Source organism: Stenotrophomonas sp. B2, assembly GCF_014947095.1.
GTDB lineage: Bacteria > Pseudomonadota > Gammaproteobacteria > Xanthomonadales > Xanthomonadaceae > Stenotrophomonas > Stenotrophomonas maltophilia_P.
In genome coordinates, this window is the sequence record NZ_JADCQA010000007.1 from 1 (window position 1) to 56,244 (window position 56,244).

General features: G+C 67.4%; 52 protein-coding genes and 1 other RNA gene (1 of these 53 only partly in view). 35 read left to right on the plus strand and 18 right to left on the minus strand.

The annotated features are described in order from the left end of the window. Window positions 1-113: 113 nt before the first annotated feature. Window positions 114-467, minus strand: a transfer-messenger RNA (tmRNA) gene (gene ssrA, locus IMX13_RS09660). 229 nt (window positions 468-696) lie between these two features. Here ssrA and IMX13_RS09665 point away from each other — a divergent pair. After that, on the plus strand, window positions 697-1,269 hold the full coding sequence (locus tag IMX13_RS09665) for a hypothetical protein (protein ID WP_053519702.1): 573 nt from the start codon (window positions 697-699) through the stop codon (window positions 1,267-1,269). A 51-nt stretch (window positions 1,270-1,320) separates the two neighbouring features. On the opposite strand, the gene smpB is transcribed toward IMX13_RS09665, so the two are convergent. Beyond that, on the minus strand, window positions 1,321-1,824 hold the full coding sequence (smpB, locus tag IMX13_RS09670) for an SsrA-binding protein SmpB (protein WP_019661238.1): 504 nt from the start codon (window positions 1,822-1,824) through the stop codon (window positions 1,321-1,323). A gap of 57 nt (window positions 1,825-1,881) precedes the next feature. Here smpB and IMX13_RS09675 point away from each other — a divergent pair, with 57 nt between their 5' ends. Both IMX13_RS09675 and IMX13_RS09680 read left to right on the plus strand, forming a co-directional pair. Next, window positions 1,882-2,307, plus strand: coding sequence for a type II toxin-antitoxin system RatA family toxin (locus tag IMX13_RS09675; protein WP_053519703.1), 426 nt, complete (start codon window positions 1,882-1,884; stop codon window positions 2,305-2,307). Between the two features lie 3 nt (window positions 2,308-2,310). Beyond that, window positions 2,311-2,568, plus strand: coding sequence for an RnfH family protein (locus tag IMX13_RS09680; RefSeq protein WP_180876306.1), 258 nt, complete (start codon window positions 2,311-2,313; stop codon window positions 2,566-2,568). Window positions 2,569-2,604: 36 nt separating this feature from the next. On the opposite strand, the gene bamE is transcribed toward IMX13_RS09680, so the two are convergent. Continuing rightward, the gene (gene bamE / locus IMX13_RS09685; protein ID WP_053519705.1) at window positions 2,605-2,997 is read right to left on the minus strand and encodes an outer membrane protein assembly factor BamE; all 393 of its coding nucleotides are present in this window, start codon (window positions 2,995-2,997) and stop codon (window positions 2,605-2,607) included. Between the two features lie 103 nt (window positions 2,998-3,100). Here bamE and fur point away from each other — a divergent pair, with 103 nt between their 5' ends. Beyond that, window positions 3,101-3,508: a ferric iron uptake transcriptional regulator gene (gene fur, locus IMX13_RS09690; RefSeq protein ID WP_053519706.1), complete on the plus strand. Its 408-nt coding sequence runs from the start codon at window positions 3,101-3,103 to the stop codon at window positions 3,506-3,508. 55 nt (window positions 3,509-3,563) lie between these two features. Here fur and IMX13_RS09695 read toward each other — a convergent pair whose 3' ends face one another. Continuing rightward, window positions 3,564-4,817, minus strand: a complete 1,254-nt coding sequence (locus tag IMX13_RS09695; RefSeq protein ID WP_193396250.1) for an SGNH/GDSL hydrolase family protein — start codon at window positions 4,815-4,817, stop codon at window positions 3,564-3,566. A 97-nt stretch (window positions 4,818-4,914) separates the two neighbouring features. Between IMX13_RS09695 and IMX13_RS09700 the strand changes: the two genes are divergently transcribed. Further along, a complete protein-coding gene (locus tag IMX13_RS09700) occupies window positions 4,915-5,832 on the plus strand; it encodes a LysR family transcriptional regulator (RefSeq protein ID WP_053519708.1) in 918 nt (305 codons plus the stop codon). Between the two features lie 43 nt (window positions 5,833-5,875). On the opposite strand, the gene recN is transcribed toward IMX13_RS09700, so the two are convergent. Then, on the minus strand, window positions 5,876-7,537 hold the full coding sequence (gene recN / locus IMX13_RS09705) for a DNA repair protein RecN (RefSeq protein ID WP_065175026.1): 1,662 nt from the start codon (window positions 7,535-7,537) through the stop codon (window positions 5,876-5,878). 114 nt (window positions 7,538-7,651) lie between these two features. Between recN and hrcA the strand changes: the two genes are divergently transcribed. The 4 genes from hrcA (at window position 7,652) to dnaJ (ending at window position 12,702) form a co-directional block, all read left to right on the plus strand. Next, window positions 7,652-8,716: a heat-inducible transcriptional repressor HrcA gene (hrcA, locus tag IMX13_RS09710; protein ID WP_053519710.1), complete on the plus strand. Its 1,065-nt coding sequence runs from the start codon at window positions 7,652-7,654 to the stop codon at window positions 8,714-8,716. A 63-nt stretch (window positions 8,717-8,779) separates the two neighbouring features. Then, complete coding sequence (gene grpE, locus IMX13_RS09715) at window positions 8,780-9,295, plus strand: nucleotide exchange factor GrpE (RefSeq protein ID WP_053519711.1); 516 nt, start codon at window positions 8,780-8,782, stop codon at window positions 9,293-9,295. Between the two features lie 206 nt (window positions 9,296-9,501). Next, window positions 9,502-11,424, plus strand: coding sequence for a molecular chaperone DnaK (dnaK, locus tag IMX13_RS09720; RefSeq protein ID WP_053519712.1), 1,923 nt, complete (start codon window positions 9,502-9,504; stop codon window positions 11,422-11,424). Between the two features lie 153 nt (window positions 11,425-11,577). Next, entirely contained in the window at window positions 11,578-12,702 is a 1,125-nt protein-coding gene (dnaJ, locus tag IMX13_RS09725) for a molecular chaperone DnaJ (RefSeq protein ID WP_053519713.1), read from the plus strand. Between the two features lie 61 nt (window positions 12,703-12,763). On the opposite strand, the gene IMX13_RS09730 is transcribed toward dnaJ, so the two are convergent. Further along, window positions 12,764-13,561 carry a helix-turn-helix transcriptional regulator gene (locus IMX13_RS09730; protein WP_193396251.1) on the minus strand — a complete coding sequence of 266 codons (798 nt, stop codon included), beginning with the start codon at window positions 13,559-13,561 and terminating at the stop codon, window positions 12,764-12,766. Window positions 13,562-13,633: 72 nt separating this feature from the next. On the opposite strand from IMX13_RS09730, the gene IMX13_RS09735 reads away from it, so the two are divergent. The 3 genes from IMX13_RS09735 to IMX13_RS09745 all read left to right on the plus strand — a co-directional run bounded on the left by IMX13_RS09735 (window position 13,634) and on the right by IMX13_RS09745 (window position 17,451). Further along, on the plus strand, window positions 13,634-14,833 hold the full coding sequence (locus IMX13_RS09735; protein ID WP_164152967.1) for an MFS transporter: 1,200 nt from the start codon (window positions 13,634-13,636) through the stop codon (window positions 14,831-14,833). Between the two features lie 588 nt (window positions 14,834-15,421). Further along, the gene (gene pdxY, locus IMX13_RS09740) at window positions 15,422-16,330 is read left to right on the plus strand and encodes a pyridoxal kinase (protein WP_053519791.1); all 909 of its coding nucleotides are present in this window, start codon (window positions 15,422-15,424) and stop codon (window positions 16,328-16,330) included. After that, window positions 16,327-17,451 (plus strand): prephenate dehydrogenase, encoded by a 1,125-nt coding sequence (locus tag IMX13_RS09745; protein WP_193396252.1) that lies wholly within the window; start codon window positions 16,327-16,329, stop codon window positions 17,449-17,451. Before pdxY ends, IMX13_RS09745 begins: the two co-directional genes overlap by 4 nt. A gap of 164 nt (window positions 17,452-17,615) precedes the next feature. On the opposite strand, the gene IMX13_RS09750 is transcribed toward IMX13_RS09745, so the two are convergent. From IMX13_RS09750 to IMX13_RS09770, 5 genes are all read right to left on the minus strand, one after another. Beyond that, on the minus strand, window positions 17,616-17,810 hold the full coding sequence (locus tag IMX13_RS09750) for a hypothetical protein (protein ID WP_053519789.1): 195 nt from the start codon (window positions 17,808-17,810) through the stop codon (window positions 17,616-17,618). A 70-nt stretch (window positions 17,811-17,880) separates the two neighbouring features. Next, window positions 17,881-19,653 carry an ABC transporter transmembrane domain-containing protein gene (locus IMX13_RS09755; protein WP_065181307.1) on the minus strand — a complete coding sequence of 591 codons (1,773 nt, stop codon included), beginning with the start codon at window positions 19,651-19,653 and terminating at the stop codon, window positions 17,881-17,883. Then, a complete protein-coding gene (locus IMX13_RS09760) occupies window positions 19,646-20,242 on the minus strand; it encodes a YigZ family protein (RefSeq protein ID WP_053519787.1) in 597 nt (198 codons plus the stop codon). The genes IMX13_RS09755 and IMX13_RS09760 overlap by 8 nt, the downstream gene beginning before the upstream one ends. Window positions 20,243-20,276: 34 nt before the next feature. Next, window positions 20,277-21,239, minus strand: coding sequence for a hypothetical protein (locus IMX13_RS09765; RefSeq protein WP_193396253.1), 963 nt, complete (start codon window positions 21,237-21,239; stop codon window positions 20,277-20,279). Beyond that, a complete protein-coding gene (locus IMX13_RS09770; protein ID WP_229765872.1) occupies window positions 21,236-21,754 on the minus strand; it encodes an RNA polymerase sigma factor in 519 nt (172 codons plus the stop codon). The genes IMX13_RS09765 and IMX13_RS09770 overlap by 4 nt, the downstream gene beginning before the upstream one ends. 247 nt (window positions 21,755-22,001) lie before the next feature. On the opposite strand from IMX13_RS09770, the gene IMX13_RS09775 reads away from it, so the two are divergent. Beyond that, window positions 22,002-24,842 (plus strand): EAL domain-containing protein, encoded by a 2,841-nt coding sequence (locus tag IMX13_RS09775; protein ID WP_193396254.1) that lies wholly within the window; start codon window positions 22,002-22,004, stop codon window positions 24,840-24,842. A 19-nt stretch (window positions 24,843-24,861) separates the two neighbouring features. Here the strand turns inward: IMX13_RS09775 and IMX13_RS09780 are convergent, their stop codons facing one another. Together IMX13_RS09780 and IMX13_RS09785 are read right to left on the minus strand one after the other, a co-directional pair. Then, complete coding sequence (locus IMX13_RS09780) at window positions 24,862-25,455, minus strand: TIGR00730 family Rossman fold protein (RefSeq protein ID WP_053519784.1); 594 nt, start codon at window positions 25,453-25,455, stop codon at window positions 24,862-24,864. A gap of 264 nt (window positions 25,456-25,719) precedes the next feature. Then, window positions 25,720-27,216 (minus strand): aminotransferase class III-fold pyridoxal phosphate-dependent enzyme, encoded by a 1,497-nt coding sequence (locus IMX13_RS09785; protein ID WP_193396255.1) that lies wholly within the window; start codon window positions 27,214-27,216, stop codon window positions 25,720-25,722. A 209-nt stretch (window positions 27,217-27,425) separates the two neighbouring features. Here IMX13_RS09785 and queA point away from each other — a divergent pair, with 209 nt between their 5' ends. The 6 genes from queA (at window position 27,426) to fabV (ending at window position 35,021) form a co-directional block, all read left to right on the plus strand. Then, on the plus strand, window positions 27,426-28,493 hold the full coding sequence (queA, locus tag IMX13_RS09790; protein WP_111185614.1) for a tRNA preQ1(34) S-adenosylmethionine ribosyltransferase-isomerase QueA: 1,068 nt from the start codon (window positions 27,426-27,428) through the stop codon (window positions 28,491-28,493). Between the two features lie 97 nt (window positions 28,494-28,590). Next, a complete protein-coding gene (tgt, locus tag IMX13_RS09795) occupies window positions 28,591-29,721 on the plus strand; it encodes a tRNA guanosine(34) transglycosylase Tgt (RefSeq protein ID WP_065181313.1) in 1,131 nt (376 codons plus the stop codon). Between the two features lie 134 nt (window positions 29,722-29,855). Further along, on the plus strand, window positions 29,856-30,200 hold the full coding sequence (yajC, locus tag IMX13_RS09800) for a preprotein translocase subunit YajC (RefSeq protein WP_053519780.1): 345 nt from the start codon (window positions 29,856-29,858) through the stop codon (window positions 30,198-30,200). 61 nt (window positions 30,201-30,261) lie between these two features. After that, window positions 30,262-32,118 carry a protein translocase subunit SecD gene (secD, locus tag IMX13_RS09805; RefSeq protein WP_053519779.1) on the plus strand — a complete coding sequence of 619 codons (1,857 nt, stop codon included), beginning with the start codon at window positions 30,262-30,264 and terminating at the stop codon, window positions 32,116-32,118. 15 nt (window positions 32,119-32,133) lie between these two features. Beyond that, window positions 32,134-33,114 (plus strand): protein translocase subunit SecF, encoded by a 981-nt coding sequence (gene secF, locus IMX13_RS09810; protein ID WP_053519778.1) that lies wholly within the window; start codon window positions 32,134-32,136, stop codon window positions 33,112-33,114. Between the two features lie 647 nt (window positions 33,115-33,761). Beyond that, the gene (fabV, locus tag IMX13_RS09815; protein ID WP_193396256.1) at window positions 33,762-35,021 is read left to right on the plus strand and encodes an enoyl-ACP reductase FabV; all 1,260 of its coding nucleotides are present in this window, start codon (window positions 33,762-33,764) and stop codon (window positions 35,019-35,021) included. Window positions 35,022-35,170: 149 nt separating this feature from the next. Here the strand turns inward: fabV and IMX13_RS09820 are convergent, their stop codons facing one another. The 3 genes from IMX13_RS09820 to IMX13_RS09830 all read right to left on the minus strand — a co-directional run bounded on the left by IMX13_RS09820 (window position 35,171) and on the right by IMX13_RS09830 (window position 39,061). Further along, entirely contained in the window at window positions 35,171-37,240 is a 2,070-nt protein-coding gene (locus IMX13_RS09820) for an EAL domain-containing protein (protein ID WP_128988965.1), read from the minus strand. Between the two features lie 91 nt (window positions 37,241-37,331). Next, window positions 37,332-38,516: an NAD(P)/FAD-dependent oxidoreductase gene (locus IMX13_RS09825; RefSeq protein ID WP_065181314.1), complete on the minus strand. Its 1,185-nt coding sequence runs from the start codon at window positions 38,514-38,516 to the stop codon at window positions 37,332-37,334. Further along, on the minus strand, window positions 38,513-39,061 hold the full coding sequence (locus tag IMX13_RS09830) for a YaeQ family protein (RefSeq protein ID WP_053517781.1): 549 nt from the start codon (window positions 39,059-39,061) through the stop codon (window positions 38,513-38,515). The genes IMX13_RS09825 and IMX13_RS09830 overlap by 4 nt, the downstream gene beginning before the upstream one ends. Window positions 39,062-39,185: 124 nt before the next feature. On the opposite strand from IMX13_RS09830, the gene IMX13_RS09835 reads away from it, so the two are divergent. Further along, window positions 39,186-40,067 carry a pseudouridine synthase gene (locus IMX13_RS09835; RefSeq protein ID WP_193396257.1) on the plus strand — a complete coding sequence of 294 codons (882 nt, stop codon included), beginning with the start codon at window positions 39,186-39,188 and terminating at the stop codon, window positions 40,065-40,067. Window positions 40,068-40,080: 13 nt separating this feature from the next. Here the strand turns inward: IMX13_RS09835 and IMX13_RS09840 are convergent, their stop codons facing one another. Next, entirely contained in the window at window positions 40,081-40,572 is a 492-nt protein-coding gene (locus IMX13_RS09840; RefSeq protein WP_053517778.1) for a YaiI/YqxD family protein, read from the minus strand. 303 nt (window positions 40,573-40,875) lie between these two features. Here IMX13_RS09840 and IMX13_RS09845 point away from each other — a divergent pair, with 303 nt between their 5' ends. The 15 genes from IMX13_RS09845 (at window position 40,876) to pcaC (ending at window position 55,586) form a co-directional block, all read left to right on the plus strand. Continuing rightward, window positions 40,876-41,085 carry a cold-shock protein gene (locus IMX13_RS09845; RefSeq protein ID WP_005416210.1) on the plus strand — a complete coding sequence of 70 codons (210 nt, stop codon included), beginning with the start codon at window positions 40,876-40,878 and terminating at the stop codon, window positions 41,083-41,085. 148 nt (window positions 41,086-41,233) lie between these two features. Continuing rightward, window positions 41,234-41,923, plus strand: coding sequence for a glutathione S-transferase (locus IMX13_RS09850; protein ID WP_193396258.1), 690 nt, complete (start codon window positions 41,234-41,236; stop codon window positions 41,921-41,923). A 31-nt stretch (window positions 41,924-41,954) separates the two neighbouring features. Further along, a complete protein-coding gene (locus IMX13_RS09855; RefSeq protein ID WP_193396259.1) occupies window positions 41,955-43,520 on the plus strand; it encodes a YdiU family protein in 1,566 nt (521 codons plus the stop codon). Window positions 43,521-43,793: 273 nt separating this feature from the next. Then, on the plus strand, window positions 43,794-45,305 hold the full coding sequence (locus tag IMX13_RS09860; RefSeq protein WP_193396260.1) for a right-handed parallel beta-helix repeat-containing protein: 1,512 nt from the start codon (window positions 43,794-43,796) through the stop codon (window positions 45,303-45,305). A gap of 22 nt (window positions 45,306-45,327) precedes the next feature. Beyond that, window positions 45,328-46,617 (plus strand): carbohydrate porin, encoded by a 1,290-nt coding sequence (locus tag IMX13_RS09865; protein ID WP_193396261.1) that lies wholly within the window; start codon window positions 45,328-45,330, stop codon window positions 46,615-46,617. A gap of 35 nt (window positions 46,618-46,652) precedes the next feature. After that, a complete protein-coding gene (gene aroD / locus IMX13_RS09870) occupies window positions 46,653-47,504 on the plus strand; it encodes a type I 3-dehydroquinate dehydratase (protein ID WP_065181394.1) in 852 nt (283 codons plus the stop codon). Between the two features lie 53 nt (window positions 47,505-47,557). Then, window positions 47,558-48,874, plus strand: a complete 1,317-nt coding sequence (locus IMX13_RS09875) for an MFS transporter (RefSeq protein WP_193396263.1) — start codon at window positions 47,558-47,560, stop codon at window positions 48,872-48,874. 169 nt (window positions 48,875-49,043) lie between these two features. Continuing rightward, window positions 49,044-49,724 carry a 3-oxoacid CoA-transferase subunit A gene (locus tag IMX13_RS09880; RefSeq protein ID WP_053517770.1) on the plus strand — a complete coding sequence of 227 codons (681 nt, stop codon included), beginning with the start codon at window positions 49,044-49,046 and terminating at the stop codon, window positions 49,722-49,724. Further along, window positions 49,721-50,368 carry a 3-oxoacid CoA-transferase subunit B gene (locus IMX13_RS09885; protein WP_193396264.1) on the plus strand — a complete coding sequence of 216 codons (648 nt, stop codon included), beginning with the start codon at window positions 49,721-49,723 and terminating at the stop codon, window positions 50,366-50,368. Before IMX13_RS09880 ends, IMX13_RS09885 begins: the two co-directional genes overlap by 4 nt. A gap of 7 nt (window positions 50,369-50,375) precedes the next feature. Beyond that, entirely contained in the window at window positions 50,376-51,584 is a 1,209-nt protein-coding gene (gene pcaF, locus IMX13_RS09890) for a 3-oxoadipyl-CoA thiolase (protein ID WP_193396348.1), read from the plus strand. 67 nt (window positions 51,585-51,651) lie between these two features. Then, on the plus strand, window positions 51,652-52,362 hold the full coding sequence (pcaH, locus tag IMX13_RS09895; protein ID WP_193396265.1) for a protocatechuate 3,4-dioxygenase subunit beta: 711 nt from the start codon (window positions 51,652-51,654) through the stop codon (window positions 52,360-52,362). A 4-nt stretch (window positions 52,363-52,366) separates the two neighbouring features. Further along, window positions 52,367-52,930 (plus strand): protocatechuate 3,4-dioxygenase subunit alpha, encoded by a 564-nt coding sequence (gene pcaG / locus IMX13_RS09900; protein WP_111185632.1) that lies wholly within the window; start codon window positions 52,367-52,369, stop codon window positions 52,928-52,930. Window positions 52,931-53,020: 90 nt separating this feature from the next. After that, the gene (locus IMX13_RS09905; protein ID WP_193396266.1) at window positions 53,021-54,364 is read left to right on the plus strand and encodes a 3-carboxy-cis,cis-muconate cycloisomerase; all 1,344 of its coding nucleotides are present in this window, start codon (window positions 53,021-53,023) and stop codon (window positions 54,362-54,364) included. 25 nt (window positions 54,365-54,389) lie between these two features. After that, window positions 54,390-55,175 (plus strand): 3-oxoadipate enol-lactonase, encoded by a 786-nt coding sequence (gene pcaD / locus IMX13_RS09910; RefSeq protein ID WP_193396267.1) that lies wholly within the window; start codon window positions 54,390-54,392, stop codon window positions 55,173-55,175. A gap of 24 nt (window positions 55,176-55,199) precedes the next feature. Further along, a complete protein-coding gene (gene pcaC / locus IMX13_RS09915) occupies window positions 55,200-55,586 on the plus strand; it encodes a 4-carboxymuconolactone decarboxylase (protein ID WP_065181323.1) in 387 nt (128 codons plus the stop codon). A 74-nt stretch (window positions 55,587-55,660) separates the two neighbouring features. On the opposite strand, the gene IMX13_RS09920 is transcribed toward pcaC, so the two are convergent. Next, on the minus strand, window positions 55,661-56,244 hold the 3' portion of the coding sequence (locus IMX13_RS09920; protein WP_193396349.1) for an IclR family transcriptional regulator C-terminal domain-containing protein. The gene runs 274 nt beyond the window's last position; the window shows 584 of its 858 coding nt (coding positions 275-858); its start codon lies beyond the right edge, outside the window; it ends in the stop codon at window positions 55,661-55,663.

Genomic DNA, 56,244 nt, shown 5'->3' on the forward strand with positions numbered 1-56,244 from the left:
CGTCTCATGGATTGAAACGGATTGCCCCGGTCTGCTGCGGACAATAAAAAAGCCCGGAAACCCTTGTGATGCGGGGGTTTCCGGGCTTCTCCGGTCCTTGGCGGACCGCTCGTTGGTGGAGGTGGGCGGAATTGAACCGCCGTCCGAAGGCACTCCATCCCCAGCACTACATGCTTAGCTCGCCGTTGAATCTCGTCCCCGAACAGCACGGCGTGCAAAGCGCATCCGGGAACCAGCCTGTTGTGTTCTAGTGCCGGACTGACAGGCAGCCGTCCAGCGCGATTCCATGATAGTGACTCTACACCGCGAGCATGGACACAAGCGGTTTCGAGGCTTAGGCCTTAAGCGGCCAGAGCGTAGTTGTCGTCGTTGGCAACTAGAGTTTTGCAGCTGGATTTACGAGGAAAGCTACCCCCTCGGCATGCGCCAGGCGACTTCACAACCCCCGTCGAAACCAATGCACCCCCGGTTTCTACAGTGCTGCAAGGTACAGGGCCAATTCCGTGTCACCACGGGCAGGGCCTGCCCAACGGTTGTCATGCTACGGCAAAACAGCTGAACAGTCACCTCGCGCGGCCGGTCAATCCGCAACATGTTGTACTGCCTGTGTCATAGCGGATTGCTAACGTCTCCGGCACGGATTTGCGACACACTGGTCGTGACCATCCAGGGCAGGACAGAAACGGGAGACTGTGGGTGACCGACGCGATGCAACAGCGCAGCCTGCGCCAGCTGGTGGGCCCGGTCGGGGCCGACTATCAGCGACGGGCGTTGCCTCCCGGTTGGGTCTGGGCGCTGCTGGCGGTGCTGCTGGCGGCGACCTGGCTGACCGAACTGCCGGCCACCGCAGCGGTGGCGCTGGTCGCCAGCGCAGTGGTGGTGCATTGGCCGCAGCGTGGGCGCACCCATTGGCTGGGCTGGCGGCTGCCGGCGCTGGCGGTACTGGCGGCGTTGCTGTGGGGGCCGGACGTGCTGGCGCAGTGGTTCGAGCACGGCCTGGCGCTGACCTTGATGACATTGGCCAGCCTCAGCATCGGCGTTCACGTGTGGCAGTCGCGGCAGCTGGCGCGCCAGCTGCAGGGTGCAGCCGATGCGCTCGACGATACGCAGCTGCTGGCCCTGCTGCCGGCCGATGCAGCCCAGCTCGCCCAGCAGTGGCGGGCGGGCGATGACCGCCACGCGCCGGAACTGGCGGTGGTGATGCACCTGGCCGTGATGCACGCGGCCCTGGCGCCGCGCGCGCGCGGGCAGGGCATGCTGGCCGGTTGATGGCCCGGGCCGTCGGGCATCGCCCGGCGCCACATGGCGGCGGGGCCTGCCTCAGGCGTCGCGGTTGCCGCGCCGCATCACCCGCTGCTTCTCGATCGCCCAGTCGCGATCCTTGGCCGCATCGCGCTTGTCGTGGTTCTGCTTGCCCTTGGCCAGCGCGATCTCGAGCTTGATCTTGTTCTTGCTCCAGTACATCGCGGTCGGCACGATCGTATAGCCATCACGCTCGACCTTGCCGATCAGCTTGTCGATCTCGTTCCGGTGCAGCAGCAGCTTGCGCTCGCGCCGATCCTCGGCCACCACGTGGGTGGAGGCCTGGATCAACGGAGTGATCTGTGCGCCGATCAGGTAGATCTCGCCACGCTTCACGTAAGCGTAGGCGTCGATGATGTTGCCGCGCCCCGCCCGGATCGACTTGACCTCCCAGCCCTGCAGGGCGAGCCCGGCCTCGAAGCGCTCTTCGATGTGGTACTCGTGGCGGGCACGCTTGTTCAGCGCGATGGTTTTGTTGGCCGTCGCGCTCTTTGCTTTATCCTTGCCGCTGTTCTTGCTCATTTCCGTATTGTCTCCGATTCGGGCCCGCCCGGTCGATTGCCGAAACGTCCCGTATACATGCCTACTATCCGCCGCAGCGCCCTGGTCGAACATTCGGCCGCGCGCATGTTCGACCTGGTCAACGACGTCCAGGCTTATCCGCGCCGCTTCCGCTGGTGCTCCGATGCCCGCATCCTGGAGCAGGGCGAGGACCGGCTGGTGGCGCGTCTGGACCTGGGCCTGGGTTCGTTCAGTACCTGGTTCCAGACCGAGAACACCCTGCAGCGCCCGCACAGCATCGACATGCAGCTGCGCGACGGTCCCTTCAAGCAGCTTCATGGCCGTTGGGAATTCCACGCGCTGGCCGAAGACGCCTGCAAGGTGACGCTGACCCTGGAATTCGAACCCAGCTCACGGCTACTGGGCCCGGCGCTGGCGATCGGCTTCCAGGGTCTGGCCGATCGCATGGTCAACGATTTCGTCCGGGTCGCCGACGAGGACTGAGCGATGATCGAGGTCGAGGTGGTGCTTGCCTGGCCGCAGCGGGTGCTGTCACGCCGGTTGCAGCTGGAAGAGGGCGCCACGGTTGCCGATGCGATCGCCGCTGCCGCTCTTGAGGGCAGTGCCGGCTGCCCGGCTGCCGCCGTGCATGGTGTGCTGGCCCGCCCGCAGCAGACACTGCTTGATGGGGACCGGGTCGAACTACTGCGCCCACTGCAGGCCGATCCCAAGGACAACCGCCGGCGTCGCGCGCTCGGCGGTTGAGGGCCAGGGCCCGTCCGTCGGAACGGGCTGGCGGCCTCAGCGGCCCTTCTTCTTCTTGTCCTTCGGCAGGTTGCGGCCGAACTGGCGGACGGTCTGCTGGGCCAGCGCCTTGTCGTTGGCCGGGAAATAGTCACCCTCCCAGCGCGTCACGGCGTCGTTCTCGAAATACACGGTGAAGTTCTTCACTTCCGTGCGGCCGAGACGGTCGACCCGCTGGCTGGAGGTGTAGTCCCAGCGCTGGGCATGGAACGGGTCCGGCACGGAGGGCGTGCCCAGCAGCGCGTTCACCTGCTGCTTGCTTTGCCCGACCTGCAGCTTGGCCACGGCATCTTCCCGGATCAGGTTGCCCTGATAGATGGGTTGCTTGTAGATGATGCCGCACCCGGTGGTGGACAGGGCGACGGCGGCGACCAACAGGAGATTGCGCATCGGGACTGGCGGTTGGGGAAATCGAACCGATGATACACTCCCGGCGTGCCACCGCGACCCAATCCGAGGCAGCTGGCGCTAAATCGCCAATGAACGGAGACCTATGGAAACCCACGACCTGCGTAAAGTCGGCCTGAAGGTAACCCATCCACGGATGCGGATCCTGGCGCTGCTCGAGCAGCGCACTGCCCAGCACCACATGACCGCCGAAGACATCTACCGCCAGCTGCTGGAGCATGGTGACGAGATCGGCCTGGCCACGGTGTACCGGGTACTGACCCAGTTCGAGGCTGCCGGCCTCGTGCTCAAGCACAATTTCGAAGGCGGCCAGGCCGTCTATGAACTGGACCGCGGCGGCCATCACGATCACATGGTCGATGTGGACAGCGGCAAGATCATCGAGTTCGAAAGTACCGAGATCGAGGAACTGCAGCGCAAGATCGCGGCCGATCACGGCTATGAGCTGGAAGAACATTCGCTGGTGCTGTACGTGCGCAAGAAGCGCAGATAGGCACCCCCTGCGTGCCGGTTGCGACGAGACCCCGGGCTGGCCCCGGGGTTTTTCGTCAGCGCGGCGGAGTGACCGCCGGGTGCGATGGCGGCATCAGCATCCGCAGATCCACGGCCTCGGCCATGGCCCGGTTGCCGGCATCGCCCGGATGCAGATGGTCGCCTGAATCGTAGGCGGCGGCCATCCGTGAGGGATCGGCGGGGTCGCGCAGCACTGCATCCAGGTCGATCACCGCATCGAATGGGCTGTCCTGCCGCAGCCAGGCATTGAGCTGCTGGCGCAGTGCGTCCTTGTCCGGCTGGTAGTAGTCGTCCAGCGGGGTGCCGGGCAGGGCACCGGCGAACGGCGGCAGGGTTGCGCCGACAATGCGCAGTCCATGGCGATGGGCCTGTCCGGCCAGGCTGCGATAGCCGGCCTGCAGTTCGGTGAACCCGGGCCGGTCCTGGCCGCGCGCGAACGCTGTGCCCGGCCAGCTGATGTCGTTGATGCCGATCAGCACGATCACACTGGCGACGCCGGGCTGGTCGAGGACATCGCGCGGGAAGCGGGCCAGGGCGGATTCCCCCATGCCGTCGCGCAGCAGGCGTCCGCCGGAGATGCCGGCGTTGACCACTGCGATTCCCTGCGGTGCCAGCCGTGCGGCGAGATGGTCGGTCCAGCGCTGGTCCTGGTCGAGGCTGGCCGTTGCGCCATCGGTGATCGAATCGCCGATCACCACCACGCTGCGCGCGCGGGCTGCGGTTTCGACGTCGATGCCGGACAGCAGCAGGCGGGCCGTGGTGCTGCGGGCCCCGTCCAGGTCCGCAGCCAGGCTCTGGTCACCCGGCGCGATCCAACTGGTCTGCCGGCCGTCCCAGTGGAACGTCCGCAGCGGCGTGGGCTGTGGCAGATGGATGCTGACCTGCAGCGACTGCAGGTTGCGCGTGGGCAGCGGCAGGGCGTCGCTGAGCCGGTCCTGGCCAGGCGCGATCAGCACGCCGGGCTGGCCATCGAAGGTCAGCGCCTGCGGCACCTCGCCCGGATGTGCCGCCAAGGTGGCCCGGCCCACCCGCAGTGGCTGTGTCCCGTAGGCGTTGCTCAAGCGGACACGCAGGCGCGAGCCGCCCAAGCTGATGCGGACGGTCTGGCGGAAGGTCTGGTCGGCCAGCTCTGCGGGGATCAGCGTCGGAAACAGGAAGTCCGCCTGCCAAACCGGTTGTGGACTGGCTTGCCAGCTGGCCACCCAGTGCCGGGGAGGGGCGGCCGTGGCGCTGGCTGCTGCGGACAGGGTGAGCAGGGCAGCGGTGGTCAACGTGCTCAGGCGGTTCATCGGAAGGGTCCGTCGGAAGGAGGGGCCATGGTGTCCCTGCCGCTTTCTGTGAACTAGACTGCGCCTGGATAATCATCTGTGAACTGGATTCATCACCATGGCGCGACCCGACATCAATCGCTCCGGCGAGCTGGAAGTGTTCGTGAGGGTGATCGAAACCGGCGGATTCTCCGCGGCGGCCCGCAGCCTGGACATGACGCCCTCGGCCGTCAGCAAGCTGGTGGCGCGGCTGGAGCAGCGGCTGGGCACGCGCCTGCTGCAGCGATCCACCCGCCAGCTGCAGCTGACCCCGGAGGGCTGCGCCTTCTACGAGCGCGGGCTGCGCGTGCTTGCTGACCTGGAAGAGGCCGAGCGCTGTGCGAGCGCGCATGCCGAACCGCGCGGGCGGCTGCGGGTGAATGCCAACGTGCCCTTCGGCCAGCATTTCCTGCTGCCATTGCTGCCCATGTTCCTGCAGCAGCACCCGCAGGTGGGGGTGGACCTGACCCTGACCGATGAAGTGATCGATCTGCTCGAGCAGCGCACCGATGTGGCCGTGCGGGCCGGTCCGCTGAAGAGTTCCAGCCTGGTGGCACGACGGTTGGGGGCGACGCGGATGATGATCGTGGCCTCACCCGGCTATGCGCAGCGACACGGTCTGCCTGGCAACGTCGACGACCTGCAGACGCACAACCGGCTGGACATCGGCCATGCGCGGGCGATGCAGGGGTGGCCGCTGCTGCAGGGCGGCCAGGTGCTGCGCGTGCCCACCAGCGGCAATGCGCGCGCCAGCAACGGCGATGCCCTGCGGCAGCTGGTGCTGGGAGGGCTCGGGCTGGCCCGGCTGGCCGCGTTCCAGGTCAGGGACGACATAGCGGCCGGGCGGCTGCTGCCGGTGCTGGAAGAGGCCAATCCCGGCGATCTGGAAGAGGTGCACGCGGTATTCCTGGGGCAGGGTGGCTATCTGCCGCTGCGGGTGCGTGCGTTCCTGGATTTCCTGGTGGAAAAGGTGGATCTGGCGCGGCCGCTGGGGTGAACCTGCGGTGGGACGGACCGGGCGTCGCTCGACGCCGCCGGCGTCAGACCTGCAGCAGCTTGCGGGCGGCCGCGCGCGCTTCCTTGCTCACTTCGACGCCACCGAGCATGCGTGCCAGTTCTTCCTCGCGTGCCTTGAGGTCCAGCTTCTCCACCGCACTCTGGGTCATGCCTTCCACCGGTGCCTTGCTGACCCGGTAGTGGGCATGGCCCTTGGACGCGACCTGCGGCAGGTGGGTCACGCACAGCACCTGGCGCTTCTCGCCAAGGGCGCGCAGTTTCTGGCCGACGATGTCGGCCACCGCGCCACCGATGCCCGAGTCGACTTCGTCGAACACCATGGTCGGCACGGCGTCCAGGTCGAGCGCGGCCACTTCGATTGCCAGCGAGATGCGCGACAGTTCGCCACCCGAGGCCACCTTGCGCAGGGCGCGTGGTGGTTGACCGGCGTTGGCCGCGACCAGGAACTCCACGCGTTCGGCGCCCTGCGGGTCGGGCTTGCCGCCGTCCTGGGGTTCCAGCTCGATCAGGAACTGGCCACCGCCCATGCCCAGCTCGGCAATGATGCCGGTGGTGGTGGTCGACAGCGCGGCCGCCGCACTGCGCCGGCTTGCGCTCAGTGCTTCGGCCTGCACCCGCCAGGCGGCCGCGGCCTTGTCGATCTCGCCGGCCAGGCGCTGCAGCCGCTCGTCGGCGCCGCGCAGCTGCTCCACTTCGGCATGCATGCGCTCGCGCTGCGCGCCCAGTTCGTCCATCGGCACGCGATGCTTGCGCGCAAGGTCGTGCAGGCGGCCGAGACGGCGCTCGTTCTCCTCGAACTGCTCGGGGTCGGCATCCAGGTCGTCGTGCACGCGGTCGAGCAGGGACAGGGCTTCATGCAGCTGGATCGACGCGTTTTCGATCAGGCTGTCCACCTCGCCCAGGCGCGGGTCGTGTTCGATCAGCCGGGCCAGTTCGTGCCGCACCTGCTGCAGCTGATCCAGCGCCGAGCTGCCCTCGTCGCCGTTGAGCTGGTTGCTGGCGGCCTGGCAGGCGGTCAGCAGCGCGCTGGCATGGGCCTGGCGCCGATGGCTGGCGCCCAGCGCGAGGATCGATTCGGGCTCCAGATCCTCACGGTCCAGTTCGCGCAGCTGATGCTCGAGGAAACCGATACGGTCACTGACGTCGCCCTGTTGCGACAGCGCCAGGGATTCATCGACCAGTGCCTGCCAGGCGGCTGCGGCGCGGCGGACCTGACGGCGCTCTTCCTCGTTGCCGGCATAGGCATCGAGCAGGGCCAGCTGGGAAGGACGCGCAAGCAGGGCCTGTTGTTCATGCTGGCCGTGGATTTCCACCAGCAGCGCGGCCAGTTCGCCCAGCTGGGCGAGGGTGACCGGGCGGCCGTTGATCCAGGCCCGCGAACCGCCGTCGGCGCGGATCACGCGGCGCAGCTGGCACTGGTCCTCATCGTCCAGCTCGTTGTCGGCCAGCCACTGGCGTGCGGCCTGCAGATGCTCCAGCGCGAACTCGGCCGACAGCTCGGCACGGGCGGCACCGTGGCGGACCACGCCGCTGTCGGCGCGCAGGCCGGACAGGAAGCCCAGCGCGTCGACCATCAGCGACTTGCCGGCGCCGGTCTCGCCTGAAACCACGGTCATGCCAGGCCCGAATTCAAGTTCGGTAGCGCGGACGACGGCGAAATCCTTGATCGATAGGTGTCTGAGCATGGGTCTGGGGGTATCTGAGCCGCGCAACGCTAGCACGCGCACGCGGGCGGTCCAATGGCTTGCCAAGGTGATCCGGCGCCATTATCTAGTCTCCGTGTCTCACAGGTTGATTCCATGCACGGTTCCGCCGACCAACTCGCCCCGCGCGCGCGCCATCTGCTGCGCACGCTGATCGCGCGCCACATCCAGGATGGTGAGCCCGTGGGCTCGCAGACGCTGGCGCGCGTGGCCGGGCTGGAAGTCAGCCCGGCCACCATCCGCAACATCCTCGGCGACCTGGAGGACCTGGGCCTGCTGGCGTCGCCGCATACCTCCGCCGGGCGGATCCCGACCGCGCATGGCTACCGGGTGTTTGTCGACAGCCTGCTGCAGATGCAGCCGCCGGGCGAGGGCGAGCTGGCCCGCTTGCGCCAGGAACTGGCCGGTGGCGGCAGCACCCAGGCCCTGCTCGGCAGTGCCTCCGAGCTGCTGTCGGCGATGAGCCACTTCGTCGGCGTGGTCAGCGCGCCGCGGCGCGAGCAGTTCGCCTTCCGCCAGATCGATTTCGTGGCGCTGGACGGCCGCCGGGTGCTGGCGATCCTGGTGTTCGCCGACAACGAGGTCCAGAACCGGGTGATCGAAACCCGCCAGGACTTCGCGCCGGGCCAGCTGGAGCAGGTCGCCAATTACCTCAACGCCCATTTCGCCGGGCTGCCGCTGGCGGAGATCCGGGCGCGCCTGCTGCTGGAGCTGCGCGATGCCCGCTCCGAGCTGGAGCAGCTGCTGGCGCACAGCATCGAACTGGCCGAGCAGGCCCTGCAGCCCGCGGCCGACGACATGCTGGTGGCGGGCCAGACCCGCCTGATGGGGGTCCAGGACCTGTCCGACCTGGAGCGCCTGCGTGAACTGTTCGAGCTGTTTTCCAGCAAGCGCGAGATCCTGCAGCTGCTGGAGCGGACCATCCAGGCCCCGGGCGTGCGCATCTTCATCGGCGAAGAGACCGGGATGATGCCGCTGCAGGGCGTTTCGCTGGTGACCGCCCCGTATGCGGCCAACGGGCAGGTGCTGGGCGTGCTGGGGGTGATCGGGCCGAAGCGGATGGCCTACGACCGCATGATCCCGCTGGTACAGGCCACCGCCGACGTGCTGGGGGCGGCCTTTTCACCGACCGGACGCGGATCCGGTGCCGCGGACGCTTGAAACGCAGCATCCCGCCCACACTAGGGTGGGTGGAGGCGGGGAGTGACCGCCAGGGACCCAGACATGAACCACGAACATCCAGATTTCGAATCCCAGCAGAGCGCCGCCGACGCGGCCGCCGCAGCAGGCGTCAATGACGAAGTGGAGCGCCTGCGCGCGGAAGTCGAGCAGGTCAGGGCCGATGCGCTGCGTGAGCGCGCCGACCTGGAGAACCAGCGCAAGCGCGTGGCCCGCGACATCGAGCAGGCCCGCAAGTTCGCCAACGAGAAGCTGCTGGGCGAACTGCTGCCCGTGTTCGACAGCCTGGATGCCGGCCTGAAGGCCGCCGGCGACGACCCGCACCCGCTGCGCGAGGGCCTGGAGCTGACCTACAAGCAGCTGCTGAAGGTCGCCGCCGACAACGGCCTGGTCCTGATTGACCCGACCGGCCAGCCGTTCAACCCGGAGCACCACCAGGCGATCAGCCAGGTGCCGGCCCCGGACGCCGCCCCGGGCAGCGTGGTGACCGTGTTCCAGAAGGGCTATCTGCTCAACGAGCGCCTGCTGCGGCCGGCGCTGGTGGTGGTGGCCGCCGACTGAGCGGTCGATCCGGGAGCGGCCGCCGGGCATGGCCCGGTGCTACCCCCGGATCGTCATCGCCGGGCTATGCCCGGCGAACCTTGAACGGCTGAACACAGCGTTCGGGAGATGGCTTGAATGTTCCACGAGCCTCCCCCACATCCCATTCATCCACCGGCCGAGCGGCCGGACTGACATCCACACAGCATTTCTCAGGAGTCTCCCCCATGGGCAAGATCATTGGTATCGACCTCGGCACCACCAACTCGTGCGTGGCGATCATGGACGGCGGCAAGGCCCGCGTCATCGAGAATTCGGAAGGCGATCGCACCACCCCGTCGATCGTCGCCTACACCAAGGACGGCGAAGTCCTGGTCGGTGCCTCGGCCAAGCGCCAGGCGGTGACCAACCCGAAGAACACCTTCTACGCGGTGAAGCGCCTGATCGGCCGCAAGTTCACCGACGCCGAGGTGCAGAAGGACATCGCCCACGTCCCGTACAGCATCCTCGCCCATGACAATGGTGATGCGTGGGTGGCCACCAGCGACGCCAAGAAGATGGCGCCGCAGGAAATCTCGGCCAAGGTACTGGAGAAGATGAAGAAGACCGCCGAGGACTTCCTCGGTGAGAAGGTCACCGAAGCGGTCATCACCGTGCCGGCCTACTTCAACGACAGCCAGCGCCAGGCTACCAAGGATGCTGGCCGCATCGCGGGCCTGGACGTCAAGCGCATCATCAACGAGCCGACCGCGGCCGCGCTGGCCTATGGCCTGGACAAGGGCGACAACAAGGATCGCAAGATCGTTGTGTACGACCTGGGCGGCGGTACCTTCGACGTCTCGGTGATCGAGATCGCCAACGTCGACGGCGAGAAGCAGTTCGAAGTGCTGGCCACCAACGGCGACACCTTCCTGGGCGGCGAAGACTTCGACAACCGCGTCATCGAGTACCTGGTGGAAGAGTTCAACAAGGACCAGGGCATCGACCTGCGCAAGGATCCGCTGGCTCTGCAGCGCCTGAAGGACGCTGCCGAGCGTGCCAAGATCGAGCTGTCCAGCGCCCAGCAGACCGAAGTGAACCTGCCGTACGTCACCGCTGACGCGTCGGGTCCGAAGCACCTGAACATCAAGCTGACCCGCGCCAAGCTGGAAGCGCTGGTGGAAGACCTGATCAAGAAGTCGATCGAGCCGTGCCGCGTCGCCCTGAACGATGCCGGCCTGCGTTCGAGCGATATCAGCGAAGTGATCCTGGTCGGCGGCCAGACCCGCATGCCGAAGGTGCAGCAGGCGGTGACCGAGTTCTTCGGCAAGGAGCCGCGCAAGGACGTCAACCCGGACGAAGCCGTGGCACTGGGTGCGGCGATCCAGGGTGGCGTGCTGGGCGGCGACGTCAAGGACGTGCTGCTGCTGGACGTGACCCCGCTGTCGCTGGGCATCGAAACCATGGGCGGCGTGTTCACCAAGATCATCGAGAAGAACACCACCATCCCGACCAAGGCCTCGCAGGTGTTCTCCACCGCCGAGGACAACCAGTCGGCTGTGACCGTGCACGTGCTGCAGGGTGAGCGCGAACAGGCCCGCTTCAACAAGTCGCTGGCCAAGTTCGACCTGTCCGGCATCGAGCCGGCGCCGCGTGGCCTGCCGCAGGTGGAAGTGTCCTTCGACATCGACGCCAACGGCATCCTGCATGTGTCGGCCAAGGACAAGAAGACCAACAAGGAACAGAAGGTCGAGATCAAGGCCGGCTCGGGCCTGTCCGAGGAAGAGATCGCGCGCATGGTCGCCGACGCGGAAGCCAACCGCGAAGAAGACAAGAAGTTCCAGGAGCTGGTGCAGGCCCGCAACCAGGCCGATGCCCTGATCCACGGCACCCGCAGCGCCATCACCGAGCACGGCAGCAAGGTCGGCGGCGATGTCATCGGCAAGGTTGAAGCGGCTCTGGCCGATCTTGAAACCGCGATGAAGGGCGACGACAAGGCACAGATCGAAGCCAAGTCGAAGGTGCTGGAGGAAGCCGGCCAGTCGCTGTTCGCCGCAGCGTCGGCAGAGCAGGGCGGTGCCCCGGGCGCCGATGCCGGCAATGCGGGCAAGGGCAACGACGACGTGGTGGACGCCGAGTTCACCGAAGTCAAGGACGACAAGAAGTCCTGATCCGGACCGACGCGGGACGCTGCCTGGCAGCGTCCCGTTGTCGCATCAGGGTCCTGACCGCCTCCGGCGCGTCGGGGCGCCCGACGCAAGAGCGGACCTGGTTCCGCTCTTCCGCTTTGACGAATCCCGACATTCCGGAAGCCGATTCACGATATGAGCAAGCGCGATTACTACGAAGTGCTGGGCGTGGCCCGCACCGCCAACGAAGAAGAGCTGAAGAAGGCTTACCGCCGCTGCGCGATGAAGTTCCATCCGGACCGAAATCCGGGTGATGCGGCCGCCGAAGCCTCCTTCAAGGAGTGCAAGGAAGCCTACGAGGTGCTGTCCGACGGCAACAAGCGCCGGATGTATGACAGCCACGGCCATGCCGCGTTCGAGCACGGCATGGGCGGCGGCGGTCCGGGTGGTCCGGACATGAACGATATCTTCGGCGACATCTTCGGCAACATCTTCGGTGGTGCCGGCGGCGGTCCGCGCCAGGCACGCCGCGGTGCCGACATCGGTTACGTGATGGAGCTGGACCTGGAAGAAGCGGTGCGTGGCGTCGAGCGCCGCATCGAGATCCCGACCCTGGCCGAATGCGGCGATTGCGATGGCAGTGGCTCGGAAGACGGCAAGGTGGAGACCTGCAACGTCTGCCACGGCCGCGGCCAGGTGCGCATCCAGCGCGGCATCTTCGCCATGCAGCAGGCCTGCCACAACTGCGGCGGCCGCGGCCAGATCATCGCCAAGCCCTGCAAGACCTGCCACGGCAATGGCCGTGTCGAGGAAGACAAGGTGCTGTCGGTGAAGGTGCCGGCGGGCGTCGACACCGGCGATCGCATCCGCTTGGCTGGCGAGGGCGAAGCGGGGCCGGCCGGCACGCCGCCGGGCGACCTGTACGTGGAAGTGCGCGTGCGCGAGCACCCCATCTTCCAGCGCGATGGCGACGATCTGCATTGTGAAGTGCCGATCCGCATCTCGCAGGCGGCGCTCGGCGATACCGTGCGCGTGGCGACGCTGGGTGGCGAAGCGGAGATCCGCATTCCGGCAGAGACCCAGACCGGCAAACTGTTCCGCCTGCGCGGCAAGGGCGTGCGTTCGGTGCGCAGCCGCAGCGAGGGCGATCTGTACTGCCGCGTGGTGGTCGAGACGCCGGTCAACCTGACCAACGACCAGCGCAGGCTGCTGGAGCAGTTCGAGGCCACCTTCGTCGGTGAGGAAGCGCGCAAGCACTCGCCGAAGTCCGCCACCTTCATGGACGGCGTGAAGGGCTTCTGGGACCGGATGACGTCCTGAATTTTCAACGCAAGCGTTGAACGGTAGCGCCGGGCCATGCCCGGCGTTGCTGTGCCTCGGGTCAGCGGAAGAACGCCGCCGGGGTCTGCCCCAGCTGGCGCTTGAACATGCTGGTGAACGCGCTGGGGCTGTCGTAGCCCATCGCCAGTGCGACATCGATGACCTTCTCGCCGGTCGCCAGCCGTTCCATTGCCGCCAGCAGCCGCGCCTGCTGCCGCCACTGGCCGAAGGTCATGCCCAGTTCGTTGGCGAAGTGGCGCTGGATGGTTTTCACATCCACTTCCAGTGCCTGCGCCCAGTCCTGCAGCGTGGCGTCATCGCCGGGGTGCTTCTGCAGGTGCTGGCAGATCCGCTGCAGGCGCGGATCGGTAGGCGCGGGCAGGTGCAGCGGCAATACGTCCATGCGATGCAGCTCGTCCAGCAGAAGGCGCACCACGCGGCCATCGCGGCTGTCTTCGATGTGCTCGCCCTTGATCAGGGTGGCTGCCTGCAGCAGTTCGCGCAGCAGCGGTGCCACCTGTACCGCGAACGGTTCGGCCGGCAGTTGCGGGGCGAATGACGGGTCGATGTACAGGCTGCGCATGTGCACGGCGGCAATGCAGTCCACCGCGTGCACCATGCCGGCCGGCATCCAGATCGCACGGGTGGAGGGCACGACCCAGCGACCGACTTCCGAGCGCACCACCATCAGCCCGGAGATGGCATAGACCAGCTGGTGGCGCTGGTGCTTGTGGCCTGCGATATGGGCGCCGGCCGGGTACTGGGTAACCCGGTAGGTGACCGGGCGATGCAGCGGCACATCGCGCCACGGCGCAGCCGGATCGACGTCACCGCCAATGTCCTTTTTGCGATAGGCCATGACCCGAACGCGGCAGAAGGGAGGGGAAGGCAACCGTAGCATGCGGAACCGCCCCCAAATCTGACTGCGTCCATGTCGACTCTGGCTTCCCCTGCAACGACCTCCCGCCCGGTGGCGCCCGGTGTATTGGCTGCCATTTCCACCTCGCATGTCGTCAACGACATGATGCAGTCGCTGATCCTGGCGATCTATCCGGTCATCAAGGGCGGCTTCAATCTCAGCTTCACCCAGATCGGCCTGATCACGCTGACCTACCAGCTCACCGCGTCGATTTTCCAACCGCTGGTGGGGATGCATACCGACCGCCATCCAGCGCCCTACTCGTTGCCGATCGGCATGGCCTCGACGCTGTGCGGGATGCTGCTGCTCGGCTTCGCGCCGAACTATGCGATGGTCCTGATGGCCGCCGCGCTGGTCGGCATCGGATCGGCGATCTTCCACCCGGAAGCGTCGCGCATCGCACGGCTGGCGTCCGGCGGCCGCCATGGCTTCGCACAGTCGGTGTTCCAGGTCGGCGGCAACTTCGGTACCGCGCTGGGGCCGCTGATTGCCGCCGCCGTGATCGTGCCGTACGGCCAGCATGCGGCCTCATGGTTTGCCGGTGCTGCGCTGGTCGGCATCGCCCTGCTGACCTATGTGAGCCGCTGGTATGCGCTGCACCTGGGCGCACCCCGCCCGGCCGGCGTGGCGGCGGTGGCGTCGCGGCATCCTCCGCGCACCGTGGCCAAGGTGCTGGCGATCCTGCTGGTGCTGATCTTCAGCAAGTACTTCTACATGGCCAGCATCGGCAGCTACTTCACCTTCTACCTGATCCACCATTTCGGCATTCCGGTGGCGCAGGCGCAGCTGCACCTGTTCGCGTTCCTGGTGGCTTCGGCGGCGGGTGGCTTCCTGGGCGGTCCGCTGGGCGATCGCATCGGCCGCAAGCCGATCATCTGGACCTCGATCCTGGGCGTAGCGCCGTTCGCACTGGCGTTGCCGCATGCGGATCTGCTGTGGACCACGGTGCTGGCGGTGCTGATCGGTTTCGTGTTGTCGTCTGCCTTCTCTGCCATCGTGGTCTATGCGCAGGAGATGATGCCGCACCGGATCGGCATGGTGTCGGGCCTGTTCTTCGGTTTTGCGTTCGGCATGGGCGGCCTGGGCGCGGCGGTGCTGGGCCTGCTGGCGGACAGGACCAGCATCGAATACGTCTATCACCTGACGGCGTTCCTGCCGCTGCTCGGCATCGTGGCGGCATGGCTGCCGCCGTCGCGGCCTGCTGCTCACTGAGGGAGGGTGGGTTTGCAGGACTTGCAGCCCTGCACCTGCAGAGGCAACGGCAACAACCGAAGCGCGCTATCCGTGGATTGGCGGGGTGGGTCCGGTTGGCGGGGGACGCTGCAAGTACGTCCATGTAAGCTCGGTCGCCGCATCCATGCGGCTCACGCCCCCGCAACCGGACCCACCCCGCCTTCGGTGGTTTTCCGCGATCTGTCGGAACAGCACTCTGCTCTGGTAGGTGTCGACCTTGGTTGACACGGTAGATCCACGCCATGCGTGGATGAATTCATTCGATATCTGACAGATGTGTCGACCAAGGTCGACACCTACCAACAGCCGCGCGGAACAACAGCCGCAGTTACCAACAGCCGCGTGAACCTGTCGAAGGTGGGGCGGTGTGGGTGGTCAGGACCGTTGGCGCCATGGATGGCGCCATCGAGCCCCCATGGATGGGTTTACGGCGTGTCCTGACCACCCACACCGCCCCGCCACCCCACGGAATGCCGCTTTGGCTTTGGCTTCGGCCGTTGCCGTTGCATTGAGCAGGTGCAGGGCTGCAAGCCCTGCCGAAAACCCCCTTGGGCGTAGAATGCGGATATGAGCGAATCCCTTGATACCCATCTGGTCCACGGTCGCCGCCAGCGGCCGGATGGGCCGTCGCCGGTCGATGTCATTTCGGTCCAGTCGCAGCTTGTCTACGGCCATGCCGGCAACAGTGCCGCCATGCCGCCGATGCGCGCGCTCGGTGTGCGCGTGGCCGACATCCCGACCACGCTGCTGAGCAACGCGCCGTTCTACGAGACCACCCGCGGCCGCGTACTGCCCAGCGACTGGTTCGCCGATCTGCTGCTGGGCACCCACGAGCGTGGCTTGCCGCAGCGGGCCAGGATGCTGGTCTCCGGCTACTTCGGCAGCACCGCCAATGGTGCGGCGTTCGCCGACTGGCTCGATCAGGTCCTGCCCGCGTGCCCGCAGCTGCGCTACTGCCTGGATCCGGTGATCGGCGATACCCATACCGGCCCCTATGTGGAGCCGGGTCTGGAGGCGATCTTCGCCGAACGGCTGCTGCCGCATGCCTGGCTGGTCACCCCGAATGCATTCGAGCTGGCCCGTCTGACCGGCATGCCGGCACTGGCCGAGGCCGACGCCATCGCCGCTGCGCGTACGCTGCTGGCGCGTGGTCCGCACTGGGTGATCGCGCACAGCGTGGGTGGCACGCCGGGCGAGCTGGTGACGCTGGCGGTGGGACGCGACGAGACCTGGCGTTGGACCTCGCCGCTGCTGCCGGTGGACGTGGCCGGGACCGGCGACGTACTGATGTCGCTGGTGGTGTCGTTCCTGCTGCGGGGAGAGTCGATGCAGCAGGCGATCTCGCGTGCCATCGCGGGTACCCATGCCGCCCTGGAGGCCACGCTGGCCAATGGTTTCGAGGAGTTCGACGTGATTGCCGCGGCGCCCGCCGCACTGGCCGAAGGCACGCGCTTCCGCGCTGAACGCGTGGCATGACGGCAGTGCAGCACTTTGCGCCGCGCACGATCGGCATCGTCGGCAGTGCCGGCGCCTACGGGCGCTGGCTGGGCCGCTTCTTCGAGCAGCAGATGCGACTGCAGGTGATCGGCCACGATCCGGCCGATGCTGCTTCGCATACACCGGAGCAGTTGCTGGCCGAGGCCGATGTACTGGTGTTCTCCGCACCGATCCGGCATACGCCGGAACTGATCGCCGAATACGTGCGCCGCTCGGCGGGTCGTGAACGCGGGCGCCTGTGGCTCGATGTCACCTCGGTCAAGGACGCGCCGGTACAGGCGATGCTTGCCTCACAGGCCGAAGTGGTCGGCCTGCACCCGATGACCGCGCCGCCGAAGGCCCCCACGTTGAAGGGCAGGGTGATGGTGGTCTGCGAAGCGCGACTGCAGCACTGGCAGCCCTGGCTGGATGCGCTGTGCGTGGCGCTGCAGGCCGAGTGCGTGCGCGCCACGCCACAGCACCATGACCAGATGATGGCGCTGGTGCAGGCGATGGTGCATGCCACGCATCTGGCCCAGGCCGGAGTGCTGCGGGAATATCAGCCGCAACTGGGGACACTGGAAGCGATGCTTCCCTATCGCTCGGCGTCGTTCGAACTGGATACCGCGATCATCTCGCGCATCCTCTCGCTGAATCCGGCGATCTATGAGGACATCCAGTTCGGCAATCCGCATGTCGCGCCGATGCTGGAACGCCTGGTCGGCCAGCTGCGCGTGCTGCAGGCCCAGGTCGATCAAGGCGACGACATGGCGCGCGGTGCATTCCGTGAGCAGATGCTGGTGGCGAACCGGGCCGCCTTCGGCGCGCCTGCACTGGCCTCGGGAAACTGTACCTTCGAGCGGGTGGGCTACCTGCTGGCCGATCTGACCGAGCGCAACGCCGTGTCGGTCCATCTGCCGGAAGATCGCCCGGGCTCACTGCGTGAGCTGCTGAACATCTTCGAGCAGCACGGCATCAGCCTGGCTTCCATCCATTCCTCGCGCACGCCGGGCGGGGAAGTGCATTTCCGCATCGGCTTCGTCGCCGGCAGTGATCCACGTGCCCTGGTCGACGCAGCGGCCGCCGTGGATGCCAGCGGAATCGGACGGGTACTGGCGTAGTGCATTCATCCACAGGGGATGTGGATGAATTCTGCGCAAACATGTGGATAACACTGCTCATGCCTTGCCAGCACAGGCTGTCAAGATCTGTGGCGAAAAACTGACCAGGGTGCTGCCGGTGGGGCTGGGCTACGCCCGGCGGCCCTGCGATGACCCAGGCGACGCTAGATGGTCAGCCGCAGTTCGCCGCCGCTGGTGCTGAACTCGCGGCCATTGCGCACCAGATGACGCCCGTCGTCGAGCTCGTAGCGCGGGGTGGCTTCGGAATGATGTCCGCTGCCATTGGCCTCGGGCTTGAACTCGATGATGATATGGCTCTCGCCATTGCTGTCGACTGCGGGAAACTGACGGAACGACATCGTCCACCTCCTTCAGCGGATGCTGCTTCTGCGCGGCCAGCTTGGCGCCAGAGGTGTTAGCCGACCGTCATCAATCGATGAACTGCAGCCGCGCCAGCTCCGCGTACAGACCCCCTTCAGCCAGCAACTGTGCGTGCGTGCCTTCGGCGACGATGCGCCCCTGGTCCATGACCACGATGCGGTCGGCCTTGAGCACGGTTGCCAGACGGTGTGCGATGACCAGCGTGGTGCGGCCCGCCATCAGGCGCTCCAGCGCCTGCTGCACACCGTACTCGCTCTGCGCGTCGAGCGCGCTGGTGGCTTCGTCCAGCAGCAGGATCGGCGCATCCTTCAGCAGCGCGCGGGCGATCGCCACGCGCTGCTGCTGCCCGCCGGACAGGCGCGCGCCGCGCTCGCCCAGCTCACTGTCATAACCCTGCGGCAACGCACGCAGGAAGCCATCGGCCTCAGCGGCACGAGCCGCTTCCTCGACTTCGGCATCGCTGGCCTGCAGGCGGCCGTAGCGGATGTTGTCGCGGGCGCTGGCGGCGAACAGCGTCGGTTGCTGCGGCACCAGGGCCAGCTGGGCGCGCAGGTCGGCGGGATCGACCTCGCGCACATCGATGCCGTCCACGCAGATGCGGCCGTTGGCCGGGTCATGGAAGCGCAGCAGCATCGACAGCACCGTGCTCTTGCCGGCACCCGAGGGACCGACCAGGGCCACGGTCTCGCCGGGGCGCACATGCAGGCTGAAGTGGTCGAGCGCGGCCTGGTCCGGTCGCTGCGGGTAGTGGAACACCACGTCATCGAACTGGATCTCGCCTTGCAGCGGCTGCGGCAGCGCGCGTGGATGCGCGGGCGCGCGGATCTCGACATCCTCCTGCAGCAGTTCGCCGATCCGGCCCATGCCGCCGGCAGCGCGCTGGAGTTCGTTCCAGACTTCGGCCAGAGCGCCCACCGAGCCACCGCCGATCAGCGCATACAGCACGAACTGGCCCAGGGTGCCGGCACTGAGGCGGCCCTCGATGACATCGTGGGCGCCCAGCCACAGCACGCCGACAATGGCACCGAAGATCAGCAGGATGGCACTGGCGGTGACCAGCGACTGTGCGCCGATGCGCCGGCGTGCGGCCCGGATCGCATCGCCCAGCGCCAGGTCGAAGCGGCCGCGCTCGTAAGGCTCGCGCGCATGTGCCTGCACCGTGCGGACGGCCCCAAGGGTCTCGCTGGCCAGGCTGTTGGCGTCGGCGATGCGGTCCTGGCTGCTGCGCGCGACGGTGCGCAGCTTGCGTGCGCCGATGATGATGGGCAGTACCGCCAGCGGGATGCCGAGCAGCGACCACGCCGCCAGGCGCGGACTGGTCACGAACAGCATGGCCAGGCTGCCGACCACCGTCACGCTGCTGCGCAATGCGACTGACATGGTCGAACCCACCACGCTGCGCAGCAGCTCGCTGTCGGCGGTCAGGCGCGAGACCAGTTCGCCGCTGCGGCTGCGGTCATGGAAACCGGCACCCAACTGGATCAGGTGCCCGTACAGACGGCTGCGCAGGTCGGCCACTACCTTCTCGCCGAGCAGCGACACGAAGTAGAAGCGTGCGGAGGTGGCGATCGCCAGCACTACCGCCACCAGCATCAGCAGGGCAAACGCCCGGTTGATCTGGCCGCCGCTGCTGAAGCCGTGGTCGATCATCTGCTTGACGGCCGGAGGCAGGCTGAGGGTGGCGGCCGAGGAGACGGCCAGCGCCAGCAGCCAGGCGGCGAACAGGCCACTGTGCCGGCGCACGAACGGCCACAGCGTTCGCAGGCTGCCGAGGCGGCGCAATGGCGGGGTCGCGGCGGCCGCGTCGTCCTTGTCAGTCATCCTGGTCGTCATCTCGGATACGGATACGGTCACGGGTGGCGTCTCGCAGGCGGATTTTCAATGCGTCGGCCTGGTCGGCGGGTAATTCGATCCGCAGGCGCACGCCTTCAGCGTCGAACTGTTCATCCTGCTTCTCGGCGGAGAACGCGGGCAGGGCCGCATGCAGGGTACCCAGGTCCTCGAAGCCGGCCAGCAGCTGCAGCCGTGCCATCGCCACCAGCGGCAGCCGCGGTGCCGTGCGCAGACACTCGGCGGCGGTACCGCCGTAGGCGCGGACCAGACCGCCGGCGCCGAGCTTGATACCCCCGTACCAGCGGATCACCACCACCATGACCCGGTCGAAGCCCTGGCCATCGATGGCGGCCAGGATCGGCCGGCCGGCAGTCCCCGCCGGCTCGCCATCATCGCTGGAGCGATACTCCTGTCCATGCCGGTAGGCCCAGCAGTTGTGCGTGGCGTCGGCCACCATCACCCGCTGCAGGAACGACATCGCCGCCGCCGCGCCATCGATGGGCGCGGCATGGGCGATGAAGCGGCTGTGCTTGACTTCCAGCGTGTGGCTGACGGGCTGGGCGAGGGTATCGGGCATTCCCTTCATTCTACGGGGTTGCCGCCCCCATGCTTCAGTCGTCCAGCAGAGGACGCAGGTCGCGTGGCAGCCGCGACTCCGGATACTGCTGCACGTAGCGCTCGAGGCTGGCACGGGCGATGTCGCGCTGGCCTTCGTCGCGACGTTCGCGGATCTTCTGCAGCCACTGCCGGCGGGGCAGCTGGGCGTCGGCGGCCACTTCGGCCTGCACGGCCGTAGCGCTGAGCGCGGCATCGCTGCCGCGACGCATCACGCCCGGTGCGCTGCGGAGCGGTGCGGCCCGCTTGAGCGTCGTGGTGTCACCGCGCTGTCCCGCGCTGGCCGGAGCGGCCTCCATCGCGCCGGACAGGGGGGCAACGGCGTCGCGCGCTTCCAGCGACGGCGGCGCAGGCGCCGCAGCAGGCAGCGGTGCCGAATAGGCCACAGCGGCCGGAGGTTCCGCAGCCGGCGGCGGAGCTGCGGTGTCGGCGGCGGCGCGCTCGGTGGCCTGAGCCGCCGCTTTCGCTCGTGCCGCCACCGTCGGTGCCGGTGTCTGCGGTGCGGAGGATCGGGCCGGTGCGGCGGGCCTGGGTGCCGCGACTGGCGCCGTTGGTGCCGGCGGCGCACTTGCGATGGCCGGCTCGGCAGGGGAAGGCCGGGTAGGGCCCTCGGCAGGCTGCGCGGCCACTTCGGCAGCGACCTCGCCGGCGACGCGCGGCGCAGTGATCTGTGCATCGTGCGCCGGGACCGCGGGCGGTTCCGGGCGCAGCTGCCAGGCGATGCCGATGGCGAATACCATCGATGCAGCAACGCCGAACACCGCAGGCCAGTGCCGGCGCGGCCGCCGTGCACGCACGCTGCCCGCACCGGGCGCGTCGGCCGGTGGCGCCTGCACCGCCGCACGGGCGGCCGCCAGGATCGTGGCATCCAGCGCCGCCGGAGGCGCCTGTTCGACACGACGGCCGAGCAGGCGCGCCAGCTCGCGCTCTTCAGGCGTCAGGGGTTCGTCTCGGTTCATGCGTTCAGTCCCGCACGCAGCTTGTCCATCGCATAGCGCAGCCGCGATTTCACGGTTTCCCGGCCTACGCCGGTGATCTGGCCGATCTCCTCCAGGCTCAGTTCCTGATCCAGCCGCAGCTGCAGCACTTCGCGCTGCTCCAGCGGCAGTTCTTCCATCGCGCGCTGGATGCGGCGACGTTGCTCGAATTCTGAAAGCTCTGCTTCCGGGGTCTGCCCGTCTTCCAGCGCGGCCAGACGCAGCTCGGCATCGGCCGGCGCCGCCGGGCGGTGGCGTGCGGCGCGCCAGTGATCGTTGAGCCGGTTGTGCGCGATGCGGAACAGCCAGGTGCTGAAGGCGGCATCCGGCTGCCAGCCGGACCGTGCGCTGATGACCCGTTGCCAGACGTCCTGGAAGATCTCCTCGGCCAGGGCGGTATCGCGCAGCTGGCGCAGCAGGAAGCCGAACAGGCGCTTGCGATGGCGCGCATACAGGCTCTCGAACGCGTGCAGGTCGCCGCCGGCCCAGGCGAGCATCAAGGCTTCATCGGTTGGCAGGGCGCTGGCTTCCACGCGGTACAGGTTAAGGCCTGCCGACGATGGCGCATAGCGGGGTGCGGGGGCGGACAGGGCGAGGTTCATGGCTCGGAACGGGGTGCGGACGCCAGGAATAACGAACGGGCGCACGATTCGGGGTTGCCGGGCTTCCATTGCCCCCCCGGTGGCGCGCTATGCTCGGCGGCTCAGGGGAGGCGACGCACAGACGGCGCCGAGAGATTGTCATTTGTCCACGCATGCTGAACCTGCGCAAACGCCATCACACGAGGCCGTGCTGAGTACGGAACTCGTGCGCGCGCTGCATGCGCTGCTGCCGGAATCGGCGGTGGTCCGGGTCGGCTGGGACGATCCCCAGCTGGGGCGCAGTGACGCCATCTGGCCGATACCCCCGGTCGCGGCCGACAGCGTGGCACCGGCTGCCGGCGATGGCCGCCACGGTTGGGATCATGACGGTGCCCGCCTGTACCTGGCGGTGGAGGGCGCGGCGCCTTCGTCCGCGTGGTGGGGTCTGGCGCGGCAGGCCATGGAGCTGGCCCTGCAGCGGGGCCGCCAGGCGGGACAGATCAAGGCGCTGGAAGAGGCCGAGCGGCTGCAGCAGGCGCTGTTCCAGATTGCCGATCTTGCCGGTGCCGACCTGGAGATGGGGCAGATGCTGCGCCGCGTGCACGACGTGCTGGGCACGCTGATGTACGCGGAAAACTGTTACATCGTCGAATACGATGACCTGCACGACCAGATCAGGTTCCTGTACTTCGCCGACCAGGTGGATGATTTCGTCGCCGATCCGGCGCAGAGCTTCGACGCCAGTGGAATGCCGCGCAGCCTGACGGTGGCGTTGCTGCACCATGGCAGGCCCCTGAGCGGACCTTCGCGGGAACTGTTGGCCCGCGAGGTCGGGCAGGAGCATGACCCGCTTCGCGGCCCCGAAAGCCTGGACTGGCTGGGTGTGCCGATGCTGCGCGATGGCCGGGTGTGCGGCGCCATCGTGGTGCAGAGCTACGAGCAGGCAGACCGCTATGGCGAGGCCGAGCGTGCACTGCTGGGTTTCGTTGCCCAGCACGTACAGACCGCGATGGACCGGCGCCAGGCCCAGGTGCGGCTCGAGCAGCAGGTGGAACTGCGCACGCAGGAGCTGCAGCGCGCCAACCACAGCCTGCAGGACGAAGTGGCCGAGCGTCGTCGTGCCGAGCAGCTGCAGATCGCGCTGTACGACATTGCAGAGATGGCGATGTCCGCCGAGAGCCTGGAGCAGTTCTACGGCCAGGTGCATGGCGTGGTCGGCCGACTGCTCGACGCGCGCAATTTCTACATCGCGCTGGTCAACGAGGCGGGTGATGGACTGGATTTCGTCTACTCGGTGGATGAACGCCACGCCAGCCGCGCCTCCCGTGCGTTCAGTCGTGGCCTGACCGAATACGTGGTGCGCAACCGCCAGCCGCTGTTGGCGTCCCGCGCGCAGATCGACTCGCTGCGCGCCAGTGGCGAGGTGCGCGAGTCCGGCGCGCGCTCGCTGTGCTGGCTGGGCGTGCCGCTGCTGCGGGATGACGAAGTGGTTGGCGCGATCGTGGTGCAGAGCTACAGCGAGCAGCGTGCCTTCAGCATCCACGACCAGCGCTTGCTGACCTTCGTCGCGCAGAACATCGGCACCGGACTGGCCCGCCAGCGCGACCAGCAGCGCCTGCGTTCGGCGCATGCCGAGCTGGAGAAGCGCGTGGACGAACGCACGCGCGAACTGGCAGAGGTCAATGAAAAGCTGTTGGGCCAGATCGGCGAGCGCCTGCGTGCCGAGCAGCGGCTGACCCACCAGGCCATGCACGACGCGCTGACCGGGTTGCCCAACCGCCTGCACCTGCTGGACCGGCTGCAGGATGCGCTGGTACTGGCCAGGCAGGAGGACGGCCCGGTGTTCGCGGTGCTGTTCCTGGATCTGGACCGTTTCAAGCTGGTCAACGACAGCATCGGCCACGCCGCCGGCGATCACATGCTGGTGGAAGTGGCCAAGCGCATCGTGTCGATGGCGGGCCCCGACGACGTGGTGGCGCGCCTGGGCGGTGATGAGTTCGCGGTGCTGCTGCAGTGCCCGCTGGGCCTGGCGCAGGCCCTGGATTTCGGTCAGCGCCTGCTGTTGGCATTGCAGGAGTCGATGTGGATCGCCGGGCGCGAGCTGTTCCCGTCCGGCAGCCTCGGCATCGCACTGTGGAATCCGCGTTACCGGACCGGAGAAGAGCTGCTGCGCGATGCCGACGCCGCCATGTACCGGGCCAAGGCGCAGGGCCATGATCGCTGTGCGATCTTCGACGAGGACATGCGCGAGCAGGCCATGCGCAGCCTCGATCTGGAAGCCGATCTGCGGCGGGCGATCAACAACCGGGATTTCGTGCCGTTCTACCAGCCGATCGTGCGCCTGTCCGACGGGGAAGTGGTGGGCCACGAAGCGCTGCTGCGCTGGCAGCACGAACGGCGTGGCCTGCTGTTGCCGGGCGCGTTCCTGGAGCTGGGAGAGGAGAGCGGGTTGATCGAACAGGTCGACTGGCTGATCTACGAACAGGTCATCGCCGGCCTGGCCGCGGGCGGGCAGGGCTATGTGTCGGTGAACGTGTCGCCGCGGCATTTCCGTTCGGCCGGTTTCAGTGCGCGCCTGTTCGGCCTGCTCGACGCCTGCGGGGCCGATCCGCGCCGGTTGCGCCTGGAGATCACCGAGGTCGCGCTGCTGGATGACGGCCCGCACACGCTGCATATCCTGCAGGGACTGCGCGAGCGCGGCATCCAGGTGCAGCTGGACGACTTCGGCACCGGCTTCTCGGCGTTGTCGTACCTGCACCGCTTCCCGATCAGCACGCTGAAGATCGACCAGAGCTTCATTGCCGGCCTGCATGGACCGGAAGTGCAGAGCACCCGCGCGCTGGTACAGGGCGTGCTGTCGCTGGCGCGCACGCTGGGCATCGAAACCATCGGCGAAGGCATCGAAACCGAAGCCCAGCGGCAGACACTGCGCGAACTGGGCTGCGATTACGGCCAGGGCTACCTGCTGGGGCGACCGGCTCCCTGGGCCGACGTGGCGCCCTGAGACGCCACGCGGCGGACGATCAACGCAGGGCGGCGCGGCGCTTCTCGTCGATCCACTTGGAGGCCTGTGCCGGCTGGTAGTTCTTCATCCACTCCAGCATCTGCTCGATGTCCGAGCCGTACCACAGGTCCTGGCGCTGGTCCGGGTGCAGGAAGCGCTCATCCACCATGCGATCGATCATGCCGATCAGCGGCGCGTAGAAGCCGTCCACGTCCAGGAATGCACAGGGCTTGTTGCCGATGCCCAGCTGGCGCCAGGTCAGCATCTCGAAGATCTCCTCCATGGTGCCGAAGCCGCCGGGCAGGGCGACGAAGCCGTCGGCCAGGTCGAACATGCGCGACTTGCGTTCGTGCATCGAGCCGACGATCTCCAGCTCGGTCAGGCCGCGATGGGCCACTTCCCAGTCGGCCAGCTGGCGGGGAATCACGCCGGTGACCTCGCCGCCGGCCGCGAGCACGGCATTGGCCACGGTTCCCATCAGGCCGACGTTGCCGCCACCGTACACCAGGCGCATGCCGTCACGGGCGATGCGGTCGCCCAGCGCGATGGCGCGTTCGGTATAGGCAGGCTTGCTGCCCGCGTTGGAACCACAGTACACACAGATCGATTTCATGGATCTTCCTGTCTCTTGGCCGGAAACGAAAACGCCCCGTCGCCGACCGCAGGGCGGTCAGGGACGGGGTGTCCAAGGATTATGAGGCCTTGAGAGGCCTTCTGTAGAGCCGAGCCATGCTCGGCTGCTCTTCGTTCAGATCGCGGCAATGCCCTAGCCGAGCATGGGCTGTGCCGGTCGTCCTGACCGGCACCCTTCGGGCCGTCGCCAGCGACGTTGGCAGCGGCTCCTGCCGCTGCCTTCGGCTCTACAAAAAGCGGGGGCTTACGCCGCCGCAGCCTGCTCGCGTCGCGGGCCTTCACGCAGGGCGCGGCCGACCATGCCCACCAGCAGATCCAGCTCTTCGCTGTCCATGCCGAAGTGGGGCGTGAAGCGCAGCGAGTTCTCGCCGCCATGGATCACGTTGATGCCATGCCGGCGCAGCCATTCTTCGGTGGAACCACTGCCGTAGCACTTGAACTGCGGCGCCAGCTCGCACGAGAACAGCAGGCCGGTACCCTGCACCTTGGTGATCAGCCCGCCAAGCTCGCCCTTGAGCTGTTCCAGCTTGCGCACGGCTTCGGCGCCGCGCTCGGCGATGTTGGCGCGCACCTGCGGGGTCAGCTGTGCCAGCGTCGCGCAGGCCACGTCCAGCGCACGCGGGTTGCTGGTCATGGTGTTGCCGTAGATGCCCTTGCGGTACAGCTGTGCGGCATGCTCGGTCACCGCCAGCACCGACAGCGGGTACTGGGCCGCGTTCAGGGCCTTCGAGTAGGTTTCCATGTCCGGCGGATCCAGGCCTTCGAAGCCCGGGTAGTCAACCACCGACAGCACGCCGTGCGCGCGCAGGCCGGCCTGGATCGAATCGAGCAGCAGCAGGCTGCCGTGCGCGCGGGTCAATTCGCGGGCCAGGGCATAGAACGACGGCGGTACCGAGCGGCCCGGATCGCCTTCGCCCATGACCGGCTCCAGGAACACCGCCTCGATGAACCACTTGTTGCGGGCGGCGTCCTCGAACACCGCGCGCAGGCCGGCTTCGTCGTACGGCGCCACGGTGATCACCGAATCCTCGCCACGGTAGCTGGCCAGATGCTGCATGTAGCTCTTGCGGCTGGAATCGGAGTACAGCGCCGGCCGGTCGGTGCGGCCATGGAAGCTGCCCTTGACCACCACGCGCTTGATCGCGGCGCCGGCGTGGCGCGCACCCGGGTCGGTCTGCAGCTTGGCGTTGACGTCGGCGATGCGTGCGGCCAGCCCGACCGCTTCCGAGCCGGAGTTCAGGCACATGAAACGGGCGAACGGGCAGCCGCCACGACGGTGGCCGATCTCGGCGCGAAGGGCGGTGATGAAGCGCTGCTGTGACAGGCTGGGGGTCATGATGTTGGCCATCACCTGCGGTCGGGCCATCGCCTCCAGCACCGTGTCGGGGGTATGACCGAAGCCGAGCATGCCGTAGCCGCCAGCGTCATACAGCACCGCCCCCTTGAGGGTGACCACCCACGGGCCGCGCGCGGCCAGCGCCACATAGGGCGTAACGGCGTCGTCGGCGTAGAAATTGACGAACCCGTCCTGCATGGCATTGATCTGCGCCTGTTCGTCCTGCGCCAGCAACGGCCCCAGTTCGCCCTGCACACGGGCGAACTCCGCGGCGGCGGCCTCGACCGCGGCCACCAGCTGCGGATGGCGGACGGACAGGGTGGTCAGGGTGGCGTCGTCCAGGCCGGTGGTGAGGCGGGTGCCGGGCTGGCTGCGCAGGGGGGCGAGGCGTTCGATGAAGCTCATTGCAGATCTCCTGAAACAATGGGGCGCACGGGCCATCAAAAAGCAAAACGCGCGTCATCACGCGCGCTGGGCGGCCTCGTGCAGCGGACTTCCATCTCGATGCTAGCACTTGTTTTTTTGCGCGATAACCCCGCAGAAACCTGTTGCATAGCAGCATTTTGCGCGACGTTCGCCGCGGACCACGCCGGCTCGCAGACGCTGGCCGTACAATGCGCGCCATTGTCGACCTGTTGCCGCCCACTGCCTTGAAGAAGTCCGATTTCCACTACGACCTGCCGGCTGAACTGATCGCGCAGGCGCCGCTGGCTGAACGTTCCGCCAGCCGCCTGCTGCTGGTGCCTCCGGCCCCTGCCGCCTTCACCGACCTGCAGGTGCGTGATCTGCCCTCGCTGCTGCAGCCGGGTGACCTGCTGGTATTCAACGATACGCGCGTGATCCCGGCGCGCCTGTTCGGTCAGAAGGCCAGCGGTGGGCGGGTCGAGATCCTGATCGAGCGCCTGCTCGGCGGCCAGCAGGCGCGTGCCCAGGTCGGCGCCAGCAAGTCGCCCAAGGCCGGCAGCCGCATCGCGCTCGATGCCGGTGGCGAAGCCGAAGTGCTGGGCCGCGACGGCGAGTTCTATGTGCTGCAGTTCCATGTGCCCGAGTCACTGGAGCAGTGGCTGCTGCACGCCGGACGCCTGCCGCTGCCCCCCTACATCCAGCGCGAGCCGGGCGTGGACGACCGCGAGCGCTACCAGACCGTGTTCGCGCGGGAGGTGGGAGCGGTGGCGGCACCGACCGCCGGCCTGCATTTCGATGAACCGCTGTTGGCCGCGCTGAAGGACAAGGGCGTGGAGTTCGGCCACGTCACCCTGCACGTGGGGGCAGGCACCTTCCAGCCGGTGCGAGCCGATGACCTGAAGGACCACGTGATGCACCGCGAGTGGCTGAACGTGGGCGCCGAGCTGGTGCAGCAGGTGCGTCGGACCCGCGCTGCGGGCGGGCGCGTGATCGGTGTCGGCACCACCGTGGTGCGCGCGCTGGAAAGTGCGATGCGTGACGGCGAGCTGTTGCCGTTCGCCGGCGAGACGCAGATCTTCATCACCCCGGGCTATCGGATCCGCAGCGTTGACGCGATGGTGACCAATTTCCATCTGCCGGAAAGCACCCTGTTGATGATGATTTCGGCCTTTGCCGGCAAGGAGAGGGTGTTCGAGGCCTATCAGCACGCGATCCAGCAGCGCTATCGCTTCTTCAGTTACGGCGACGCGATGCTGCTGTTCCCGCAGGCAGGGTAGGGCGCGCCGGGAGGGCAGGGACCCTTGTGGGTGCGCACCTTGGTGCGCACGCCTTCTTGGGAGACAATAGGCAACTATTTGCCTGAACGACCGCTCCATGTCCCGACTGCAGTTCCAGCTCAAGACCCGCGACGGCCGTGCCCGTCGCGGCCGCCTGACCTTCCCGCGCGGCACGGTGGAAACGCCGGCTTTCATGCCCGTGGGAACCTATGGCTCGGTCAAGGGCATCCTGCCGGACCAGGTGCGCGCGCTGGGTGCCGAGATCATCCTTGGCAACACCTTCCATCTGTACCTGCGTCCGGGCCTGGACATCATCGCCGACCACGGCGGACTGCATGGCTTCTGCCGCTGGGACGGCCCGATCCTGACCGATTCCGGCGGTTTCCAGGTGTTCTCGCTGGCCCACCGCCGCAAGATCACCGAACAGGGCGTGACCTTCGCTTCGCCGACCGACGGGGCCCGGGTGTTCCTCGGCCCGGAAGAGAGCATGAAGATCCAGAAGGTGCTCGATTCGGACGTGGTGATGATCTTCGACGAGTGCACCCCGTACCCGGCCACCGAGGACGTCGCCCGCCGGTCGATGGAGCTGAGCCTGCGCTGGGCCCAGCGCAGCCGCAACGCGCATGACGAGCTCGGCAACGATGCGGCCCTGTTCGGGATCGTCCAGGGTGGGGTGCATACCGACCTGCGCAGCCGCTCGGCCGAGGCCCTGCAGGCGATCGGCTTCGATGGCTATGCCATCGGTGGCCTGGCCGTGGGCGAGCCGGAGCATGAGCGCAACGCCATGCTCGACCACCTGGATCCGGAGCTGCCGGGCGACCGCCCGCGCTACCTGATGGGCGTGGGCCGGCCGGAAGACCTGGTCGAGGGTGTCGCACGCGGCGTGGACATGTTCGACTGCGTGATGCCGACCCGCAACGCGCGCAACGGTCATTACTTCACCTCGTTCGGTACCGTCCGCATCCGCAATTCGCAGTATGCGCGGGACATGGACCCGATCGAACCGGGCTGCGGCTGCGTGGCCTGTACCGGCGGCTACACCCGCTCCTACCTGCGCCACCTGGACCGCTGCAACGAGATGCTGGCGCCGATGCTGGGCACCCTGCACAACCTGTTCTACTACGAGAAGCTGATGGCCGACATCCGGGCGGCGATCGAGGCGGGAACCTTCCAGGCCTTCCGCGAGTCCTTCTATGCGGCACGCGGAGCGGTTCCGCCGCCGCTGTAACCCGGCGCCCCCCTGTCGAACGGCCCGGGGACGAACGTCCGGGGCCATGGCATACTTCAAGGCTGACCCAGATCCGCGGTCGACACCCCGCGCCCGTGAAAGGGCCGGAGCGCCGCCCAACCAAAGGACCAAAGATGAACCTGCTTGCCTTCCTGATTCCCGCCGCCCACGCCCAGGCCGCCGGTGGCCAACCGCAGGGCATGGGCCTGACCACGCTGCTGTTCCCGATCATCCTGATCGCCATCATGTACTTCCTGATGATCCGCCCGCAGATGAAGCGGCAGAAGGAGCACAAGGCCATGCTGGAGAAGATCAAGCGTGGCGACGAAGTGCTGACCAACGGTGGCATCGCCGGCGTGGTCACCGACATCGGCGACAACTTCGTCACCCTGGAAGTGGCCGAGAACGTGCGCATCCGCGTGCAGAAGGGCGCTGTCGGCAACGTGCTGCCGGCCGGTACCCTGAAGTCGGCCCAGTAAGCCACTCCCTTTCCGATGCACAACCGCGGCGCCGGGGATGGCGCCGCGCGGGACCCAAGCAATGCTCGAATTTCCACGCTGGAAGTACGTCGTCATCCTGATCGTACTTGCGCTCAGTACGCTGTATGCGCTGCCCAACATCTACCAGAAGGACGCGGCCGTCCAGATCACCGCCAACCGTGGCGGACAGGTCGACGACGCCCTCCGCGACCGCGTGGTGGCTGACCTGAAGAAGGCCGGCATCGCCAGCCTCGGCGCCGAGAAGGAAGGCGAGAGCCTGATCGTCCGCCTGCCGGACCTCAAGACCCAGGCCGCGGCAAGCGACCTGCTGCGCGACAGCGTGGGTGAGAACTACACGGTCGCGCTGAACCTGGCATCCACCGTTCCGGACTGGCTGGCCAATCTTGGCGGTCGCCCGATGACGCTCGGCCTGGACCTGCAGGGCGGCGTGCACTTCGTGCTGCAGGTGGACCAGAAGGCTGCGCTGGACAAGCGCCTGGATGCCTATACCGAAGACGTGCGCAGCACCCTGCGCGACGCACGCATTCCGTACCAGTCGGTCGAGCGTCGCGCCGACAACAGCATCGTGGCCAACCTGAGCCCGTCCGCCGGTGACGACGCCGCGCAGCGCGCCCGCACGGCCCTGCTCAAGGCGCAGCCGACCCTCGGTTACGACGTCAGCGGCAGCCGCATCACGGTGACCGTGCCGGAGGCCGAGATCTCGCAGATCGCCAACGGCGCCATCGAGCAGAACATCAATACCCTGCGCAACCGCGTGAACCAGCTGGGCGTGGCCGAGCCGATCATCCAGCGCCAGGGCGCCGACCGCGTCGTGGTGCAGCTGCCCGGCGTGCAGGACACGGCCGAAGCCAAGCGCATGATCGGTGCGACCGCCACCCTGGAATACCGTGCGGTGGTCGAGGGCAACGCGCAGGACGCCATCAACGCCGGCCGCATCCCGCCGGAAGCCAAGGTCTACCAGCAGCGTGACGGCCGCGGCCCGATCCTCCTGAACAAGCGCGTGATCGTCACCGGCGACCAGATGGTGGCTGCGCAGGCGGTGACCGACGCCAACAGCGGTGCCCCGGCGGTCAGCGTGACGCTGAACAACGTCGGTGGCCAGCGCATGTTCGACTTCACCAGCGCCAACGTGAACAAGCCGATGGCGGTGGTGTACACCGAACGCGTGCCGACCGTGACCGTGGTCGACGGCCAGGAAGTGCGCGGCTTCAAGGTCAACGAGGAAGTGATCTCGGTGGCCAACATCAATGGCGTGTTCGGCAAGAACTTCCAGACCACCGGCCTGCAGAAGAAGGAAGCCGAAGATCTGGCCAAGCTGCTGAAGTCCGGCTCGCTGGCCGCGCCGATGGACTTCGTCGAAGAGCGCGTGGTCGGCCCGAGCCTGGGTGCCGAGAACGTCAAGAACGGCATGCGCGCCGTGGTCTTCGCCTTCCTGTTCACCCTGGTGTTCTTCAGCATCTACTACCGCATGTTCGGCATCATCACGTCGGTGGCGATGCTGTTCAACCTGCTGATCGTGGTGGCGGTGATGTCGTTGTTCGGCGCGACCATGACCCTGCCGGGCTTCGCCGGCCTGGCGCTGTCGGTCGGCCTGTCGGTCGACGCCAACGTGCTGATCAACGAGCGTATCCGTGAAGAGCTGCGGGCCGGTGTTCCGGGCAAGACCGCGATCGTGACCGGTTACGAGCGCGCTTCCGGCACCATCCTCGACGCCAACCTGACCGGCCTGATCGTCGGCGTGGCACTGTTCGCATTCGGTACCGGTCCGCTGAAGGGCTTCGCGCTGACCATGATCATCGGTATTTTCGCCTCCATGTTCACCGCGATCACCGTGTCGCGTGCGCTGGCGACGCTGATCTACGGCCGCCGCAAGAAGCTCCAGAACGTGGCCATCTGACGGGACGACACGCACATGAAACTGTTTCCGCTGCACATCCTCCCGAACGACACCAAGATCGATTTCATGCGGTGGCGCCATGTCGCCATGGTCGTCACGATCATCGTGTTCCTGGCATCGATCGCCATCATCGGCTTCAAGGGCTTCAACTATGCCCTGGACTTCACCGGTGGCACCCTGATCGAGGCCCGCTTCGAGCGCCCGGTGGACGTCGAGCAGGTCCGCACCAAGCTCGAGCAGAGCGGCTTCGACGGCGCCCAGGTGCAGAGCGTCGGTGGCAGTACCGACCTGCTGATCCGCCTGGCGCCGCACGGTGAGCATGCCCCGGGTACCGGCGATTCCGCCGCCGAGGACAAGGCCACCGCGGCGGCCGTGGTCAAGGCGCTGTCCTCGGCCGACAACCAGGCGACGGTGCTGCGCAATGAGTTCGTCGGCCCGCAGATCGGCAAGGATCTGGCGATGAACGGCCTGTACGCCACCATCTTCATGCTGGCCGGCTTCCTGATCTACATCGCCGTCCGCTTTGAATGGAAGTTCGCGGTCACCGCCAGCATCGTGGCCATGTTCGACCTGATCGTGACGGTGGCTTACGTGTCCCTGCTGGGCCGCGAGTTCGACCTGACGGTGCTGGCCGGCCTGCTGTCGGTGATGGGCTTTGCGATCAACGACATCATCGTGGTGTTCGACCGCGTCCGCGAGAACTTCCGCAGTCTGCGCGTGGAGCCGATGGAAGTGCTGAACCGTTCGATCAACCAGACGCTGTCGCGTACGGTGATCACCGCGGTGATGTTCTTCCTGTCCGCACTGGCCCTGTACCTGTACGGTGGCAGCTCGATGGAAGGCTTGGCCGAAACGCACATGATCGGTGCGGTGATCGTGGTCATGTCGTCGATCCTGGTCGCGGTGCCGATGCTCACGATCGGCTTCCTGCGCGTGAGCAAGCAGGACCTGCTGCCGAAGGCCAAGGACATCGAGGCTCTGGCCCGCCGTCCGTAAGCGTTCGCGCTGCACGCAACGCACAGAGAACCCCGCGCAAGCGGGGTTTTTTGTTGGCAGGGCGTGCAGTCCTGCACCTGCCGAGGCAAAGGCAACATCAACAGCGGGGCATTCTGCGGGATGGCGGGGCGGTGTCGGAGTGCGGGGACGCCGTGAACCCGTCCATGGGGGCTTGGCAGCCGCATCCATGCGGCTGACACCCCGCACTCCGACACCGCCCCACCTTCGACAGATTCCGGCGGCTGATCGAAATGAATCCGGGGTCAGATCCGTTTTCCTGTGGAAAACGGATCTGACCCCAAGAGCATTTCCGACAGATCACGGAAGACTGTCGAAGGCGGGGTGGGTCCGGTTGTGGGGGCGTGAGCGCCATGGATGGCGCGACCGAGCCTACAGGGACGTATTCACGGCGTCCCCCGCAACCGGATCCACCCCGCCACCCGTCAGCAAGCCAGCCTTTGACGTTGACGTTGCTCCGGCCTGCAGCGGGTGCAGGGTGCAACCCTGCAAAACAAACACCACCCTACGGCAGCGTCGGTTGTGCATTCGGCTCTCGCGCACTACGATCCTGCGGTTCGCGCGCGCAGGCGCGCCCTCCGATTCCTGCTGAGCGCCCTGCGCGCCGCATCTGCCAACCCGAGGTATCCATGGTCATCAAACCGCGCGTCCGCGGCTTCATCTGCGTCACCACCCATCCGACCGGCTGCGACGCCGCCGTCAAGCAGCAGATCGACTACATCCGCGCCCGCCCGCCGATCCAGAACGGTCCCAAGCGCGTGCTGGTGATCGGCGCCTCGACCGGCTACGGCCTGGCCGCCCGCATCACTGCCGCGTTCGGCAGCGGTGCGGCGACCCTGGGCGTGTTCTTCGAGCGTTCCGGCAGCGAGACCAAGCCGGGCACGGCGGGCTGGTACAACTCGGCGGCCTTCCACCGCTATGCCGATGAGGCGGGCCTGTATGCCAAGAGCATCAATGGTGATGCGTTCTCGGATGAAGTGAAGGCGCGCACCATCGAGATGATCAAGGCCGATCTCGGCCAGGTCGACCAGGTCGTCTACAGCCTGGCTGCGCCGCGCCGCAAGCACCCCAAAACCGGTGAAGTGATCAGTTCCACGCTGAAGCCGATCGGTGAGCCGATCACGCTGCGTGGCCTGGATACCGACAAGGAAGTGATCACCGAGACCACTTTGCAGCCGGCGACACCCGAGGAAATCGCAGGGACCGTCGCAGTGATGGGCGGTGAAGACTGGCAGATGTGGATCGACGCGCTGGCCGATGCCGGCGTGCTGGCCAATGGCTGCACCACCACCGCCTTCACCTACGTTGGCGAAGAAATCACCCAGGCCATCTACTGGAATGGCTCGATCGGCGCTGCCAAGAAGGATCTCGACACCAAGGTGCTGGGCCTGCGCGAGAAGCTGGCGAAGATCGGCGGTGATGCCCGCGTGTCGGTGCTCAAGGCCGTGGTCACCCAGGCGAGCTCGGCCATTCCGACGATGCCGCTGTACCTGTCGCTGCTGTTCAAGGTGATGAAGGAAAAGGGCACCCACGAAGGCTGCATCGAGCAGCTGGACGTGCTCTACGACATCCTCTACGGCGGCAAGGCCGACGGCGTGGCGATCGACCGCCTGCGCCACGATCTGGTCGATGGCGATGGCCACACCGTCGCGCTGGTCGATGAAGAAGGCCGCCTGCGTGCCGACTACAAGGAAATGGCGGCAGACGTGCAGGGCAAGGTGGTTGCGCTGTGGCCGCAGGTGACCAACGAGAACCTGTACGAGATCAGCGACCTGGCCGGCTACAAGGCGGACTTCCTGCGCCTGTTCGGTTTCGGCGTTGAAGGCGTCGACTACGAGGCCGACGTCGATCCGGATGTGAAGATCAACAATCTGGTCGATATGACCTGATCGAAAAGGCCGGCGAAAGCCGGCCTTTTCACGTAGGGCGCGCCGCTATGCTCGCCGGGCATGGCCCGGCGCTACAAGGCTCGTCGTGCATGTGCCGGCGTTACCCCGGCGCCCCTTGGTAGCGCCGGGCCATGCCCGGCGATGCGGGATCACCCGAAGTCGAAACTCATCGTCGGCAGCGCCGGTCCGACGAAGTCGCCCTGCACGTAGTCCACGCCTGCACTGAACAGCAGCGTCATGGAGTTGGCATCGCTGACGAACTCGGCGATGGTGCGGATACCGGCCTCCTGCGCGCGCGCCGTGATCTGGCTGATGCGGTCGATGTTCTCGCGGGTCGCCGCCAGGTCGCTGGTGAATCCACGGTCCAGCTTCAGGAACTGCGGCTGGAAGTGGGCCAGCAGCTGGAACGAATCCAGGCCGGACCCGAACTGTTCCAGGCCGATGCGGCAGCCCAGCGGGGCCACGGCGGCCAGGAACTGCTGGGCGCTGCGCAGGTGGGTGAACACCTTCGCTTCCGGCGCATGCAGCCACAGGCGCTCGCCCGGAACCCCGTGCGCTTTCAGTTCACCACGCAGGGTGGCAATCATCTGCGGGTCGTCGAACGATTCGGGGGTGACCTTCACCAGCATCTGGGTGGCGCTGCCTTCGCGCGCGCGCTGCCCCAGCACCGTGATGGCCTTGGACACCACCCAGCGGTTGATCTCGGCCAGCAGACCGTGTTCCTCGGCGATGCCAAGGAAAGCGGTGGGACTGAGCAGTTCACCGTTGTGCTCCAGTCGCAGATAGGCTTCGTACAGCTCCAGTGGCTCGCCCTGCAGGTTCAGTACCGGCTGGTAATGCAGCTGGAAGCCGTCGCCGTCCAGGGCTTCGCGGATGCGGCCGACCCATCGCTGCACACGTTCTTCCTCGACCCGATCGACCGCGGCCGGATCGAAGATGCGACAGGTGTTGCCCAGCTCGGCGGCCGCCTGCGTGCACTCGCTGGCACGCGCCAGGACCTGGCCGATACTGGCGATCTTCTCGCCGACCTGGACACCGCCGATGCTCACGGTGACCGTGGCCGAACGCGCGCCGATGCTGAACACATGGGCGGCATATGCCTCACGGATGCGTTCGGCCAGTGCCACGGTCTGCGCATAGGGGCCGGCCTGCAGCACGGCGAAGCTGTGTTCGCCGAAGCGCGCCAGCTGCGCGTCCTCCCCCACGACATCGGCCAGCAGGGAGGCCAGCGCGCCGATGAGGGTATCGGCCGAGGCCAGCCCGATGTCCGGCATCAGCCGCGCATAGTGGTCGGGCTCGACCAGCAGCAGGCCGAACTGGCCCTCGCTGCGGCCAGCCTGGGCGACCGCACTTTCGACCTGCAGCATGAAGGTCGGCCGGTTCAGCAGGCCGGTCACCTGGTCGCGCTGGCGAAGATCCTCGACCTCTCGGGCCAGTTCCGGGTCGAACTCGATCCGGCGGCGGAACACGACCTGCAGGCAGGATTCGCCCTCATAGGTGGCTGCGGTGAATTCCATCGTTGCCGGAAACGCACTGCCATCCTGGTGGCGTGCATCGAGCTGGTACTGCGGTGGTGGCGCTTCGCCGCGGCTGAGGCTCTTCAGCAGCTGCTTGAAGTCATCAACATGTTGGGCGGCCACCATGTCCAGCAGCGAGATGCCCTCGATGTCGTCGAAATGCTCGTAGCCGAACATGTCCAGATAGGCATCGTTGGCGCGGATGTGCATGCCTTCGTGCACATAGGCGATGGGTTCGCGGGAGGAGGCAATCAGCGCGTCGCAACGGCGCTCGGTCTCGCGCATCTGTGCCTCGATGCGGCGCAGCCCGCGGCGCGCCTGCAGGTCGACCCACTGGTCGCGGACCACCGCCAGCAGATGCTCCGGCCGTTGACGGAGGGCAAGGGCGCGGATGCCATGGCTGCTGGCCTGGACCAGCTCATCCTCGTCGATGCGCTCGGCCAGCAGCACCAGCGGAATGTCCTTGCCACTGGCCGCGATGTGCTGGGCCACCAGCGGCAGCGGGATGCCCTGCGAGGGCGAGGCCAGCACCAGATCGATGGCCTGGTTGGCCAGCACCTGCGACAGCTCGGCCGAATCCTGCGGGCGCCAGGGGCGCACGGCGATGCCGCTGTTGCGCAGCGTGCTGACGATGGCTTCCGCATTCTCGCCGCTGTCGTCGACGATCAGCAGGCGGATGGTGATGTCGTTCGCGTTCTGCATGCACTGCTCCCCAATCTGCGGATCTTGATACACGATGCACGGCGAGCCGTCCATGCGTGCAGGCATCCCGCACCCCGAACGGCGATGCGGTTCACACCACGCTGCCGGCGGCGTGGCCGCTGGCCCAGGCCCACTGGAAGTTGTAGCCGCCAAGCCAGCCGGTGACGTCCAGCACTTCGCCGACGAAATGCAGGCCCGGCACGCGCTTGGATTCCATCGTGGAGGACGAAACGTCGGCGGTGTCCACGCCGCCCAGCGTGACCTCGGCGGTGCGGTAGCCTTCGGTGCCACTGGCCACCAGCGGGAACGCACCCAGCAGCTGCGCAGCCTGGCGCAGCTGGGGCTCATCCAGCTGCCGTACCGGGCGGTCCGGCAGCCAGTGTTCGCACAGGCGCTGGGCCAGGCGCTTGGGCAGGACCTCGGCCAGCACCGTGCGCAGTTCGGCGGCTGGCCGCTCCTGTTTCATCCGTCGCAGCCACTGGCCGGCATCCTGGCCGGGCAGCAGATCCAGTTCCAGTGCATCGCCGGGTTGCCAGAAGGAGGAGATCTGCAGGATCGCCGGGCCGCTGACGCCACGATGGGTGAGCAACATGGAATTCTGGAACTGCATGCCGTTGCAGCGCGCCTCGATCGGCAGGGCGACACCGCTCAGGTCGGCCAGGCGCTCCTGGTGCCTGCCACTGAGGGTCAGCGGCACGAGTCCGGCGCGGGTCGGCAGCACGGCATGCCCGAACTGGCGTGCAATCTCGTAGCCGAAGCCGGTTGCGCCCAGGCTGGGGATGGACAGGCCACCGGTGGCGACCACCAGCGAGGCGCAGTGGAACATCCCCTGCGTGGTGTGCACACGGAAGCCATCCGCCCCGTGCTCGATGCGCTCGACGCTGCAGTGGGTACGGATGTGCGCACCCGCTGCCTGGCACTCGTCCACCAGCATCTTCACGATCTGCTTGGACGAAACGTCGCAGAACAGCTGCCCCAGCTCCTTCTCGTGATAGGCGATGGCATGGCGCTCGACCATCTCGATGAAGTGCCAAGGCGTATAGCGGGCCAGCGCCGATTTGCAGAAGTGCGGATTGGCCGACAGGAAGTTGGCCGGGGTGGTGCCGGTGTTGGTGAAGTTGCAGCGGCCACCGCCGGACATCAGGATCTTCTTGCCGATCTTGTTGGCGTGATCGATCACCTGCACCTGGCGGCCGCGCCGGCCGGCGGTGATCGCGGTCATCAGGCCGGCGGCACCGGCACCGATCACCACGACGTCGCAGCGCGTCGTACTCATGCCTTGGCGCGCTTGCGCCAGGTGGGGATGATGTCGAGCTGGATCTGGTCGTTGAGGATCTGCACCTCGCCGTCCTGGATCAGCACGCTGAAGCGCATGGCACGCTGGATCTGCTGGCCCCACTGCTCGACGAAGGTGCCATCGAGGTCGATCACCGACAGGTTGTCGAAGCGCGCCAGGCCCTTGCCCTGCTTGCCCCACCAGATGTCGGACGCATTGCCGCCGTAGTTGACCACCTGCACCTGGCGGCTGCGATTGCTGGCCTTGCGGATACGGGATTCATCGGGGTGGCCGAGGTCGATCCACTGCAGGATGTCGCCGGTGTAGTCGTGCTGCCACAGGTCCGGCTCGTCATCCGTACTCAGGCCCCGGCCGAATTCCAGGCGGTCGTCGGCGTTGAGGGCGAAGGTGAGCAGGCGCACCATCAGGCGCTCGTCGGTTTCCGACGGATGCTGGGCCAGGGTCAGGTTGTGGGTCGCGTAGTAGCCGCGATCCATGTCGCTGATCTGCAACTCGGCCTTGCGGATGGTGGCGGTGAGGGCCATGGGGGATCCGTCGACTAAAGAGGACAATGATAGAGGTTTGCTGCAGGGGTGTCCGTGGCCGGGGTGTCTGCCGCGCGTCAACGGTGGCACGCTTGCGGTTCCTGTTGCCGCCGGAGCGGACGCGATGACCCTGCCCAGCCGGCTGCAGCTGCCACCCGGCCATTGGCCGACCCTGCTGGACGGCCTGTGCGCACGCTTTCCGCGCATCGACCGCAGCCAGTGGCAGGACCGGTTCGCGCGCGGACGGGTACAGGATGCGCAGGGCAGGGCGCTGGCGGCGGACCAGCCGTGGCAGGTGGGGCTGGAAATCCTGTATTTCCGCGAGGTCAGCCACGAGCCGCGCATTCCGTTCAACGAGACGATCCTCTACCAGGACGAGCATCTGCTGGTGGTCGACAAGCCGCACTTCCTGCCGGTGACCCCGGCGGGTGCCCATGTCCGCGAAACCCTGCTGGCGCGGCTGGTGGCGCGGACCGGCAACGCGCAGCTGGCACCGCTGCACCGCCTGGACCGGCTCACCGCTGGGCTGGTCCTGTTCTCGCTGCGACCGGAGTCGCGCGATGCCTACCAGCGCCTGTTCCGCGAGCGCCGTATCGACAAGACCTACGAAGCGCTGGCCCCGGCGCTGCCGGCGCTGGACTTCCCGGTCGAGCGCCACAGTCGCATCGGCCCGGCACAACCGTTCTTCCGCATGGGTGAAATGGAGGGCGAGCCGAATGCGAGCACCCGCATCGAGGTGATCGACGCGACAGGTCCGGTCTGGCGCTACCGCCTGCAGCCGAGAACCGGTCGCAAGCACCAGCTGCGCGTGCACATGGCGGCGCTGGGCGCGCCCATCATCGGAGACGACCTGTATCCGCAGCTGCGTCCGGCCGCGAGCGGGGCGCAGGCGCCGCTGCAACTGCTGGCGCGGGCGTTGTCCTTCGACGATCCCCTGAATGGGGAACGGCGGGTGTTCAGCAGCCAGCGTCAGCTGGGCCTGGAGCTGGGCCCAGTGGTGGCGTGAGCCGGGCCCCGCCTCATCGCGCCACGCGGATGCGGGCCAACCAGCGGTCCAGCGCGCTGCCGAACGCCTGGCGGTCGCGCGCATGCAGGGGAGGCGGGCCCCCGGTCTGGACGCCGGCGCCGCGCAGCTCTTCCATGAAATTGCGTACCGACAGGCGCTGGGCGATGGTGTCGGCGGTGAACAGCTCCCCGCGCGGATGCAGGGCCAGCGCGCCTCGTTCGAGCACCAGCGCGGCCAATGGAATGTCCTGGGTGACAACCAGATCGCCGGCGGCGACCCGTTCGACGATGGCGCTGTCAGCCACGTCCAGGCCCTGCGGCACCTGGAGGGAGCGGATCCAGCGCGAGGGCGGGGTGCGGATCCACTGGTTGGCGACCAGGGTCAACTCCAGGCCGACCCGCTCGGCGGCCCGGAACAGGATGTCGCGGATGACAACGGGGCAGGCGTCTGCGTCCACCCAGATGCGGGGACGGGGCAGTTCAGCCGGGGTTTCAGCTTCAGTCATTTACCCAGTGTAGGGTAGGAAAAACCTGAATGGGTCCCCGGATCCGGGCCCGACCGACTGCCAGCCCTTGCCACGCCTAGCGGGGGCGGGGTGGCGATGAATGCCGGGGCTATCGCTTTTTGGGGAAAACACGCGTATCGTGCGACCCACTGTGTTTGCTAGGGTCACCGTGAATCGTGGCCTGGTGCAGTTGATCTCACGATCCACTCATCGATCCGCTTTACCAACGCCTGCAACTCAGTCTCGGCCCCGATACCCGGTGGCTGCGATTTTTTTCAACATGTGTTTCAGGAGTTAGTAAATATGTCTGAACGTCAGACCGGCACCGTCAAGTGGTTCAACGACGCCAAGGGCTTCGGCTTCATCACCCCGGAAAGCGGCCCGGACCTGTTCGTGCACTTCCGCGCCATCCAGGGCACCGGCTTCAAGACCCTGCAGGAAGGCCAGAAGGTCACCTTTATCGCCGTCCAGGGCCAGAAGGGTATGCAGGCTGACCAGGTGCAGGCGGTCTAATCCGTCTGCTGCCCTCGGGTAGCCAGAACGCCGGAAGCGCAAGCTTCCGGCGTTTTTTTTTTGCGTCGGCGGGAGCAGGCGCGGATCGAATCCACAGGCGCATGCGTGCAGGCGCGTTACGATGCTTGCACCCCTCTGGAGTCCTTTCATGCGCATCGTCCATCACCTCGAGAATTCCCGTTCGCTGCGCGTGCTGTGGATGCTGGAGGAGCTGGGGCTGGACTACGAACTGCGCCGTTACCCGCGCGACCCCAGAACGCTGCTGGCACCGCCGGCACTGCGCCAGGTACATCCGCTGGGGAAATCACCGGTGCTGCAGGACGGCGAGCAGGTGCTGGCCGAATCCGGCGCCATTCTTGATTACCTGGCTGACCGCTACGACACGCAGCGGCAGGTGTCGCCGTCGCCGATACCGGCCGAAGGTGCCGAGCGCATGGCCTATCGCTACTGGCTGCACTACGCCGAAGGCTCGGCGATGCCGCCGCTGCTGCTGACGCTGGTGATGAGCCGCATCCGCAACGCGCCGGTGCCGTTCTTCGTGCGCCCGATCGCCCGCAGCATCGCCGACAAGGCCGAGAAGATCTTCGTCGGCCCGCAGCGCCGCCTGCACCTGGACTGGATGGAGCGCCGCCTGGCCGAGAGCCCGTGGTTCGCGGGTGAGCGTTTCACCGCGGCCGATATCCAGATGAGCTTCCCGATCCAGGCCGCAGCGGCGCGCGGAGGCGGACTGGACGACAAGCCGGCGCTGCGCGCGTTTCTCCAGCGCATCGGTGAACGCCCGGCCTACCAGCGCGCTGAAGCGCACGGCGGATCGCTGCAGGCGCTGCGCGGCGATTGAGGTCGGCGGCGTCCATCCCCATGTCAGGGCCATGGACAGCCCCTTCCCGCGATTCGACAACCGTCTGCTGACCGTCCTGCCGGGCGACCCGGAAGCCGGGCCCCGCCGGCGTGAAGTCCGAGAGGCGGCCTGGTCGTCGGTGATGCCGACGCCTGTCGCCGCGCCGACCCTGCTGGCCTGGTCGCCGGAGGTCGCCGCGCTGCTCGGCATCGATGTGGCTGAAGTGTCGAGCGGCACGTTTGCCCAGGTATTCGCTGGCAACGCGTTGTATCCGGGCATGCAGCCGTGGGCCGCCAATTACGGCGGGCACCAGTTCGGTCACTGGGCGGGCCAGCTTGGCGATGGGCGGGCGATCTCGCTGGGCGAGCTGGTGGCGCCGGATGGCCGGCACTGGGAACTGCAGCTGAAGGGTGCAGGCCCGACCCCGTACTCCCGTGGCGCCGACGGTCGCGCGGTGCTGCGCTCGTCGATCCGTGAATTCCTGTGCAGTGAGGCCATGCACCACCTCGGTGTACCGACCACGCGTGCGCTGTCGCTGGTCGGTACCGGCGAGCACGTGGTGCGCGACATGTTCTATGACGGCCGTCCGCGAGCCGAGCCCGGCGCGATCGTATGCCGTGTGTCGCCCTCGTTCCTGCGTTTCGGTTCGTTCGAACTGCCGGCCTCGCGCGGTGAGACGTCACTGCTGCAGCAACTGGTGGATGCCTGCATCGCCCGTGATTTCCCCGAACTGGCGGGGCAGGGTGAGGCGCTGTACGGTGACTGGTTCGCGCAGATCGCGGTGCGCACCGCCGAGATGATCGCGCACTGGATGCGTGTCGGTTTCGTGCATGGGGTAATGAACACCGACAACCTTTCCGTGCTCGGCCTCACTCTCGACTATGGCCCCTATGGCTGGGTCGAGGACTTCGATCCAGACTGGACCCCGAACACGACTGACGCACAGGGCCGTCGCTACCGCTTCGGAACGCAGCCGCAGGTGGCGTACTGGAATCTGGGGCGGCTTACGCAGGCGCTGTCGCCCTTGTTTGCCGACGTCGCGCCGTTGCAGGCGGGCCTTGCTGCCTATCAGGCCACCTTTGCCGCCTGCACGCGTCGCGATGCGGCGGCCAAGCTTGGCCTGGCAGCTGCCGATGATGCCGATCTGCAGCTCTACCAGCGCTGGCAGCAGCTGCTGCAGGACGGTGGCATGGACATGACCCTGTCCTGGCGCGCCTTGATGCGGATCGATCCGGCATCGCCCGATCCGGCGGCACTGGCTGAGGTCTACTACGACCGGGAGCGGCAGGAGGCCGTGCAGGTGCCGCTGCGGCAGTGGCTGCAGGACTACGCCGCGCGATTGCGGGCGGATCCTCTTCCGGCCGCCGAGCGCCTGGCGAAGATGGGCGCGGCCAATCCGCTGTACGTGCTGCGCAACTGGCTGGCGCAGGAAGCGATCGACCGTGCGGAACAAGGGGACATGGGCGGCGTACACGCCTTGCAGGACGTGCTGCGCGATCCGTACACCCAACGCGCCGGACGTGAGCATTTCGCCAGCAGGCGCCCGGCCTGGGCCGACGACCGCGCCGGCTGCTCGATGCTGTCCTGCAGTTCCTGACCGGTGCTACGGCGCAGCCGTGCGCTTCGCCTGGCAAGTGCCAGTGCAGCCTTCCCTACAACGATGGTCGTACCCATTCAGTGCGATATTCGCACGCGTAGTCGATTACCGCACTTGAATGGTGCAGTGCGATAAACCTAATTTCACTTCCGCAGATTCAAAGCAGTCCAAGCGATCCACCCCTGGCGGGGCGAGGGCAGCACCCGACCCGGTGCTGAAGCCAGGTGCAGGGGAAGACCGCAGGATTTCCCTTCACCTGTGCGGAGTGATCGCATGCGCCGTCGCTTGTCCATTGTTTCTCTGTTCCTGCTCGCCCAGTTGCCGACCCTGGCGTTGGCCTACCAGGCCGAACCGCCGCGCGGGCCCCTGCAGGTGCTGCGCGTGGACCGCTACGCCGACGACACCCGTCCCGGCTCCCTGCGCTGGGCGATCACCACCGCCAACACCGCGCCGGGCCGCTATCGCATCGAGATCGACGCGGTGGGTACCGCGCCCCATGTGATCAAGCCGACCTCGCCGCTGCCGGAGATCAAGGGGCCGGTGCAGATCATCGGCACGTCCTGGGGCCGCGATGGCCAGTACATCGCCATCGACGGTTCGGCCTACGTCACCGGCACCGGCACCGACGCCTGTCCGGGCGCCGAACCGGGCCAGTCGGGCACCAACGTGCGCACCACCACGCTGCCGGGGCTGGTCCTGCGGGATACCCAAGGCGTTGAACTGGCCGGTCTGGAGATCCGCAATTTCTGCATCGGTGTGCTGGTCAACCGCTCCAGCCACAACGAGATCCACGACAACCGCATCGTCGCCAACAAGGGCGGCGCCGGCATCATGCTCACCGGGGACGACGGCACAGGGCAGTCCACTGCCACCACCACCGTGCACAACCGCATCGTGCGCAATGAATTCCTCGACAACGGCGATGGACTTGAGCTGACCCGTGGCGCGGCCTGGAACCTGGTGGCCGACAACCTGTTCCAGTCCACCCGGGCCAACCCGGAACCGTCGCAGGGCATCGAAATCCTCTGGGGCAACGACAACAGCGTGGTACACAACCGCTTCGTCGATTACTCCGATGGCCTGCAGATCAACTGGGGCAACCGCAACTACATCGCCGCCAACACCTTCACCGGCAATTCGCTGGGCCTGAGTATCACCGGCAGCGGCAACGTGGTCGATGGCAACATCATCACCGGCAATGGCATCGGCATCGGCGTGCGCCCGCAGCCGGTCAGTGCGCCGAACCGCTTCACCGCCAACCGCATCTTCGGCAACGGCCTGCCGATCGAGCGCTGCGAGGCCGGCGGCGCCTGCGTGAAGGGCCAACCGCGCGGCGCCATCGTGTTCGGCGTGCCGGGCCTGGAACACGCCAGCTTCGTCGGTTCACGTGGTCGTGGTGTCGACAATGATCCGTCCAAGCGTGCGCGCATCTGCTCCGCTGCCGGCCAGACCGACTGCCAGCCGCTGCCGAACCTGGGCCAGGCGGCGCCGCAGCTGACTGGCGTGCAGGGCGAGGGTACGCAGCGCCAGTTGATCGGTCGTTTCCAGGGCACGCCCGACAGCCGTTACCAGGTCGAAGTGTTCGGTAACCGCGCCGCCAGCAGCAGCGAGGCCGAGTGGGTGCTGGGCAGCGTGCAGGCGCGCACCGATGCGCAGGGGCAGGGCCGTTTCACCTTCCCGCTCGGCGCCGCGGCAGATGCTGCGGCTGCGGGCAGCCTGACCGCCACGGTCACCTCGGCGCAGGGCGCCACCTCCCCCCTGAGCGCGCCGCTGTCGCTGCGCTGATCATCTCCACGAGACCGCGATCATGAATCTTGCGAAACCCGTTTCCCTGGCCGTCCTGGCCACCGCGCTGCTGCCCTGCATCGCCAGCGCGCAGTCGAGCAACCGCTACGAAGGCAGGACCCTCACTGGCGACTGGGGCGGCACCCGCACCGATCTGTTCGAGCGTGGCATCGCCTTCCGCGGCGACTACGTGGGTGAAGCCATGGGTGTGGTCGATGGAGGCTACGGCGAAACCGGTGCGCGCTATGCGCAGCAGGTGCGCGTTGGCGTGGACCTGGACATGGGCACGCTGGCCGGCTGGAACGGCGGTGCCTTCCACTTCACCCTCAACGACCGTCGCGGCCGCAGCACCTCGGTGGACTTCGTCGGCAACCGCTTCCCCATCCAGGAAGCGTACGGCGGCCAGTACACGCGGCTGACCGAACTGAGCTACGACCAGACCTTCAACGCGGGGCAGTCGTACTACAAGCTGGGCTATTACGCGATGGGCAACCAGTTCGGCCTGCACAGCCTGCTGACCCACTTCGTCAATGCGGCGTTCTGCGCGCACCCGCTGGCGATGTCGGGCAACAGCGGCTGGTACAACTACCCCGTGGCACGCTGGGGCGGTGAGTTCGCCCAGCAGGTCAGCCCGGCCGTCAACGTTCGCACCGGCTGGTTCCAGGTGAATCCGAACCTGGGTGGCAACATCGAACGCAACGCGTTCCGTCCGCTCGCTTCCGGTACCACCGGTTCGCTGTTCCCGGTGGAAGTGACCTGGACCCCGGCCAAGGGCAGCCGCTATGCGGGCGTCTACAAGTTCGGCGGTTACTACGACACCTCACGCGTGGACAAGCGCGGTCTGGATGCTTCGCCGACGACCGGGCGCCACGGCGCCTACGTGCTCGCCGAGCAGCGTCTGACCCGGGAATCGGCCGATTCCAGCCGCGGCCTGACTGCGTTCGCGCAGTACATGGTGTCCGACACCGACACCGCGCAGATCAAACGCTGGTATGCGCTGGGCGGGGTTTACCAGGGCATTGGCTCGCGCGCCCAGGACAGCATCGCGCTGGGCTACGTAGGCGCCGACATCAACAACCGGCTGGTCGATGCGCGCCGGGCCACGCTGACCGCCGGTGGCGTGCCTGGCGATTCGCCGCTGTACAACCTCAGCCAGGCCGAGGAGCTGTTCGAACTGTCCTACAGCGTCCAGGTAAACCCGTGGCTGATGATCCGCCCGGATGTGCAGTACATCGTCAACCCGGGCACGTTCAACTACAGCGGTACCGACAACGCCTGGGCCGTGGGCGTACAGGCCAAGGTGACCTTCTGATGGCCATACGCTCCTTCCATGCTCTGGTGACCGCCATGAAGTTTCCGCTCGCTCCGGTTGTGCTGGCCGGTGCACTGTGCGCCGTCCCGGCGCTGGCCCTGGCCGCACCGCCGCCGGCGGTACTGCAGGTCGGCCAGTTGCGTATTGGCGAGGGCCATCCCCGCACCATCGTGCCGATCACTGGCGCCACCGCTGACGTGGCCCTGCAGCAGGCGGCGGCCATCGCTGCCAGCAAGGCCACCGACATCGCCGAGTGGCGCATCGACTACCTGGACATCGCCACCGATGGCAAGGCGCTGGTCGCGCTGGGCAAGCGCATCCAGGCCACGCTGGGCGGCAAGCCGGTCATCGTGACGTTCCGCACCAAGGCCGAGGGCGGCGCCAAGCCGATCAGCGATGCCGACTACGGCGCGCTCTACGCCACGCTGCTGCGCGGCGGCGTGGCCCAGCTGATCGACGTGGAGATGTTCCGTGATCCGAAGGTGGTGCAGGCGCTGGTGGCGCAGGCGCACAAGGCCGGCGTGAAGGTGGTGATGTCCAACCATGACTTCCACGCAACGCCGCCCCGCGATGAGATCGTCGCGCGCCTGCTCAGGCAGCAGGCGCTGGGTGCGGACGTGCTGAAGATCGCGGTGATGCCGCGCGACGCAGGCGACGTGCTGGCCCTGCTCGATGCCACCTGGCAGGTGCGCCAGCAGAGCGACAGGCCGCTGCTGACCATGTCGATGGGGGGCACCGGTGTGGTCTCGCGCCTGGCTGGTGAAACCTTCGGCCAGGCGCTCACCTTCGGCATGATCGGCACTCCGTCGGCACCGGGCCAGGTCGAAGTCGATCGCCTGCAGGACGTCCTGCAGGTCATCCACGCATCCAGCCAGGCCGGTCACTGAGACCTTCCCCGCCGGACGTTCCACCGCATCACGCTGTTGCAGGAAACCGCCCCATGAGCCACGCCGCCCCCGCACCCTCGCTTGTCCTGGAACGGATGAGTCCCTTCCAGTGGACCGCCATCGCCATCTGCGTGCTGTTGAACATGCTCGATGGCTTCGATGTGATGGTCATGGCCTTTACCGCGCCGCATGTGTCGGCGGACTGGGAGCTGTCGGGCAAGGTGCTGGGGATGATGCTCAGCGCCGGCCTGGTCGGCATGGCGCTGGGCTCGTTCCTGCTGGCGCCGCTGGCCGATCGCTGGGGCCGGCGGCCGATGATCGTGTGCTGCCTGCTGATCCTGACCAGCGGCATGGCGCTGTCGGCGCTGGCTGCCAACGCCTGGCAGCTGGGCGCGCTGCGCGTGTACACCGGCATCGGCATCGGCGGCATGCTGGCCGGCGTGGGCGTGATCACCGCCGAGTACGCCAATGCCAAGTGGCGCAGTACGGCGGTCGCGCTGCAGGCCACCGGCTATCCGATAGGCGCCACCGCCGGCGGTCTGCTGGCGGCGTGGATGCTGGAACACTGGTCCTGGCACAGCGTGTTCCTGATCGGCGCCGCGGCGTCGCTGGTGTGCATTCCGCTGGTGCTCAGGTGCCTGCCCGAATCGCTGGATTTCCTGGTTGCGCGTCGCCCGGCCGATGCGCTGCCGCGCCTGAACGCACTGCTCTCGCGCATGCGCATGCCGCAGCTGCAGGCGCTGCCGCCGGCGCCGCTGCGTGATGGCCAGCGGCAGGGCTATGCGGCGCTGTTCGTGGGTGACCTGCGGCGCGTCGCGCTGCTGATCGCGTTGGCCTTCTTCCTGCACATGTTCGCCTTCTACTTCGTGCTGAGCTGGACGCCGAAGCTGCTGGTCTCTGCCGGTGTCTCCGCCCAGCAGGGCATCACCGGAGGCGTGCTGTTGAATCTGGGCGGCATCGTCGGCGGCAGCCTGTTCGGCTGGCTGGCCTCGCGCTGGTCGCTGTCGAAGCTGACCGCCGGTGCGCTGCTGCTGGCGATGGTGTCGATGCTGGGCTTTGCCGCCTTCAACACGCAGCTGGGCATGGCCTTCCCGTTGGCGTTCGTGATCGGTGCAGCACTGTTCGCCGCGATGGCGGGCCTGTATGCCGCGGCGCCGGTGGTGTTCGCCGCGCAAGTGCGGACCACCGGTCTGGGCTGGGCCATCGGCATCGGCCGCGTCGGTGCGATCCTCTCGCCGCTCACGGTGGGTGTGCTGGTGGATGGCCACTGGCGGCCCTCCGCGTTGTATGTGCTGTGCGCGCTGCCGCTGCTGCTGGCGGCCTGGGCGTGCCTGGGTCTGCGCGTGGGCGTGGGCCGGAACCAGCGTTGAACCGCGAGGGAGTCGTTGACTCAATGTGCGATTATCGAATCATGAGTGCGAATATCGCATTGACCGGACGGAGTGCCATGGCGACCATGTCGAGGCCGTGTTTTCCCTTCGCAGTGGCTCTGAAGCGAGGCGGTGATGACCGCTGGCGCGCAGGGCAAGGAGCAATGCAGTGATCGACAAGACCGTGGCCAGCGTGGAAGCAGCGGTGGCCGATATCCATGATGGCGCCACCGTGATGATCGGGGGCTTTGGCACGGCGGGCATGCCCGACGAGCTGATCGACGCGCTCATCGCACAGGGTGCGCGCGAGCTGTGCATCATCAACAACAACGCCGGCAACGGCGATACCGGCCTGGCCGCGCTGATCAGGCACAAGCGCGTGCGTCGCATCGTCTGCTCGTTTCCGCGCCAGGCCGATTCGCAGCATTTCGACGCCGCCTACCGCGCCGGTGAGATAGAACTGGAGCTGGTGCCGCAGGGCAATCTGGCCGCGCGCATCCACGCGGCGGGTTCCGGCCTGGGCGCGATCTTCACCCCGACCGGCTACGGCACCGAGCTGGCGCAGGGCAAGGAGACGCGTGAGATCGACGGGCGTCACTTCGTGCTTGAGTACCCGCTGCACGCTGATTTCGCGCTGATCAAGGCCGACCGCGGCGACCGTTGGGGCAACCTGGTGTACCGCAAGACCGCACGCAACTTCGGCCCGCTGATGGCGATGGCCGCGCGCTGCGCCATCGTGCAGGTGCGTGAGGTGGTGCCGCTGGGTGAACTGGACCCGGAGGCCGTGGTGACCCCGGGCATCTTCGTGCAGCGCGTGGTGCCGGTGGCCGCAGCGGGGGTGCAGGCATGAACAAGCTCAGCCGCGAACAGATGGCCGCGCGCGTGGCGCGTGACATTCCCGAAGGTGCCTACGTCAACCTGGGCATTGGCCTGCCGACCACGGTGGCCAATTTCCTGCCGGCCGACAAGGAGATCTTCCTGCAGTCGGAGAATGGCCTGCTGGGCATGGGACCGGCGCCGGCGCCTGGCCGGGAGGATCCGGATCTGATCAATGCCGGCAAGCAGCCGGTCACCCTGCTGACCGGGGGCTGCTATTTCCACCATGCCGATTCGTTCGCGATGATGCGTGGCGGCCACCTCGATATCTGCGTGCTGGGTGCCTTCCAGGTCTCGGTGCAGGGCGACCTCGCCAACTGGAGCACCGGGGCCCCCGATGCGATTCCGGCCGTGGGCGGCGCGATGGACCTGGCCATCGGTGCCAAGCAGGTGTTCGTGATGATGGACCTGTTCACCAAGAAGGGCGAGAGCAAGCTGGTGACCGAGTGCAGCTACCCGTTGACCGGGCTGCGCTGCGTGTCGCGCGTGTACACCGATGTGGCGGTGTTCGATCTGAGGGCTGATGGCGCGACCGTGCTGGAGATGGTGGAAGGCATGGATATCGGACAACTGCGTGAACTGACCGGCCTGCCGCTGGCACTGGCCGAGGGAGCCTGAGATGAGCCTGCACGAGACCTACATCGTCGATGGCATCCGTACCCCGATCGGTCGCTATGGTGGTGCGCTGTCCGGCGTGCGCGCTGACGACCTCGGCGCGATTCCGCTGAAGGCACTGCTGGCGCGCCACCCGCAGCTGGATCCGGCGCTGGTCGAGGACGTCTACCTCGGCTGCGCCAACCAGGCCGGCGAAGACAACCGGAACGTTGCGCGCATGAGCCTGCTGCTGGCCGGCCTGCCGGTGACGGTGCCGGGCAGCACGATCAACCGCCTGTGCGGGTCGGGCCTGGATGCGATCGGCACGGTGGCCCGTGGGATCGCCATGGGCGAGCTGGGTCTGGCCATTGCCGGTGGTGTGGAGTCGATGTCGCGCGCGCCATTCGTGATGGGCAAGGCGACCTCGCCGTTCGCCCGCGACCAGCAGATTGAAGACACCACCATGGGCTGGCGCTTCATCAACTCCCGCCTGCGCGAGCTGCATGGCGTGGAGACCATGGGCCAGACCGCCGAGAACGTGGCCGAGCGCTACGCCATCAGCCGCGAGGACCAGGATGCGTTCGCGCTGCGCAGCCAGCAACGCACCGCCGCCGCGCAGGCGGGTGGATTCTTCGATGGCGAAATCGAGGCGGTGGAGGTGCCGGGCCGCAGGCGCGGCGAGACCGTGACTGTCGACCGCGATGAACACCCGCGCGGCGATACCACCGCAGACGCTCTGGCCGGACTGAAGCCACTGTTCCGGCAACCCGGAACGGTGACCGCAGGCAATGCCTCGGGCATCAATGATGGTGCCGCGGCGTTGCTGCTGGCGTCCGGTGCGCAGGTCAAGGCGCTGGGCCTCACCCCGCGCGCACGCATTCTCGGCTTTGCCAGCGCCGGCGTGGAGCCGGCAATCATGGGCATGGGCCCGGTGCCGGCCAGCCAGAAGCTGATGACGCGCCTGGGCTTGTCCATCGCCGATTTCGATGCCATCGAACTGAACGAAGCCTTCGCCTCGCAGAGCCTGGCCTGTATGCGCCAGCTGGGCCTGGCCGATGATGCCGCGCACGTGAACCCCAACGGCGGCGCCATCGCACTGGGGCACCCGCTGGGCATGAGCGGTGCGCGCCTGGCCCTGACCCTGCTGCGCCAGCTGGAAGCCACCGGGGGCCGGCGTGGCCTGGCCACGATGTGCATCGGCGTGGGGCAGGGTGTAGCCCTGGCCATTGAGCGCGTGTGAGCCCCAACGAACCCATGATCTGCACGACAGCCGCGGCCTGCGGGCCGCTCGCCAACAGGAGTACGCCATGAGCGATCCCACTGAACTGCGCGGCTACCGCACGCCGTATCCCGGCAGCCAGCCGCCGCGCATCCACCTGCCGTATGCCTCCACCGCGCTGCGTGGCCCGGGTACCGATCCGATCGCCATCCCGGTGACGCTCTCGGAAGTGACCGGCCCGAGCATCAACCGCATCACCCTGGGTGAGCACGCCGCGGACCTGACCGCAGGTTTCCCCGGCCAGCCGCAGGGCGAGCGCATCATCGTCAGCGGCCGCGTGCTGGACGAGAATGGCCGCCCGGTGCGCAACACCGTGGTCGAGGTATGGCAGTGCAACGCTGCTGGCCGTTACCTGCACAAGGGTGACCAGCACGATGCACCGCTGGATCCCAACTTCAAGGGCACCGGCCAGGTGCTGACCGACAGCGAAGGCCGTTACCGCTTCACCACCATCAAGCCCGGCGCCTACCCGTGGCGTAACCACTACAACGCCTGGCGCCCGGCGCACATCCATTTCTCCCTGCATGGCGATGGCATCGGCCAGCGGCTGGTCACGCAGATGTACTTCCCCAACGACCCACTGCTGGCGTTCGATCCCATCTACAACTGCGTGGACGATGCCAACGCGCGCGAGCGCATGGTGTCCTCGTTCGATTGGGAAACCACTACCAACGAATTCGCGCTGGGTTACCGCTTCGACATCGTGCTGCGCGGTCGCAAGATGACCGTCTGGGAGTAAGACCATGAGTTTCCAATCCACTCCGTGGCAGACCGTCGGCCCGTACTACCGCCTGGGCCTGGAACCGCTGTACCGCACCGACATCGCCCCGGCCACCGCGCAGGGCGAACGCGTGCACGTGCAGGGCCAGGTGTTCGATGGCAATGGCGTGCCGGTGTCCGATGCCGTGCTGGAAATCTGGCAGGCCGACGCACAGGGCATCTATGCCCATGGCGAAGACCCGCGCCGTGACGACCACGACCCGGCCTTCGATGGCTGGGGCCGCGTGCCGACCGATGAGCAGGGGCGGTTTGCCTTCAGCACCGTCAAGCCGGGCCGCGTGCCGGGCCTGCGCGGCGAGCCGCAGGCACCGCACCTGATCGTGCTGGTGTTCATGCGTGGCCTGCTGCAGGCTGTGCGGGGTCGCATCTACTTCAGCGACGAGACCAGCAATGGCGAGGACGGCATCCTCGCGCTGGTGCCGCCCGAGCGCCGTCACACGCTGGTTGCGCAGGCGCAGGGCAAGGGTCTGTACCGGTGGGACGTGCGCATGCAGGGCCCGGATGAGACGGTCTTCTTCGCCTACTGATCGCGGCGCGCGCGACGCGCCTTCCGGTCACTCCACGCCCGCACGCAGCGCGCGCGGGTAAGCTGTGGCCACCCAGGATGGACTGCACCGATGAGCCTCTCCCCAACGCTGCTGGGCGGTCTGTTCGGCGATTCTGCCGTCGACGCCGTGTTCAGTGATCAAGCGCGCCTGCAGGCGATGCTGGACGTCGAGCGCGCGCTGGCACGCGCGCAGGTGCGGTGCGGGGTGATTCCCGCCACTGCACTGGCCCCGATCGAAGCGGCCTGCCGCGCCGATCTGTATGCGCTGCCGGCGCTGTCGGCCGCCACCGCGCTGGCTGGCAACCCGGCCATTCCATTGGTCAAGGCGCTGACTGCGCAGGTCAAGGCGAATGATGCCGAAGCCGCGCGCTGGGTGCACTGGGGTGCCACCAGCCAGGACATCATCGACACCGGCGCCGTATTGCAGCTGCGCACGGCGGTCGGTCACGTGCAGGCGCGACTGCAGGTGCTGTGCACGGCGTTGGCGCGGCTGGCCGAGGCCGAGCGCGGCACCGGTCTGCCGGGACGCACGCTGCTGCAGCAGGCCGTGCCGGTAACCTTCGGGTTGAAGGCCGCCGGTTGGCTTGATGCCCTGCAGCGCAGCCAGCGGCGCCTGGATGCGCTGGCCGAAGACACTCTGGTGCTGCAGTTCGGTGGCGCCGCGGGCACGCTGGCCTCGCTGCAGACGCGCGGGTTGGACGTGGCCGAGGCCCTGGCTGCCGAGTTGCAGTTGCCGCTGCCGGCGCTGCCCTGGCACACCGCACGTGATCGTATCGCCGAACTGGGCAGCGTGTTCGCGCTGCTGACCGGCAGCCTAGGCAAGATCGCCAGCGATATCGTGCTGCTGATGCAGTCCGAGGTGGCGGAGGCCTTCGAGCCGGCCGGGGAGGGCAAGGGGGGCTCCTCGGCGATGCCGCACAAGCGCAATCCGGTGGGCTGCGCGGCGGCCATCGCCGCCGCCACGCGCGTGCCGGGCCTGCTGTCCACGTTGTTCAGCGCCATGCCGCAGCCGCACGAGCGCGCGGCCGGGCAGTGGCATGCCGAGTGGGAGACCGTGCCGGAGATCGTCCGCCTGTGTGCGGGCAGCCTGGCCCAGGTGGACATGGTGGTGCAGGGCCTGCAACTGGACCGCGCACGCATGCGCCAGCATCTGGACAGCCATGGCGGCCTGCTCTACGCCGAGGCCGTGGCGGTCACCCTGGGCGAGCGTATCGGCAAGTCTGCCGCGCACGCCCTGGTGGAGCACGCCGCGAAGCAGGCGCTGGCGCAATCGCAGCATCTTCGCGACGTGCTGGCGCAGACGCCGGAGGTCACCTCGCAGCTTTCCGCTGCACAACTGGATGCCCTGTTCGCTGCCGACAGCTGGCGCGGCATGGCCGATACCTGGATCGACCGCGTGCTCGCGCGCGGCTGATCCCACGTTCACCGCTGGAGCACGCATGCCCTTCCTCGACCTTCCGCAGCACCGCCTGCATTACCAGACCGAGGGCCGTGCCGACGCGCCATGGCTGACGTTCTGCAATTCGCTCGGTACCGACCTGGGCATGTGGCAGCCGCAGGTGGGTGCGCTGGCCTCGCAGTATCGAATCCTGCGTTATGACCGTCGGGGCCACGGCCAGTCCAGCGCTCCGCCGGGCTTGTACACCGTGGCCGAACTGGGCGCCGACGTGCTGGCCCTGTGGGATCACGTGGGCGTCGAGCGCAGCCATTTCTGCGGTCTTTCGATCGGTGGTCTGACCGGGCAGTGGCTGGGCGTGCATGCGGGCAACCGGCTGCGCACGCTCACCGTGGCCGCCACCGCGGCGAAGATCGGCACGCTGGAGAGCTGGCAGGCGCGTATGGCCCAGGTCCAGCACGATGGCTTGTTGCCCCTCGTGGATGGCACCCGCGAACGCTGGTTCACCGCTGCCTTCGCACAGACCCATGCCAGCCAGGTGGAGGAGATCCTGCAGGTATTCCTGGCGACCCGCGTCGACGGTTACGTCGGCTGCTGCAACGCTGTGGCAACGGCCGACTTCCGCGATGTGCTGGGCCGCATCGGCGTGCCGCTGCTGGCCATTGCCGGTGATGATGATCCGGTGTGCGTGCCGACCGATCTGCAGGCAATCGCCGAGGGCGTGGCCCATGGCCACTACGCCGCTGTCCCGGGCCGCCACATCTGCAACCTAGAGTCGCCGCAGGCATTCACTTCCGCACTGGCTGCGCATCTTTCCGCGCAGCACTGACCCCCGCATAACAGGTAGACCACGATGGACGAACAGGAACGCTACGAAGCTGGCCTTGCGGTGCGCCGCCAGGTGCTGGGCGAGGCACACGTGGAACGCTCGCTGCAGGCGCGCACCGATTTCACCACCGAATTCCAGGACTTCATCACCCGCACAGCGTGGGGCACGGTGTGGACGCGTGAGGGGCTGCCGCGGCATACGCGCTCGCTGCTGACCATCGTGATGATGGTGGCGCTGGGCCACGACGAGGAGTTCAAGCTGCACATCCGTGCCGCCCGCAACAACGGCGTCACGCCGGAGCAGATCAAGGAAGTGCTGCTGCAGGCTGCGATCTACTGTGGCGTGCCTGCGGCCAACCACGCCTTCGCGCTGGCTAAGCCGATTCTGGAAGAGCAGGCCGCCGAGGGCTGATGCCGGTTCCGCCGGGCGTGGCCCGGCGAGCGCAGCGGCCGACGATGACGCCGGGCCATGCCCGGCGGCGTGCCTCAATTCAACAACGTGCCCAATCGCTGCGCCGCTTCGCGCAGGCGCGGCAGCAGCTGGGTCTGCATCACGCCCAGACCGATACGGCCCGCCTGGGTGCCGATGTTCAACGCACCAACCACGTCACCGCTGCGCGAACGCACAGGCACTGCGATCGAGCGCAGGCCGATCTCCAGTTCCTGGTCGACCAGGGACACACCTTCGCGGCGCACCTTCTCCAGCGTGTCCAGGAAATCATCCATGCGGGTGATGGTGCGCTCGGTGCGCGGCCGCAGCGGATTGCGTTCCAGATAGCCTTCCAGCGTGTCGCGCGGCAACGCCGCGAGCAACACGCGGCCCATCGATGTGCAGTAGGCAGGCAGACGGCTGCCCGCGCGCAGTCCAATCGACATGATGCGTACGGTTTCCGCACGTGCCACGTACAGGATGTCGTCGCCGTCCAGCACGCCCAGCGAGCAGGATTCATGCACGTCGTCGCGCAGGGCATCGAGCACCGGCTGCGCTGCGGCGGTCATCGACGACGACGCCACATAGGCACCGCCCATGCCCAGCACGCGCGGCAGCAGCACGTAGCCACGGCCCTGTT

Coding starts and splice junctions, on each gene's coding strand:
- smpB (WP_019661238.1), bottom strand. CDS start 1,824: ATGAGCAAGAACAGCGGCAAGGATAAAGCAAAGAGCGCGACGGCCAAC.
- IMX13_RS09675 (WP_053519703.1), top strand. CDS start 1,882: ATGCCTACTATCCGCCGCAGCGCCCTGGTCGAACATTCGGCCGCGCGC.
- IMX13_RS09680 (WP_180876306.1), top strand. CDS start 2,311: ATGATCGAGGTCGAGGTGGTGCTTGCCTGGCCGCAGCGGGTGCTGTCA.
- bamE (WP_053519705.1), bottom strand. CDS start 2,997: ATGCGCAATCTCCTGTTGGTCGCCGCCGTCGCCCTGTCCACCACCGGG.
- fur (WP_053519706.1), top strand. CDS start 3,101: ATGGAAACCCACGACCTGCGTAAAGTCGGCCTGAAGGTAACCCATCCA.
- IMX13_RS09695 (WP_193396250.1), bottom strand. CDS start 4,817: ATGAACCGCCTGAGCACGTTGACCACCGCTGCCCTGCTCACCCTGTCC.
- IMX13_RS09700 (WP_053519708.1), top strand. CDS start 4,915: ATGGCGCGACCCGACATCAATCGCTCCGGCGAGCTGGAAGTGTTCGTG.
- recN (WP_065175026.1), bottom strand. CDS start 7,537: ATGCTCAGACACCTATCGATCAAGGATTTCGCCGTCGTCCGCGCTACC.
- hrcA (WP_053519710.1), top strand. CDS start 7,652: ATGCACGGTTCCGCCGACCAACTCGCCCCGCGCGCGCGCCATCTGCTG.
- grpE (WP_053519711.1), top strand. CDS start 8,780: ATGAACCACGAACATCCAGATTTCGAATCCCAGCAGAGCGCCGCCGAC.
- dnaK (WP_053519712.1), top strand. CDS start 9,502: ATGGGCAAGATCATTGGTATCGACCTCGGCACCACCAACTCGTGCGTG.
- dnaJ (WP_053519713.1), top strand. CDS start 11,578: ATGAGCAAGCGCGATTACTACGAAGTGCTGGGCGTGGCCCGCACCGCC.
- IMX13_RS09730 (WP_193396251.1), bottom strand. CDS start 13,561: ATGGCCTATCGCAAAAAGGACATTGGCGGTGACGTCGATCCGGCTGCG.
- IMX13_RS09735 (WP_164152967.1), top strand. CDS start 13,634: ATGTCGACTCTGGCTTCCCCTGCAACGACCTCCCGCCCGGTGGCGCCC.
- pdxY (WP_053519791.1), top strand. CDS start 15,422: ATGAGCGAATCCCTTGATACCCATCTGGTCCACGGTCGCCGCCAGCGG.
- IMX13_RS09745 (WP_193396252.1), top strand. CDS start 16,327: ATGACGGCAGTGCAGCACTTTGCGCCGCGCACGATCGGCATCGTCGGC.
- IMX13_RS09750 (WP_053519789.1), bottom strand. CDS start 17,810: ATGTCGTTCCGTCAGTTTCCCGCAGTCGACAGCAATGGCGAGAGCCAT.
- IMX13_RS09755 (WP_065181307.1), bottom strand. CDS start 19,653: ATGACTGACAAGGACGACGCGGCCGCCGCGACCCCGCCATTGCGCCGC.
- IMX13_RS09760 (WP_053519787.1), bottom strand. CDS start 20,242: ATGCCCGATACCCTCGCCCAGCCCGTCAGCCACACGCTGGAAGTCAAG.
- IMX13_RS09765 (WP_193396253.1), bottom strand. CDS start 21,239: ATGAACCGAGACGAACCCCTGACGCCTGAAGAGCGCGAGCTGGCGCGC.
- IMX13_RS09770 (WP_229765872.1), bottom strand. CDS start 21,754: ATGCTCGCCTGGGCCGGCGGCGACCTGCACGCGTTCGAGAGCCTGTAT.
- IMX13_RS09780 (WP_053519784.1), bottom strand. CDS start 25,455: ATGAAATCGATCTGTGTGTACTGTGGTTCCAACGCGGGCAGCAAGCCT.
- IMX13_RS09785 (WP_193396255.1), bottom strand. CDS start 27,216: ATGAGCTTCATCGAACGCCTCGCCCCCCTGCGCAGCCAGCCCGGCACC.
- queA (WP_111185614.1), top strand. CDS start 27,426: ATGCGCGCCATTGTCGACCTGTTGCCGCCCACTGCCTTGAAGAAGTCC.
- tgt (WP_065181313.1), top strand. CDS start 28,591: ATGTCCCGACTGCAGTTCCAGCTCAAGACCCGCGACGGCCGTGCCCGT.
- yajC (WP_053519780.1), top strand. CDS start 29,856: ATGAACCTGCTTGCCTTCCTGATTCCCGCCGCCCACGCCCAGGCCGCC.
- secD (WP_053519779.1), top strand. CDS start 30,262: ATGCTCGAATTTCCACGCTGGAAGTACGTCGTCATCCTGATCGTACTT.
- secF (WP_053519778.1), top strand. CDS start 32,134: ATGAAACTGTTTCCGCTGCACATCCTCCCGAACGACACCAAGATCGAT.
- fabV (WP_193396256.1), top strand. CDS start 33,762: ATGGTCATCAAACCGCGCGTCCGCGGCTTCATCTGCGTCACCACCCAT.
- IMX13_RS09820 (WP_128988965.1), bottom strand. CDS start 37,240: ATGCAGAACGCGAACGACATCACCATCCGCCTGCTGATCGTCGACGAC.
- IMX13_RS09825 (WP_065181314.1), bottom strand. CDS start 38,516: ATGAGTACGACGCGCTGCGACGTCGTGGTGATCGGTGCCGGTGCCGCC.
- IMX13_RS09830 (WP_053517781.1), bottom strand. CDS start 39,061: ATGGCCCTCACCGCCACCATCCGCAAGGCCGAGTTGCAGATCAGCGAC.
- IMX13_RS09835 (WP_193396257.1), top strand. CDS start 39,186: ATGACCCTGCCCAGCCGGCTGCAGCTGCCACCCGGCCATTGGCCGACC.
- IMX13_RS09840 (WP_053517778.1), bottom strand. CDS start 40,572: ATGACTGAAGCTGAAACCCCGGCTGAACTGCCCCGTCCCCGCATCTGG.
- IMX13_RS09845 (WP_005416210.1), top strand. CDS start 40,876: ATGTCTGAACGTCAGACCGGCACCGTCAAGTGGTTCAACGACGCCAAG.
- IMX13_RS09850 (WP_193396258.1), top strand. CDS start 41,234: ATGCGCATCGTCCATCACCTCGAGAATTCCCGTTCGCTGCGCGTGCTG.
- IMX13_RS09855 (WP_193396259.1), top strand. CDS start 41,955: ATGGACAGCCCCTTCCCGCGATTCGACAACCGTCTGCTGACCGTCCTG.
- IMX13_RS09860 (WP_193396260.1), top strand. CDS start 43,794: ATGCGCCGTCGCTTGTCCATTGTTTCTCTGTTCCTGCTCGCCCAGTTG.
- IMX13_RS09865 (WP_193396261.1), top strand. CDS start 45,328: ATGAATCTTGCGAAACCCGTTTCCCTGGCCGTCCTGGCCACCGCGCTG.
- aroD (WP_065181394.1), top strand. CDS start 46,653: ATGAAGTTTCCGCTCGCTCCGGTTGTGCTGGCCGGTGCACTGTGCGCC.
- IMX13_RS09875 (WP_193396263.1), top strand. CDS start 47,558: ATGAGCCACGCCGCCCCCGCACCCTCGCTTGTCCTGGAACGGATGAGT.
- IMX13_RS09885 (WP_193396264.1), top strand. CDS start 49,721: ATGAACAAGCTCAGCCGCGAACAGATGGCCGCGCGCGTGGCGCGTGAC.
- pcaH (WP_193396265.1), top strand. CDS start 51,652: ATGAGCGATCCCACTGAACTGCGCGGCTACCGCACGCCGTATCCCGGC.
- pcaG (WP_111185632.1), top strand. CDS start 52,367: ATGAGTTTCCAATCCACTCCGTGGCAGACCGTCGGCCCGTACTACCGC.
- IMX13_RS09905 (WP_193396266.1), top strand. CDS start 53,021: ATGAGCCTCTCCCCAACGCTGCTGGGCGGTCTGTTCGGCGATTCTGCC.
- pcaD (WP_193396267.1), top strand. CDS start 54,390: ATGCCCTTCCTCGACCTTCCGCAGCACCGCCTGCATTACCAGACCGAG.
- pcaC (WP_065181323.1), top strand. CDS start 55,200: ATGGACGAACAGGAACGCTACGAAGCTGGCCTTGCGGTGCGCCGCCAG.